Source organism: Nocardia sp. CC213A (assembly GCF_030766805.1).
Taxonomy (GTDB): domain Bacteria; phylum Actinomycetota; class Actinomycetes; order Mycobacteriales; family Mycobacteriaceae; genus Nocardia; species Nocardia otitidiscaviarum.
The window spans coordinates 115,344-159,189 of sequence record NZ_JASFXA010000021.1 but is presented as its reverse complement, the minus strand read 5'-3'; the positions used below and the strand labels follow the sequence as shown (position 1 = coordinate 159,189).

The 43,846-nt window shown below is 66.8% G+C and carries 35 protein-coding genes and 1 pseudogene (1 of these 36 running past the window's edge); 19 read left to right on the top strand and 17 right to left on the bottom strand.

Features of this window, described 5'->3' with window-relative positions; all coding sequences use genetic code 11:
- From QJS31_RS30740 to QJS31_RS30730, 3 genes are all read left to right on the top strand, one after another.
- A partial coding sequence (locus QJS31_RS30740) for a hypothetical protein (RefSeq protein WP_306358337.1) occupies positions 1–1,165 on the top strand: 1,165 nt, incomplete at its 5' end.
- On the top strand, positions 1,140–1,982 hold the full coding sequence (locus tag QJS31_RS30735) for a hypothetical protein (RefSeq protein ID WP_306358336.1): 843 nt from the start codon (positions 1,140–1,142) through the stop codon (positions 1,980–1,982). The genes QJS31_RS30740 and QJS31_RS30735, both read left to right, overlap by 26 nt.
- Positions 1,983–2,198: 216 nt before the next feature.
- On the top strand, positions 2,199–3,890 hold the full coding sequence (locus QJS31_RS30730) for a hypothetical protein (RefSeq protein WP_306358335.1): 1,692 nt from the start codon (positions 2,199–2,201) through the stop codon (positions 3,888–3,890).
- 228 nt (positions 3,891–4,118) lie between these two features.
- Here QJS31_RS30730 and QJS31_RS30725 read toward each other — a convergent pair whose 3' ends face one another.
- Positions 4,119–5,507 carry an ISAzo13 family transposase gene (locus QJS31_RS30725; protein ID WP_372341834.1) on the bottom strand — a complete coding sequence of 463 codons (1,389 nt, stop codon included), beginning with the start codon at positions 5,505–5,507 and terminating at the stop codon, positions 4,119–4,121.
- A gap of 316 nt (positions 5,508–5,823) precedes the next feature.
- Here QJS31_RS30725 and QJS31_RS30720 point away from each other — a divergent pair, with 316 nt between their 5' ends.
- On the top strand, positions 5,824–6,507 hold the full coding sequence (locus tag QJS31_RS30720) for a hypothetical protein (RefSeq protein WP_306358334.1): 684 nt from the start codon (positions 5,824–5,826) through the stop codon (positions 6,505–6,507).
- A 562-nt stretch (positions 6,508–7,069) separates the two neighbouring features.
- Positions 7,070–7,315 carry a hypothetical protein gene (locus QJS31_RS30715; RefSeq protein ID WP_306358333.1) on the top strand — a complete coding sequence of 82 codons (246 nt, stop codon included), beginning with the start codon at positions 7,070–7,072 and terminating at the stop codon, positions 7,313–7,315.
- 418 nt (positions 7,316–7,733) lie between these two features.
- Here the strand turns inward: QJS31_RS30715 and QJS31_RS30710 are convergent, their stop codons facing one another.
- Positions 7,734–8,384 (bottom strand): DDE-type integrase/transposase/recombinase, encoded by a 651-nt coding sequence (locus tag QJS31_RS30710; RefSeq protein ID WP_306358340.1) that lies wholly within the window; start codon positions 8,382–8,384, stop codon positions 7,734–7,736.
- A 46-nt stretch (positions 8,385–8,430) separates the two neighbouring features.
- Between QJS31_RS30710 and QJS31_RS37450 the strand changes: the two are divergent.
- A pseudogene (locus tag QJS31_RS37450) lies at positions 8,431–8,532 on the top strand (IS3 family transposase); the annotation flags it as partial.
- A gap of 213 nt (positions 8,533–8,745) precedes the next feature.
- On the opposite strand, the gene QJS31_RS30705 reads toward QJS31_RS37450, so the two are convergent.
- The 3 genes from QJS31_RS30705 to QJS31_RS30695 all read right to left on the bottom strand — a co-directional run bounded on the left by QJS31_RS30705 (position 8,746) and on the right by QJS31_RS30695 (position 11,027).
- Positions 8,746–9,177, bottom strand: a complete 432-nt coding sequence (locus tag QJS31_RS30705; RefSeq protein ID WP_372341787.1) for a transposase — start codon at positions 9,175–9,177, stop codon at positions 8,746–8,748.
- A 270-nt stretch (positions 9,178–9,447) separates the two neighbouring features.
- Positions 9,448–10,332, bottom strand: a complete 885-nt coding sequence (locus tag QJS31_RS30700) for a TRM11 family methyltransferase (protein WP_306358331.1) — start codon at positions 10,330–10,332, stop codon at positions 9,448–9,450.
- A gap of 47 nt (positions 10,333–10,379) precedes the next feature.
- Entirely contained in the window at positions 10,380–11,027 is a 648-nt protein-coding gene (locus QJS31_RS30695; RefSeq protein WP_306358330.1) for a hypothetical protein, read from the bottom strand.
- A 339-nt stretch (positions 11,028–11,366) separates the two neighbouring features.
- Here QJS31_RS30695 and QJS31_RS30690 point away from each other — a divergent pair, with 339 nt between their 5' ends.
- The 12 genes from QJS31_RS30690 (at position 11,367) to QJS31_RS30635 (ending at position 25,510) form a co-directional block, all read left to right on the top strand.
- Positions 11,367–12,038 carry a hypothetical protein gene (locus QJS31_RS30690; protein ID WP_306358329.1) on the top strand — a complete coding sequence of 224 codons (672 nt, stop codon included), beginning with the start codon at positions 11,367–11,369 and terminating at the stop codon, positions 12,036–12,038.
- Entirely contained in the window at positions 12,035–12,382 is a 348-nt protein-coding gene (locus QJS31_RS30685; RefSeq protein ID WP_306358328.1) for a hypothetical protein, read from the top strand. Before QJS31_RS30690 ends, QJS31_RS30685 begins: the two co-directional genes overlap by 4 nt.
- 74 nt (positions 12,383–12,456) lie before the next feature.
- Positions 12,457–12,765, top strand: coding sequence for a pilin (locus tag QJS31_RS30680; protein ID WP_306358327.1), 309 nt, complete (start codon positions 12,457–12,459; stop codon positions 12,763–12,765).
- A 61-nt stretch (positions 12,766–12,826) separates the two neighbouring features.
- Positions 12,827–14,545, top strand: coding sequence for a hypothetical protein (locus tag QJS31_RS30675; protein WP_306358326.1), 1,719 nt, complete (start codon positions 12,827–12,829; stop codon positions 14,543–14,545).
- Positions 14,542–17,580, top strand: coding sequence for a PrgI family protein (locus QJS31_RS30670; protein WP_306358325.1), 3,039 nt, complete (start codon positions 14,542–14,544; stop codon positions 17,578–17,580). The genes QJS31_RS30675 and QJS31_RS30670 overlap by 4 nt, the downstream gene beginning before the upstream one ends.
- On the top strand, positions 17,580–17,894 hold the full coding sequence (locus QJS31_RS30665; protein WP_306358324.1) for a hypothetical protein: 315 nt from the start codon (positions 17,580–17,582) through the stop codon (positions 17,892–17,894). Before QJS31_RS30670 ends, QJS31_RS30665 begins: the two co-directional genes overlap by 1 nt.
- Complete coding sequence (locus QJS31_RS30660) at positions 17,891–20,407, top strand: helicase HerA domain-containing protein (protein WP_306358323.1); 2,517 nt, start codon at positions 17,891–17,893, stop codon at positions 20,405–20,407. The genes QJS31_RS30665 and QJS31_RS30660 overlap by 4 nt, the downstream gene beginning before the upstream one ends.
- Positions 20,408–20,476: 69 nt before the next feature.
- Positions 20,477–21,475: a replication-relaxation family protein gene (locus QJS31_RS30655; RefSeq protein ID WP_306358322.1), complete on the top strand. Its 999-nt coding sequence runs from the start codon at positions 20,477–20,479 to the stop codon at positions 21,473–21,475.
- Positions 21,475–22,473: an NlpC/P60 family protein gene (locus QJS31_RS30650; protein WP_306358321.1), complete on the top strand. Its 999-nt coding sequence runs from the start codon at positions 21,475–21,477 to the stop codon at positions 22,471–22,473. Before QJS31_RS30655 ends, QJS31_RS30650 begins: the two co-directional genes overlap by 1 nt.
- A gap of 54 nt (positions 22,474–22,527) precedes the next feature.
- Positions 22,528–22,755, top strand: a complete 228-nt coding sequence (locus QJS31_RS30645; RefSeq protein ID WP_306358320.1) for a hypothetical protein — start codon at positions 22,528–22,530, stop codon at positions 22,753–22,755.
- Between the two features lie 370 nt (positions 22,756–23,125).
- The gene (locus QJS31_RS30640; RefSeq protein ID WP_306358319.1) at positions 23,126–23,899 is read left to right on the top strand and encodes a hypothetical protein; all 774 of its coding nucleotides are present in this window, start codon (positions 23,126–23,128) and stop codon (positions 23,897–23,899) included.
- A gap of 189 nt (positions 23,900–24,088) precedes the next feature.
- Positions 24,089–25,510, top strand: coding sequence for a cutinase family protein (locus tag QJS31_RS30635; RefSeq protein WP_306358318.1), 1,422 nt, complete (start codon positions 24,089–24,091; stop codon positions 25,508–25,510).
- 145 nt (positions 25,511–25,655) lie between these two features.
- Here the strand turns inward: QJS31_RS30635 and QJS31_RS30630 are convergent, their stop codons facing one another.
- The 8 genes from QJS31_RS30630 to QJS31_RS30595 all read right to left on the bottom strand — a co-directional run bounded on the left by QJS31_RS30630 (position 25,656) and on the right by QJS31_RS30595 (position 39,552).
- Positions 25,656–26,096: a hypothetical protein gene (locus QJS31_RS30630; protein ID WP_306358317.1), complete on the bottom strand. Its 441-nt coding sequence runs from the start codon at positions 26,094–26,096 to the stop codon at positions 25,656–25,658.
- A gap of 26 nt (positions 26,097–26,122) precedes the next feature.
- Complete coding sequence (locus tag QJS31_RS30625; protein ID WP_306358316.1) at positions 26,123–29,131, bottom strand: hypothetical protein; 3,009 nt, start codon at positions 29,129–29,131, stop codon at positions 26,123–26,125.
- Positions 29,132–30,467: 1,336 nt separating this feature from the next.
- Complete coding sequence (locus QJS31_RS30620) at positions 30,468–32,165, bottom strand: VWA domain-containing protein (RefSeq protein WP_306358315.1); 1,698 nt, start codon at positions 32,163–32,165, stop codon at positions 30,468–30,470.
- Positions 32,166–32,229: 64 nt separating this feature from the next.
- Positions 32,230–33,420 (bottom strand): AAA family ATPase, encoded by a 1,191-nt coding sequence (locus tag QJS31_RS30615; protein WP_306358314.1) that lies wholly within the window; start codon positions 33,418–33,420, stop codon positions 32,230–32,232.
- Between the two features lie 882 nt (positions 33,421–34,302).
- Entirely contained in the window at positions 34,303–36,045 is a 1,743-nt protein-coding gene (locus tag QJS31_RS30610; RefSeq protein WP_306358313.1) for a hypothetical protein, read from the bottom strand.
- Between the two features lie 85 nt (positions 36,046–36,130).
- Positions 36,131–36,907: a hypothetical protein gene (locus QJS31_RS30605; protein WP_306358312.1), complete on the bottom strand. Its 777-nt coding sequence runs from the start codon at positions 36,905–36,907 to the stop codon at positions 36,131–36,133.
- A 17-nt stretch (positions 36,908–36,924) separates the two neighbouring features.
- Complete coding sequence (locus tag QJS31_RS30600; RefSeq protein WP_306358311.1) at positions 36,925–37,650, bottom strand: hypothetical protein; 726 nt, start codon at positions 37,648–37,650, stop codon at positions 36,925–36,927.
- Positions 37,651–38,442: 792 nt separating this feature from the next.
- The gene (locus QJS31_RS30595; protein WP_306358310.1) at positions 38,443–39,552 is read right to left on the bottom strand and encodes a GAF domain-containing protein; all 1,110 of its coding nucleotides are present in this window, start codon (positions 39,550–39,552) and stop codon (positions 38,443–38,445) included.
- Positions 39,553–40,221: 669 nt separating this feature from the next.
- Here QJS31_RS30595 and QJS31_RS30590 point away from each other — a divergent pair.
- Entirely contained in the window at positions 40,222–40,809 is a 588-nt protein-coding gene (locus QJS31_RS30590; protein WP_306358309.1) for a hypothetical protein, read from the top strand.
- 58 nt (positions 40,810–40,867) lie between these two features.
- On the opposite strand, the gene QJS31_RS30585 is transcribed toward QJS31_RS30590, so the two are convergent.
- The 4 genes from QJS31_RS30585 to QJS31_RS30570 all read right to left on the bottom strand — a co-directional run.
- Positions 40,868–41,998 (bottom strand): FAD-binding protein, encoded by a 1,131-nt coding sequence (locus tag QJS31_RS30585; protein WP_306358308.1) that lies wholly within the window; start codon positions 41,996–41,998, stop codon positions 40,868–40,870.
- A 37-nt stretch (positions 41,999–42,035) separates the two neighbouring features.
- Positions 42,036–42,731 (bottom strand): bifunctional 2-polyprenyl-6-hydroxyphenol methylase/3-demethylubiquinol 3-O-methyltransferase UbiG, encoded by a 696-nt coding sequence (locus QJS31_RS30580; RefSeq protein ID WP_306358307.1) that lies wholly within the window; start codon positions 42,729–42,731, stop codon positions 42,036–42,038.
- A gap of 297 nt (positions 42,732–43,028) precedes the next feature.
- Positions 43,029–43,520 (bottom strand): DUF3558 family protein, encoded by a 492-nt coding sequence (locus tag QJS31_RS30575; protein ID WP_306358306.1) that lies wholly within the window; start codon positions 43,518–43,520, stop codon positions 43,029–43,031.
- On the bottom strand, positions 43,517–43,846 hold the 3' end of the coding sequence (locus QJS31_RS30570) for a hypothetical protein (RefSeq protein WP_306358305.1). It continues 2,199 nt past the right edge of the window; only the last 330 of its 2,529 coding nucleotides appear in the window; the start codon falls outside the window, past its right edge; its stop codon occupies positions 43,517–43,519. Before QJS31_RS30570 ends, QJS31_RS30575 begins: the two co-directional genes overlap by 4 nt.

Here is a 43,846-nt window from a genome sequence, read left to right as displayed (position 1 = left end):
AGCCGAGACCGGTGATCAAAGGGCAGCTCTCATGGCTTGGGAATCGACATGGCAGGGTCTCTCGGCGCCCGCCACCGCCTACTTGTACACCGAACGCTATCGCTGGCGACGCAAATCGAGCAACGGTCCTGAAATCGCTGCGGATTTGGTGGCCGCCGCGCAGGTGGCAGATCAAGACAGCAGCGATCCTCGGCTCACAGGTGAAGTTCGCCGACGAATCCGCCGACTGGTCGCCGGTGCGTTCGAAGCCCGTGACAGTGTTTTTCCGGCCTGGGTGAGGCTGCCCATCGATGATCGCACCCGTGATCTGATGAATACCTGGGTCAGCACCGATAGCGCAACCTCGATGCGAGAGTTCCTGTCGGCTCATTGGTCCGAACTCAGCAACGAAAGTTGTCTCTTCGCCCTCGACGCACTTTCTCAGCTCTTCCCCGAATACGACAAGCCGCGCCAATTGATTTTCGTGATAGCCGACGGCCTCGAACATGGTCTCCAACGCACACTCGACACCCTCACCGCCGAGGGGCGAGCCCTGGAACTAGTGCGAGAATGGATCGCGACACCAACCTGGACCGGATCACAGCGATACCTCAGCGACCACTCCGACCTCCGCAGCGACCCCATCGTCCGACGTATTCTGGCGGCAAACGATGCCCCCTCGGCGCGCCAGCATTTGGCCATCCTGAGCCTCACCGACCATTACCCGATACCCGAGGTCATCGACGCCGTCCTGGACCGCACCGACGCCAAGGACCTTGCTTTTCGTGTCATCGCCACCGGCGAACCCGATCTGATCCGCGCCCTTTGGTGGGCGTCGCCCCACCCCTCCGCCGACCCGTTCACCGCCCCGCTGCTCTCAGCGGTCCTTACTGCTCTGGTCACCGAAGCCGAAACAATCGCCCTCGACGAGCAACCTGATCCGCTCAGCGACGGCGATCGCCGCCAATCCGGGGACATACCCGACGCTGCCGAATCAGCGGCGACAGTTGCCGAGACGGATCGGTTCGCATCGAACATCCGCGAAGCCGCGTACGCGGCCGCAGCCGCCGGAACCGACCGCGACCGCCACCGGGCGCTTGCGGCGCTCGAGAGCATCAACACTCAATTCGAGTCGCTCACAATTGTTATCGATGCGCTGCGTGAGCCACGACCCCGTGCCATCTGAACCGGGCCTCGACCTCACCGCACTGCACCGCCTCGCCACCCTGGGTGAGTTGGTTCGTACCGCTCCCCCTCGGGAGCGGACCATCATGATCCGCGCCACGGTGGACATTGCCAGAACCTACCGCGGCCGCGCCGAATGGGACGCCATCGCGACCGCCATCGGCGTGACCCCGGAGGAATTCAGCGAATGGCGCTCAGACCACCTCGATAATCTTAAGCCCGACACCGACATTCGGCTCAACCACCCTCAAGGTGCCGCACCCCCTGACTACCCAAGCGTCCTTATCGTCACCGGCCACCCGAATGTGCGACCCGATTGCACCAACGACTTCACCACCGAAACAGCCTTGATCCGCCAGCAATGCGAAATTCGCTACACAGTTAAGGAGATCGCCGGGATCGCGTTAGCCGACCTCCGTGCAGCCCTCGACGATCACCAACCCACCATCCTGCATCTCGCCGCGCACAGCGACTACGGCGAAATCTTCCTCACCCACCACGGCAAACCCTTCGGCGTGACCCACCCTTTACTCCTGCAAACCTTGCGCCGCGCCCAGCACAAATCCACTGCAATCGTGCTGAACTTCTGTGGGTCCCTGGCTCTCGCCCACCAACTGGCCGCCGCCGACAATATCGTCATTGCCTGGCCCAGCCGCGTCGACGACCACCAATGCCGAGAGTTCAACGACACCTTTTACCGCAGGCTGGTCGCCGGCAACTCCATCGGCACCAGCTTCGACGACGCCGAGATCACCGTCTCCCACTGGACCGGCCTCCTCAAACCCCGCCTCCTCGGAACCCGAACAACCCACATCTGACGGCACGTCGCTTCCCATCACCCCGCCTGTCACGTTGTGCAAACAGCCACACGAGGCGGTCGACGCTCCCGAACACTCGCACATGCCGCGATCCGTGCGCCTCGCGGCGGCTGGGGCGCCGCCCGGCTCTGCCGGCGGTCGGTCACGCGAAATATAATGCAGCACCATAGGTTCTGAGATCGCGAAGCCGTCTGTGGTGATCGGAGAGGACGCAAGTTGACCAGCGTGCAAGGCTCACCCATCGAGCACCGCTACCCCACCGATTCGACGATCAAACAGCTCTACGGCACCGCCTACCGCTGCGGAGAACCCACCTGTACCAAACCGCTCTACCGGACCAACCCCGACACCGGCGCCTACATCCTCAACAGCCGCGTCGCCCACATCCACGCCCGCAGCGAAGGCGGCCCCCGCTGGGACCCCCTAATGAGCGAAGCCGACAACCGGGCACCGGAGAATCTGATCCTGCTCTGCGAAGCCCACGCCTGGGAAATCGATGCCACCCCGGCGTTCTTCCCCGCCGAGACACTGCGCACGTGGAAAACAGCCCAGCTGGCCGAATACCAACAGCTGCACCGCGGCTGGCAACCCACCGACGACGAGATCAGCCAAATCCGGCACGCGTCCTTCGCCAAACAGGGCTTTGGCACCGATCTGGCCGCCGCCACCAAGCTCGCCGACCTCGCTCGCGCGATCGGCACGCTCATCGCCACCGCCCGCCACTACCGCCAAGGCGCCAGCGCAGCCGCGGAAGCCTGGCAGCGCCGCCGCCAGCAACTGAGCGCGTCGATGCCCATGTGGGACAGCAACGGTGAACTGCTCACCGTCGAGCCATCCGGACTCGAAACCCAGCAACTGCGCGCTGCGCTGCAGGCACAGCTCGACCTCGCCGATCAGCATCTAGAACCGCTGGCCGCCGCGGTGCATGGTGAACTGCACGCCGTCCATGCCACCAGCCCAGAGCTCGAGACATGGGTCGAATGGGTTGAGCGCGCCCTCGCCGAAGTCCTTGCCGCCGCCCAGTCTTGGCCATCTCCCGGTCACAGCCCCGACGACGAGCGCCTCGAAGCCGCTCTGGAAGAACTGCATTGCGCCAGCATGGCCACGGCCGCGACATGGCGTGGCCAGCCCGCACAGCCACCACCACCGGCACCGGCGGTGGTCAAGCCGGCCGAATCCGAGCAACAGGCGCACTTTCGTGCCCACAACGCACTTCTGGACTCCGCACGCCCCTGGGCGCGGGTCGCCCGCCCCTACGACGCTACCCTGTATGCCACATTGCTCGCCGCCGCCGACTACGCCAGAGAGCTGCCGCCGATAGCCGCGACGATGACCTGCGATCTGGTGGCCACCACCTCCCTGGCCGCGCACGTGGCAGAACACGCCGACGAGCAAACCTACGCCTCCCTGATCGAACAAGCCGCGGCGCTAACCCCGTTGATCGTAGCTGCGGAACTACTGCGCTCATTGGCCGCCACCGCAGCAGAATCCGGACGTCAAGCCCTCTCCGACAAGGCTGTCGAGCACCTGAAGCACTCACTCGAACACGCTGATTGGCGAGATTCGGCGCTGTGGTCTGCTAACGGGTTCCGTGTAGGCAAATTGCTGGCCTGGACGATGACCTACACCAGCAGCCCGCAGGCTGTTGCCGAGGCAGTGTGCGCGGGGCTCGACCGAGACTCCGGGCTGCTGATCCCGATCCTGGACAACATCGCCACGTGGAAGGAAGTTCACCGCAGCGGGCACCCCATGCAGATCGTGCGCGAAATCGACCAGATCCCGGCCTGGGTGCCCACGCAGCGCATTCTCGCTGAAATCGCCGCGCAATCACCCGCGACCAGCACCACCGACCCCGAACCTTGGCACAACCTGGCCGTGCAGTTTCAGGCCATCGCCACACCAGCATGAGCTGGCGCGGTGGCGAAACGCACGTCCCACCGGTGCGGTGCTCGTCGTTGGCTTGTTGACGGTGCTCATGGGGTCGGCGGGCCGGAAGCTCGCAGACTGCGCTCTCCGGTGTGCCTGTTTCTCACAGCGGACGAAGCCCGGCTGGGTCAGTCGGGAAAGCGGGGCGAAAGCGCGCACGATTCCCCATTCCGGTAAGGCGGCCTGGACCCTGAAAGCACGGAAATTTTGTCACTGTTGAGGCGAAGACCTCGCAGCGAGGCATCCGACCACGGACTGCGCAATCTCGATTAGTGAACATGTTGCAATCGGCGATGCGATACGGGCGTTGGGCGCCCCCGCCGAACGCCCCCGTAATGCCGAACATCGCGCACGCTCAGGACTTGTTTTCTTATGCCAACCGGACAGCGCCACCCCACTCTGGATCGCGAGGGAGCGTCGTGCACCATTCCGTGATTCGTGACATTGCGAACTCGTCGCGCCTAGATTCTCTGAGTGTGTCCAGTAGGGCAGATCGGCTGTTTCTACAGTAATCTGCCGCATATCCGTCGTTCGTTGACGCAGCGTTGGCTGCTCGGCGTCATGAGAATCTGTTCTACCCGTGTTGACCACGACCTGGTGGCTGGTCAACGGCCGTCCGCGCCAGTTGCCGGTGATCGCCGCGAACAACCGGTGCTCGATCTTGTTCCATTTCGAGGTCCCCGGTGGAAAATGGCAGACGGTGATCGTCAGCCCACTCGCGGCGGCCAATGCGGCCAGTTCGGTCTTCCATGCGCGGGTGCGATACCCGTTGGAACCCCCGGCGTCGGCTGTGATCAGCAGCCGCCGCGCGGCCGGATAAGTGGCGTGGCCGAGGTCGTTCCACCAGCGGCGGATCGACTCCACCGCGAACGCGGCGGTGTCGTGGTCACAGCCGACGTTCACCCACCCGACGTCAGCGGCGACATCGTAGATCCCGTACGGGATCGCTTTGCCCACACCGGATTCGGGGAAGTCGTAGACGTTGACCGGTACCGGGTGCCGCTTCGGCCGCCAGGTCCGCCCCGCATTGCGGAACTCGCCGACCAGCTCCTTCTTCTTGGTGTCCACACTGATCACCGGATACCCGGCATCACGATGCGCCCGCGCCTGCTCGTTGAGATACCGGAATTGAGCATCGCGGTCGGGATGCTGAGCGCCCTCGAGCGTTTTCACGTTGGCCTGCAGGCTGAATCCCTCCGACCGCAACATCGCGGCCACAGTATCGGCCGACACCGGATGCCCCTCGCGGGTCAACTCCGCGGCGAGCGTGCGAGTCGACAAAGTCGTCCACCGCAACGGCGAGGTCGGATCACCGCGCTCGTGCGGTTCCACCAACGCCAGCAACGCACCCCGCAACCCCGGATCGGTCACGGTCAACCGTTTGCGACCGCCACCCGCGCGGCGCACCCGACCCGACAGTTGCGTCCCCGACACTGCCTCGGCCATCCCGTGCGAGACGGTCGCCTCGCTCACCCCCGCAGCCTCGGCCACCGTTCGGATCCCGCCATGCCCCAGCATCCGAGCCTCGACCCCGAGCAGCAGCCGCCGCTCATCCAGATGCGGCAAGATCAGCGCGAACTTCGCCGCCAACTCCTTCACAGCCTCCACCGATACGCCCACACCCCATCATCGGCCACACCGCAAGACACAGCTTATTTTCCGGCGAGCGCTTAGCCAAATGGCGTGCGCCCAGCTCCCAGACGTCGCGGCCAATCGAAGGCCCGCCGAGCGCTTTAGGCGGACCTGGGTCCGTTAGGTCCTGAGCTGACATGCCCGCGACGGTGCATGTAACCGGTGTTTTCGAGGTTTTTCGAGACCGAGTTACGATCCAGCGCATTTCGTCGCACACTACAAGTTGTGTTGGTACGTTCGGTATATATCGACTGAACGCAGGTGTCAGCAGGAAGGCTCATCCATGGGTGAAGAGCCGAACAGTACAGACGAAGAGCAGTTCGACGACGTCTCGGAAGTGCCAGCGCGCAATCCCAGCCACACGGGGAGGCGCTCCGAAGAGTCACGCCTACAGATGGGAATCGCAGCCATCGCGGCAGTCTCTGCCCTTCTCGGCGCATCAGTTGGTGCCGCAGCAAGCATCGTGACAACACAAGCCCAGCTAGCCGCATCCTCGCAAACGTCACGCGATGACTTCAAACGCGAGCGATTAACGGAGGCGTATCAAGAGTTACTGAGGCACGCCCGTTCAATGGACGCGCGTCTCGTCCAGATCGCGATACGCATGATCCCGGACTATGGCTCGAATCTCTTCGACGAGATTCCGGAAGACTATCGGCCCCCTGAGCAGCCAGAGCAGGATGACCAACTCGGCTTCCGAGCCCTCGGCGAGGAGATGACCGCACTTACAGCAGCAATCGGTGAGATGGAATTGATCGCGCCTGCCGATCTGATCGCCATCGCCCGCGAGATGCGACAACAATTCGGGCAAGCAGGCAAGATCTATTTCTTGGCATTCATGGACGTTGGACACGACGTTGCGGCTAGGCAGCAATTTCTGCAGGGAGCCGAGAACGCCCGGAAAGATGCCGTCGAGTCCATCAACAAGTTCGCGGCGCAGGCTCGGGCCGACCTAGGGGTGAACTGACTCGCCTCGACCTGTCGCTAGACCTCAGAACGGGGCACGTTCGGGTATGGATCGCTGCTGTTGCGTGCCTCGATTCAGGCTCGGCAATCCGACCACATCTGGCCACCGAGGCCGGTCGGATTCTCGCCGCAGATTCCACAGGTCAACTCGTCAGCCGCAGCAAGACCATCAGCACTCGCTCAGCTATTATTCACACATGGGTTCGACTCGGCGTGTCTGGTTGTGCGTCCCGACGGGATTCAAGCCTCCGCCCGCTAGATGCCCGGAAGGGCATCTACTGCTGGGTGGGCGCGCGTGACTGTTGGGTGGATCGCCTGCCAATCGTCGGAAGGTCATTACGACGGGCATTGTCCTGCACCGGCGCGGAGACGCATTCGTCTCGTGAGAAGCGGCTGCGAGTCCAGATTCGCATACCAACGAAGTACGGCCGCGGTGACTGCCGGGCCGAACGTACCCTCAAGCCGATGCCCGACCCTTGCTTGCCATCGGCCTACAATACACCTGGCTTTCAACGATATCCGTTGGTACGGTACCCCGCAGTTTCGGAGTATCGTCCGCCCGTATGAACGACTTCGAGGAGTCCGTCGAACGCGAACTCGCGCGACGTCGCGCTGAGGCTGCGAAACGCATCGACGAGGACGTCGAGAAGCAACGGCACCAGGCCGTGGCGGCTGACGAAATCGAGCGGGCACTTGTTGATCTCGCTGCATACCTGGGAAGGAATATCCAACCCAGGAAGGTGGAGATCAATCCAAACGAAAACGTAAGTGGTACCAGCCTGCCCGGTGGTCCCCGGCGGGCTTTGTGATCCGCTATACCCCTGCAGATTACGCAGGAATCGAGCTGCTGCTGCCAGACGGCTCGCTGTGGCACTACGACCCCGACTTTAGTGGTGGGTCAACAGAGGGCATCGTCGATATCACGTCGAAGATACAGTACGGGATAGATCTGGGGATCGGTGAGCTCGCAGGCGGGCCGGGTAGCTATTCAACCCCTGGGGGTAGAGCGGGACCAAGCGGTATCCCATGTGCCCTCTCGGGCTACATGGAGCGTCTCGCTGTCCACATCATCGAACAAGCGCCGTAATCGGCATGAGTCAGTGGCTGCCACAGCCTTGTCGTGCAACGGAACTCGCTGGCCAAGGCCTTGCAGAGGTGCACGCTCATGCCGCGACGCGCGCGCTTCGAAACACCCACGGCGGAATCTGTCAAACCCGGTGAGACCGGTCAGGCCACGAATTCTGTGTTGATGTTCTCCTTCGGAGGCTCGTTGATCCAGGCCGCCGTCGGCAGCTGGGGTGGGGTCGGTGGCCGCCGGAACCGAGTCGGGTTGGCCACGTAGGCGGCGGCGAGGACCTCGCCGCGTTCGGCACGGATTCGCTGGGCGGTGCCGTCGTGAACCGTTGCGGGAGTGTGTAATCCGATCCCGGAGTGGCGGTGATGGTCGTTGTAGTAGGTGAAGAACGCCCGCGCGAACCGGTCGGCCTCACCGATCGAGGCGAACCGTTCCGGGAACGCCGGACAGTACTTCAGAGTCTTGAAATTCGCTTCGCTATAGGGGTTGTCATTGGACACGTGCGGGCGCGAATGCGAGCGGGTGATGTGCAGATCCACCAGCAACTCGGCCACCGGTTTGCTGGTCATCGGGCCGCCGTTGTCGGCGTGGACATAGTCGGGCATGATGCCGTCGTTGGCTTTGATCGCGTCGAGCTGGAATTGCTTGGCGATCCACTGCGATTCGGCCGGGATCACCCGCCAATGGACCGCTTTGCGGGAGAAGATGTCCAGCATCACCAGCAGCGTGTAGTAGACGCCCTTGAACGGTCCCTTCAATTTCGTGGCGTCCCAACTCCATACCTGGTTCGGGCCGGTGGCCACCAACTCGGGCTTTGTCCGCGGCGGATGCGTGGCCTGGCGGCGACGCTCGCGAACCTTCGTGGACAAGTCGCCGGCGCAGGTGTGGGCGATCCTGCTCGACGAGGGCACCTACCTGTGCTCGGTCTCCACGATGTATCGGTTGCTGCGCGCCCACGGGGAAACCGGTCGCTGCGCAACTGCGCTAACACCTCCGCCTGCTCGGCCGCCGACAGGGCGGCCGGGTGCACCACCGGCCGTCGCGGACCCAGTTTGGGCGGTTTCGGGTTGCGGTGCCGGTGCAGCGTGGCCCGGGACTTGCCGGTCAACCGGCACGCGGCCCGGGTGCCGGTGACCGGTTCCAGCTCCCTAGCCGCCGCGTCGATCACGTCGTCGGTTTGTCGTCGAAACCCGCGCTCTCGGAGAGCATTTCCAAGAGCTCGTGCGCTTTTCCCATGATGGCCAGGGCCTTCCGGTTCTTCTCCAACTCCGCTTCGGCCCGGGCCAGCTTCGCAGCCAGGCGCTCGTTCTCCCGCTCGGCCGCTGATTTCTCCGGCTTCGGCCCGGTTGTCTTGGCCGCCAACGCGTTCAACGCGCCCGCGTCGCGGGCACGACGCCACTCGATCACATGCGAGTGATACAAGCCCTCCCGCCGCAGCAGCGCCCCCCGCGCTCCCGACTCGGTCAACCGGTCGTACTCGGCCACGATCGCCAACTTGTACTCCGGGGTGAACGAGCGCCGCTTCGGCCGTCCCGATTCACCCTTCTTCGACCTCTTGCCCGCGCCGTCGGCGGCGGGCAGATCGGCCGCACCCATAGTCACCTTGCTCGATATCCCTGAACTCGCCCTACAACACCTACGGACAACTTACAGACCGGATGGTCTCATCAGAGTCTGGCAGGTAGGGCGGTGCCCATCGGCGAAGGCACGCCTTCTGTGCCCGGTGGTCCGTTCCTGACCTGCACCAGATCGCTACGTGTGGGTCCGACACTGACGGCCACTCGAGGTCGAGCTAGGGACGCTCAGTTTCGGTGAACCCCGGCCAGCTCAGCGCATCCCACCGAAAATACTTGGGTCCGGAGAACTTCAGGATCTTAGTACGGGTTTGCGGAAGATCAGGACGTCTTCGTGGGCGATGAGGTGGGTCGGTAGGCCCGCGCGGCGCTTCTTCACGACGAAGTCGCGTTGGAAGAAGCTGGAGCGCGCGATGAACTCGCCGTCGGCCAACCGCCCGAGCAGGGCGACGCAGCGTTCGGTTGGTTCGAGTCCGGCCAGGGTGCCACAGGTGATGACGTGGGAGGGCAGGTCGACGAGTTCGGTGTGTTGCCGCCACGGGCGGGCGGTGATGACGACGTGCCCGCCGGGGCGCACGAACGCGGCGCTGGCGGACAGGATGCGGGTGAATCCGGACAGCAGCCTTCCGAGGCCGACGTTGGCGAGCTGGCCGCGGTCGAGTGTGGACCCGTAGCGGTGGTTGATCTTGTGCACGCCTGCACCGGGTGTGACTTTGACGTGGCCGTGGGTGGAGTCGCCGTAGGGCGGGGAGGTGATGACCAGGTCCACGGTGCCGAGGTAGTCGGCGGGCAGCAGGGTGTCGAGGCGGCGGGCGTCGCCGGAGTACACGGCGGCGTCTCGGTCGCATCCGGCGGCGTGGGCGAGGTCGATGTTGGTGCGGGCGATGGTAGCCCAGCGGGTTTCGTATTCGACGCCGAGCGCGCGGCGGTCGAGGTGGAGGGCTTCGACGAGGGTGGTTCCGGTGCCGCACATGGGGTCGAGGACGAGGTCGCCGGGTTGGGTGTAGTGGGTGATGGCGTGGGCGGCGACGGCGGGCAGCATTTTGGCGGGGTGGGCGGTGCCGTCGGGGTGGTAGCGGCCCCGTCGTTGCGTAGCCGGGGCGTGTTGGGCGGTGGCCCACACCGATACCGGGACGGCCGGGCCGGGGCCGGACGGGGGCGTGCGGAGTTCGCTCATCAGGAAGTCCTGTCTGCGTGGTGGGCGGCGGCGGATGTGGATCGGCGTTAGGCGGCGTGGTCGAGGGCGGCGGCCTGGTGTTGGTCGGCGGGCTGGAGGAAGACCGTGACGTCGATGTGCACGACGTGGTGGCGGGGTTCATCGAGGCAGTCGTTGGCGGTGGGGGCGGTGACCGTGTCGTCGTGTAGCGGGAGGGCGACGATGTGGGAGAGGTAGAGCAGGTCGGCGGATTGGGCGGCGGCCACGACGGGGCCGGTGGCGTCGTCGAGGAGCCCGGTGGGGGTGTGGCTGCAGCGGGTGAGCACGGCCAGGATCGCGCCGCCGCGCATCAAGTCCGCAGCCGCGAGCGCGAGCCGAGTGTGGATGTCGCCCGGTGGCGGGGTATGGGGGTCGGGTAGCAGGCTGGCGATGACGAGGTCGGCGACCTCGCCGCGGGCCGGTCTGGGCGGCGAGTCCTTGACGGTCAGTGCGCTCACCGACCGGTCAGTGTCGGTCAGTGCAACGCGGGCATGGCGGGCGGCGAGCTGCCTGGCGGGTGAGGCGGCGAGCAGAACCACGTGAGCGTTGGGCTGGCTGAATTCGGTGACGGTGCGGCGCAGGATCGATGCTGGCCACAGGTCGCTTCGGCAAGGAAGGTCACGACCGCAGGCCCAGATCGTGGACGGCACGGCGACGGTGGGGCGGGGAGCAGGCATGGGTGGTGATCCCTTCAGGGAGACGGAATTCCGTACACCCCGTGACTGCAAGAGAACCACCTGAAAATCGCCCGACAATTCTCGCCGAATCGAATATCCGCAAGAATTCGTCACCACCGGCAGAACGCCGAAACCGGCTTTCGTGACCAGCTTCATCAACGAACTTTCTTACATGACCGCACTTGCGGGTGGCGCGCCGAAACCAGCGCCACGGAAAGTCCACGAGGTATACACAACACCAGGTAGAGCAGACCTTCCCCGCCGCTCCTGGTCGACTGTCCGCACGTGAGGTGGGTGCCACCTCGGCGGGTTGGTGGACTTCTTGTGGACCTTTCGTGTGTGCCCGGCGTATTTCTTGTGGATTCCTCGTGGCGGCGGCTTGCTGTCCTGGGCTGGACGAATTCCCTTTTCGATCCCAGCGAGGAGCTGATCGTCATGAATTCATTCGACCGTAGTTACGGGCGTAGGGATCCTCGGCTGCCACTGACGGCGGTGAAGGAACGGTTCGACCAGATCGCTACGCAGCAGGTTCCGCTGAGCCCGCAGGCGGCGGCAGCGTTGCCGGAGTCGCCGGTGACGTGGGGCCGGTTGCGGGCGCTGCTGACCGACTCCTCGGTGCCGTTCACGGTGATGGACGTCGACGCGGTGTGGACGTGGCTGATCTCCCGCGCACGCCGCGAAGGCCCCGACGCGGTGTTGGCGTGCGCGGGGCTGGCAGTGCCGATGATGGCGTCGGCGGCAGCACGGCTGGCGCGGCGGGTCGGTGGCGACCGGGCCGATGCCGAGGCGGCGGTGCTGACCGCGTTCCTGGAAGCGTCCAGAACATCAACCTGGGGCAGGCCCGGCTGTGGTGTGCGCTGCGCTGGGCAGCCTATCGAGGTGGGCGCAGGTGGGAGAAGCGCGAAGCGCTATCTCCGCTGCCAGTACCGCCCAACAACTTCGACCAGCGCCAGGACCGTGGTCACACGAATCCGGAGCATCTGCTGCACCAGGCGGTGGCCGAGGGCGTGATCGACACCGATAGTGCCTTCTTGATCGCCGACACCCGGCTCGCGGGCCGCACGCTGATCTCTCTGGCAACCGAACGCAACCGGCCCTACAAGCAGCTGCACCGGGCGCGTAAACGTGCCGAGAGGCGGGTGGCGTCGTGGCTGCGTGAGCGGTTGGCCGAGGCCGGTGCCAAGCGCACCAGCGTCGTGGAGACTGCCGCCGTCGATGCTGCCGCCGGTAGCACCGGAAATCAGCAGAGCGCACGCCCGGTGGGGATTTCTCGCGATAGCGCCGCCAGTGACAGGTGCCAGGGGAACACAGCTGTCTCCCCGTATCCGGTACCGGAGGTCAAGCGATGCGCATAATCCACGCCCTCACCCACGCACCCGAACAGCCCCCACACGCTGGCCGTGTCCAGCGTCGCCTCGCCCGCAGCGCCGTGGCGGTCGTGTTGGCCGGTGTGGTGCTCGCTGCGGCGGCCGGGCCTGCCTCGGCGCAGCCGGTGCTGGCGGTCGCGGGTTCGTTCGACGAAGTGCTCAACAATCTGCGCAATTGGATCGTCGGGATCCTCGCGCTGATCGCGACCGTGTGCTTGACCATCGGTGGCACCCGCTATCTGATCTGCTCCGGTGACCCTGGCGAGGTCGAACGCGCCAAGGTCGCGCTTCGGGCCGCCTGTATCGGCTACGCGCTGGCGATGCTCGCGCCGGTCGTGGTCGCGGTCCTCAAGTCGATCGTTGGCGGCTGACATGATCGCCCGCCACCACGCCAGCACCGTGCCTCCGCCGCTGCGGCGGGTCCTGGTCCTCGTGCTGACTGTCGCGGCGATCCTGTTGTGCGGCAACGGACTCAGCCTCGCCGAACCGACCACGCCACCGGCCCCGGCCGCCCCGACTGTCCCCGCGCCGACCTCGCCTACCAGTGGAGTGCCCGCGCCTGCCGTTCCTCAGCAGAGCCCGGTCGAGCCGGTGCAGGGCGTCGATGAGTCGGAGTGCGGGGTCACCAATATTCCCGCGTGTGTCGCGGGCGCGATCGACGGGTTCTTCCGCCGCCTGGTCGAGTCCGGCCTCAACCCGGTCATGGAATGGGTCGCCGAGCACCTGCTGACCACGCCCGAGCCCAGCACGTTTCCGCGCATCCAGGAGTTGTGGGACTCGTCGTGGCAACTCGTGCTCGCCATGTACGGGCTCGTCGTGATCGCAGCCGGGGTCCTGCTCATGCTGCACGAGACCCTGCAAACCCGCTGGGGCTGGCGCGAACTGCTTCCCCGCCTGGTCGTCGGGTTCATCGCGGGCGCGATGAGCATGATCATCGCCACTCGAGCGATCCGCTTCGCCAACGGGCTCGCCGTGGCGATGGCCGGAGACGGCGTCGAATCCGACTCCGCCACAGAGTCTTTCAAGTCGATGATGAACGTCGGTGGAGGCACCGGCACCAATCTGTTCGCGACGTTGCTGCTGGTCGTGTTCCTCGTGGTGATGACGATCCTGCTGATCACCTGGGTCATCCGCCTGGTCATCACCGTGGTGCTCATCGTGGCGGCCCCGTTGGCGATGATGTGCTTCGCCCTGCCCGGCCTGGACGCGATCGCCCGCTGGTGGTGGCGCGCGTTCGCCGCGTGCCTGGCTATTCAGGTCGTGCAGTCGATGGTGCTCATCGTCGGGCTGCGAGTGTTCCTGTCCCCGGACGGTTGGTGGTTCTTCGGCCCCACCAGAGATGGCGTGGTCAACATCATCGTCGCCAACGCGATGGGCCTGCTGCTGATCAAGATCCCGTTCTGGCTGCTGGCAGCGCTCAGGATCGGTAACGGGCGCGGGTTGGTGTCCTCGATCGTGCGCGGGTTCATCGTGTACAAGACCTTCGGGCTGCTGAGGTCCGGTGAGAAAGCGGCGTTCTCCCGCTCCGGCAGTGGCAAGGTTCCCTCCGCTGCTGGCGCTACGAGCGATCCCGATCCGTACGCGAAGGTGCGGGCCACCCGCACCGGTCAGTTGATGCTGCCGCTGCCCGGCCTGCGGCGCACCGAACGCCCGCCCGCCCCGGCGACGCGAATTCCGAGCGCCTCGTCGATGCCGGTCGCCACGCCTCAGGGAGAGCAGTTGATGTTGCCGCTGCCGCAATTCCACGGCGGGGTCGACCTTGGACCGAAACCGCGCCTGCGCCGCGACGGCCAGTACCAGCTCCCGATCCCCGTCGAGCGTGTACCCAAACCCACTGCACCACCACCGGTTCCGGTAACGAAGCCGCAGCCCGCAACCCGGGGGCCGCGCCCCAAAGAGTTGGCCTTCGACTTCACGGTGCCTGCAGAGCGCGACCCGTACGCGGGGCTGCGCCCGACCCGAAGCGGGCAGTACCCGCTCCCGCTTGAGGTCCGCCGCACCCCGGCACCGCCGCGCGCCAGCACTCCACCACCTGCGGCACCGGCCGCACCATCCGCGCCTCGCCCGCCTGCTGGGCGGCAGTTGCATCTGCCGCTTCCGGATCTGCCCGTTCGCCGCCGTACCCGCCGCACCCCGAGGAGTTCGAAATGACTGTCTCCGCCCGTATTCCCGCCGATGTCGATCGCCGCGACAAACTCGTCGGCCCCTTCACTGCCCGTCAGCTCGCTATCCTCGCCGTCACCGCCCTCGGCGTGTACCTGGCCTGGATGCTGACCCGCGAGCTGGTGTCGCCGCCGGTGTTCGTCGCCTGCACGGTCCCGCTCGGCGCGCTGGTGACCGGTCTGGTGCTCATCACGCGCGACGGGTTGTCCGGTGACCAGCTGCTCGTCGCCGCGATCGGACACCGAATGCGTCCGCATCGGCTCGCCGCCGCCCCGGACGGGCTGATCGCGGCACCGCGCTGGCTCACCGCCCGCACGAGCCGGAAGCCGAAATCGGCGGCCCAGCAGGTTATCACGAACGCCACCGCGCACCTGCCACAGAAGGTGGACAGGTCCGGGGAAGTCGGGGTCGTCGACCTCGGCCCGGACGGGCTGGCTGCGGTCGCGGTCGCGGGCACCGTGAACCTCGCCTTGCGCACCCCGGCCGAACAGGCCGCGCTCGTCGCGCAACTCGGCGGCTGGCTGCACACTCTGCGCCAGCCGGTCCAGATCCTCATCCGCTCCACCCGCCTGGATCTGACCGGCCGTATCGCCGCGCTGCGCACCGCCGCGCAGGACATGTCACCGGAGCTGGCCGACGCCGCCCGCGATCACGCCGCGTTCCTGACCGACCTCGCTACCAGCGAAGATCTGCTGCACCGGCAGGTGCTGCTGGTGTGGCGCGAACCGCTGCACGGGGCCAGCGCCGCCGCGCCGGGGCTGGCCGGGCCGTCCGCGCGCACCCTGGCCGCCTCACTGCTGCCGAGCCGTCGCCGCGCAGCCCGCGAAGTCTCGGCCGCGGCCCGTCGTGCTGCCGAGACGCGGCTGCTGCGGCGACTGTCGGAGGCCACCGACATGCTGGCCCCGCTCGGCGTCACGGTCACCGCCCTCGACGACGTCCAAGCCACCGCGATCGTGGCCTCGGCCACCAACCCGGCCAGCCTCGTCCCGCACAGCGCTGACATCGCCGCCCCCGACGCCGTCATCACTACGGCTGCCAGCGAACTCCGCGAGCACACCAGCACCGGCATCGGCTCCGACGACGACGGCCCTGCCACGCCTCGCCGCCAGAACCGCCGGATTCGGTCGCGCCGCGAACGATTCGGGATGCGCTCGGTGTTCGCGCCGCAGTCGCTGACCGTCGGTGCCCGTGCGGTGGAGATCGGGTCGGATTGGGTGTCGACCCTCGCGGTCACCGGCTATCCCCGCGAGGTCGCCGGTGGTTGGCTCGCTCCGCTGCTCGCCCACCCCGGCCGCGTCGACCTTTCCCTGCACATCGATCCGATCGATCCGGTGACCGCCGCGAACCGGCTACGCCGCCAGCAAGCCCGCCTGGAATCCTCACGCGGCCACAACGCCACCTACGGTCTGCTGCCCGATCCGCAGCTCGATGTCGCCGCCGAGGACGCCGCCGACCTGTCCGCGCGGGTGGCCCGCGGCGAGGGCCGACTGTTCCGGGTCGGTCTCTACCTCAGCGTGCACGCCAGCACCGAAACCGAACTGGCCGAGGAGGTCTCGGCGGTCCGGGCGCTGGCGGCGAGCCTGCTGATCGACACCTGCCACCTCGCCTACCGCGCCGTGCCCGCGTGGACAGCGACGCTGCCGTTGGGGATGGACCCGGTGCAGGTGGCCCGCACCTTCGACACCGACGCGCTCGCCGCCGCGTTCCCCTTCACCTCCCCGCAGCTGCCGGTGGGTGATCCGGTGTCGGCGCATCGCCCCGAAGGCGTGCTGTACGGCCGCGACGCCGCCAGCGGGCTGGTGTTCTGGGATCGGTTCGCCGAGACCATCCACAACCACAACATGGTGGTGCTCGGGCGAAGCGGGTCGGGCAAGAGCTATCTGGTCAAATCCGAGGTGCTGCGGTCGCTGCAGCGCGGTATCGAGGTCATCGTCATCGACCCCGAGGACGAGTACCGGCCCCTGGCGGAGGCCGTCTGCGGCACCTACCTGCAGCTCGGTGCACCCGATGTGCGGCTCAACCCGTTCGATCTGGAAGTTCACCTCCGTCCCGACGGCCGCCGCAGCGCCCCCTCTGATGCCTTGACGCGGCGGAAGTTGTTCCTGCACACCGTGATCCGGGTGCTGCTCGGTGAGCAGACTCCCGCGCAGCGGGCGGTACTCGATACCGCGCTCACCGCGACCTATCTCGCAGCCGAGATCACCGACGACCCGGCCACCTGGACCCGTCCGGCCCCGACGCTGGGCATGTTGGCCGAGCAGCTGCACGCCAGCGGCAGCAGCATCGGCGTCGAGCTGGCCCAGGCACTGGCACCGTTCGTCACCGGGGGCGCGTTCGCCGGGCTCATCGACGGCGAGACGACCACCCGCCCTGAGGGCGCGTTCGTGGTCTTCTCCCTGCGAGAGCTGCCCGACGAACTCAAAACCCTCGGCACACTCCTCGCCCTGGACGTGACCTGGCGGCGAGTGTCCAACCCCGCGATCCGCCAGCCCCGACTCGTGGTCGTGGACGAAGCGTGGTGGATGCTGCGTCAGGAAGCGGGCGGAGAGTTCTTGTTCCGGGCCGCCAAGAGTTTCCGCAAGCACTGGGCCGGACTCACCGTCGCCACCCAGGATTGCGCCGATGTACTGGCCACCGAGCTGGGCAAGGCGATCGTCGCCAACGCCGCCACCCAAGTCCTGTTGCGGCAGGCGCCGCAGGCCATCGACGAGGTCGCTGCCGCGTTCGGGCTGTCCGACGGTGAGCGGGGGTTCCTGCTCGCCGCCGATCGCGGCCAGGGCCTGTTGGCGGTGGGCACCGACCGGGCCGTGTTCGCCTCGGTGGCCTCCGATTTCGAGGACGCCCTGATCACAACCTCGCCGCAGTTCGCTACCGCCGGCGAGAACACCGACATCGGGGTCGATCTGCCCGGCGAGGACGTCCCCGCCCTGCCGGTCGGCCTGACACCCACCGTCGATGCTGCCGCGTCGACCGACGAGGACGGTGGCGACGAGGTCTTCCTCGACCTGCCCGAGGCCGTGTAATGGCCCCGGACCGCGGTGAGCGCCACCGCTACCAGCCCTCGCCCGGATACCTCGGGTTCTGCCGGGACTGCGGCAAAGCCGCCTTCGACACCCGCAGGACCGCACGCCGATACGCGCGCCGCCGCTATCCCGGCGAAGCGGGATTGCGCGCCTACCCGTGCCCACGCCGCATCGGGGCCTGGCACGTCGGGCACCTCGCCCCCGAGATCGTCTCCGGCGCGGTCAGTTCGGAGCGGTTCTACGGCCCCGGCGGCATCGGCGCACACCGCCGCCGCTGCGGCAACTGCCTCAATCGGAGAGGCAGGCTGCGATGAGCGCCCCCGCACCCGCGCCGGGTTGGCTCGGGCAGGTACTGCTCGCCCCCAGCCAGATCCTCGACCGGCTCACCGCGCGACTCACCGCGGTGAGCGCCGCAACCGCGACCGCCCTCGCGGCAGTGGCCGCCGCAGCGGTGCTCGCCACGGTGATCGGGCGCTACGCCCGGCGGGTGCGGCTGGCCAGTGACGCTCGCGAAGTCACCATCTTGTGTCCACCGACACTGGAAGCACATGCGGCGCATGCCTTGTGGTCACATCTGGTCGGGCTGTTGCGCCCGGCGTGGAAGAGGTTGCTGTTCGGGCAGCCGCACGTGGCCTTCGAATACCGGGTCACCGGGCACGCCGGTGTCAGCCTCGCGATCTGGACCCCGGCATCGATCCCGCCAGGGTTGGTGGAGCGTGCGGTGGCCTCGGCGTGGCCGGGCGCGCGCACCCAGACCAGCGAGCAGGCTGCCGCGCCGCTGGCCGTACCGGAGCCGGGTGTGCGGCGAATACTGGTGGCGGGGCGGCTGCGGCTGGGACGGCCGGAGAGTTTCCCGATCCGCACCGACTACGACAGTACCGATATCGCCCGCGACCTGCTCACAGCCGCAGCCGATCTCGGCACCGGGGAAAGCGTGTGCGTGCAGATCCTGGCGCGTCCGGTCACCGGCCGCCGTGTCCGCCGCCTGCACACCGGACAGTCCGGCGGGCTCACCGCCGCACTGACGCGCGCGGCGGCGTGTGTGGCCAGCGAGGTCCTCGATCTACTCACGCCCGGTTCCTCGACCCGCGCACCTCAGGTGCGCTCGATGCCGGTGGATCGGTTCACCCGCATGGAGGACACTGTCCAGACCCGCGCGGCGGTCACGAAAACTCGTGGCGGGCACTGGGAAACACTGATTCGCTACGCCGCCGCCGTCGACCTGCCCGGCGATGCCGACCCTGCCGGGCGCGGTGAGGCGCGGGCGATCGCGCGGGGTCGCGCGCACGCCGCCGCAGCGGTGTTCGCCTCTTGCACCGACCTGAACTTCTATCGCCGCCGCCGTCAATTCCGTAAAGCCTGGGCCTTGCAGTGGCGTTGGCTCGGACACGGCGATCTGCTGTCGGTCCCCGAGATCGCGGGCATCGCCCATCTGCCGGGCGAAGCGTCGGTGCCCGGGTTGGCGCGTGCGGGCGCACGGGCGCTGCCCCCGGCCACGACCATCTCCCTCGGCGGCCCGCACTCGAAACCACTCGGAATCGCCGATTCCGGGAACGGACGCCCGGTCGCGCTCACCGTCGCCGACGCCCGGCACCACACCCACGTCCTCGGCGCGACCGGTGTCGGCAAGTCCACACTGCTGGCGCAATGGATCCTCGCCGACGCCGACGCCGGACGCGGAGTGGTCGTCATCGATCCCAAAGGCGATCTGGTCACCGACGTGCTGGCGCGCCTGCCACGTCGACTGGCCGACAACGTCGTGATCTTCGACGCCGACTCCACACTCCGGCCCCCGTGCGTGAACCCCCTCGATACCAGCACCGAGGGCCTGGATCTCGCGGTCGACAACCTGGCCACGATCTTCTCCCGCATCTACGCCCGCTGGTGGGGACCGAGAACCGACGACATCCTTCGTGTCAGCCTGCGCACCCTGTGCGCGCGACCCGGAATCCACACCCTCGTCGACCTCGCCGGATTGCTCGGCGGCGGAGCCAATCTCGAACGCATCACACGGGAAGTCAGCGACCCCGTGCTGCGCGACTTCTGGAACTCCTGGAGCGAACAATCCGAAGCCGCCCGCGCGCAAGCGGTCGGGCCGCTGCTCAACAAGCTGCGCGCGTTCCTGTTACGGCCTTTCGTGCGCGCGGCGATCGCGGCCGGCGAGTCCACCGTCGACCTCACCGAGGTCCTCAACGACAGCGGGATCTGCCTGGCCCGGCTCCCGAAGGGCTCCCTCGGAGAAGACACCGCCCGACTGATGGGGTCGCTCCTGGTGGCCCGGACCTGGCAGGCCGCAATCACCCGCTCCCGCCTCGCCACCGCCGACCGCCCCGACGCCAGCCTCGTCCTCGACGAAGCCCAGAACTTCCTCAACCTGTCCACCCCGGTCGAGGACATGCTCGCCGAGGCCCGCGGCCTGCGCCTATCGCTGGTACTGGCGCACCAGAACCTCGGGCAGCTCTCCCGCGAACTGCGCGAAGGCATCTCCGCCAACGCCCGCAACAAACTCATCTTCTCCGGCTCCCCCGAAGACGCCCGCGAACTCGCCCGCCACACCAGCCCGCTACTGACCGAGCACGACCTCACCCACCTCGACGTCTACCACGCCGCTGCCCGACTGCTCGTCGGCGGCCAGCAGGCCCCACCGTTCACCCTCATCACCCGGCCACTGCCCGACCCGATCCCCGGCCGCGCCGCCGCGATCCGCGCATCCGTCCGCACCCGCAACACACCGACCGAACCCGCGACCGCCACCGACACCGCCGGAGGCGTCGACCTTGCCAAGAGCACGGAGCCCCCGACAAGCGCGGACCCACGCCTGTCCTAACACGTTCGGATCGGCCGAGACGTGCAGCACAGCCACCACATCCACCCGCGAGAGCGAAACGAGTCCGCCATGATCAACCGCCCGACCCGCCAACGCGAACTGCGCGCCCCGCGACGTGTGAAGGCCCTCGGCCGCGCACACGCACGGCTGGCGCTGTGCCTGACCGAGCGGGACCGCTGGATCCTGCGGATGTGCCACGAGCACCGAGTACTCACCACACCCCAGCTCACCGCCCTGACCTTCGGCAGCCCTAGCCGCGCCCGCCGCCGCCTCGCCGCGCTGCACGACTACGCCCTCCTCGAGCGCTTCCGGCCGCTGCGCAGCATCGGCACCGCCCCCACACACTGGGTCCTCGCCCCGGCCGGAGCCGCCGTACTCGCCGCGCAAGCCGGAATCGAACTGCGCGAGTTGGGATTCCGGCCCGACCGTGCCCTCGCTGTCGCGCACAGTCTGCACCTGGCTCACACCATCGGCGTCAACGAGTGGTTCATCACCTTGGCAACCACCGCCCGCGCGACCGGGAGCGCCGCGCTGCTGGCCTGGTGGTCGGAGAACCGCTGCCGGGCGCTCTGGGGTGATCTCGTCATTCCCGACGGTTACGGCCGCTACACCCATGCGGGGGCAACGCTGGACTTCTTCCTCGAATTCGACCTCGCCACCATGGCACTGCCGACCGTGGCGGGCAAACTGCACGGCTACGCCGAACTCGCCCGCACCAGCGGCGTCATCACCCCCGTACTCGTATGGGTACCAGTCGGCTCCCGCGAAGCCGCCGCACGAAAAGCATTGCGCAACATCTGGGCCGGGCTGCGCGACCCCGCAGCAGTGCCTGTCGCCACCGCCGCCGCCGACCTGCTCCCCACCACCGACCCGGCCGCCAGCCCGGCCGCGCCGGTCTGGTTGGGCTTGGACTCCACTGACGGCACGCGCGTCGCGCTGCCCGATCTGGCTGTCCGGTGGCCGCGCGTGACGCCCGCTCCCGCGAGCGTCCCGGTCGCCCCGCACAGCCGCTACGCGGTCCTGACGCCACCCCCACCGTGCCCGCCGCCCGAGGCGGGTGAACGGTGATGCTCGGCAAAGCCCTCGCCGCGGGCGCGGTAAGCACCGGCTTCTGCGCGTTGGTCATCGCCTCGGTCGTCACCACCGTGATCGTCTTCGACCAGCCCAAGCCTGTCCCGCCCGTCCCGCGGGCGGGCGCGGCACCGAGTCCGGAAGCGGTCTCCGACATTCCGGAATCCATGCTCGTGCTGTACCAGAAGGCTGCGCCGGTATGTCCCGGCCTGGACTGGTCGGTACTCGCCGCCATCGGCAAGATCGAAACCGACCACGGCCGCTCCCCCCTGCCCGGCGTCCACTCCGGAGAAAACTTCGCCGGAGCAGGCGGCCCGATGCAATTCCTCGCACCCACCTTCGACGAAGTCACCACCCGCCACCGGCTCCCAGCAGGAGGAGCCACCCCGCCCTCGCGCTACAACCCCTCCGACGCGGTGCACGCCGCCGCCTACTACCTGTGCGACTCCGGCGCACCGGCGGACATGTACTCCGCGATCTGGGCGTACAACCACGCCGACTGGTACGTGCGCGACGTGCTCGACCAAGCCGCCCGCTACCGCAGCCACACCCCCTCCGGCACCGGCGATTGCGGCACCGTACACGGCGACGACACCGCCGCGGTCGTGCTCGCGTTTGCGTGCGCGCAACTGGGACAGCCGTACGTCTGGGGCGGCAACGGCCCCGAGGCCTCCGGTGGGTGGGACTGCTCGGGCCTGACCAAGGCCGCCTACGCCGCCGCCGGGGTGAGCTTGCCCCGCGTCGCCGTCGACCAGTACCACGCCGGTCCGGTCATCCCGGAAAGCTCCTTGCGTCCAGGCGATCTCGTCTTCTACGGCACGACCGCCGACATTCATCACGTCGGCCTGTACCTGGGCGGCGGAAAGATGGTCAACGCCCCCACCTTCGGTGTCCCGGTACGAGTCCAGGACTACCGCTACCCCGGCGATGACTACTTCGGCGCGACCTCTCCACTATCCGCGGCGAGCGCCACAGCCGCGAATCCAGCCCAGTGACCTCGCACCGATAACGCAACTGTAGGGACCCGCTGACACGAAAGGTTGGGACCGATGGCCAGAAAGAACCCGAAAACCATACGGGCACTCGCGGACTACGGTTACCTGCCGGGAGCCAAGATCGTCGAACCCCGCATCGACGAAGTCGATATCCCCCTCGCCACCATCGACACCTGCTCACACGAGGACACAGTCTGTCCCGACTGTGCCTGGCAATGGCAACTCGATCACCTGTTCTGCGAACGCCTTCCCTGGCAACACGGCCCCCGGCCACACCATTAATGACCGTTCACGCCACCACAGACCATCGGGGGGTGCCCGGACCCCGAGAAGCTTTTCCCGGCGCGCTCCGGATGTGTCTCGACAGGTCCGACAACGAAGAGCGTCCATCGGTGCCGCACCACACAATTCCCGCCCTGCGCTACCGAATTCCCGTCGTTCACAGCCGAATTCATCCCGGAATTCGCACGTCGCCAGGTGGACACCCGTCTTGTTTCACCAATCCGCTTGACATCGATGCGGGTACGGAGCGTCCATGTAGTTGGAACCCGCACGCATCCGGTAGCGCAACCGGCGGGTGACCGTCCCGGCCGGGACATGACAAACCTTCCAATCCTCTTTTCCTCGAACGATTCCCGAAGGGGGAAACGTCATGTCCACCACCACCTCCGCCGAGGCCCGCGCCGCCCACGAGAACGCCCTGTGGCAGGCGCTGACCGACCACCCCGCCTCCACCACCAACGAACTGGCCACCACCGCGTCGGTGCCGAAATCGACCGCCCGCAAGATCCTGGCCGGATGGCTCGCAGACGACCTTGTCACCCGCACCGCCGACGACAACCGCACCGGCTTCCGCTGGCGCATCGCCGACACGACCGAAACGGTCTCCACCGCACCCGAGCCCGACCCGCAGGCCACCTCGGTCGAACCGGTCACCGAAGCGGCGGCGGAGGCGAGCGAGGCGGTCGACCCTGCCACCACCGCCGACGAGACCGGGATCGAGCCTGCCGACGAACCCGACGGCGACAAGACCTCCGCCGGGGCCGAGACGGAACCGCCCGCCGACAACCCCGACGATGAGCACGCGGGCACCGACGCGGGCGACGACACCCCGACAGCGCAGTCCACCGACACAGTAGCGGGGGTGTGCCCGCTGTGCGGGCAGCCGCCCAAGCCACACCCCCGGGGCTTGCAGCCGGGCGCGCTGCGTGGGCAGGTGGAGGACTTCCTGCGTGAGCATCCCGGCGAGGAGTTCACCCCGGGCAAGATCGCGAAAGCGTTGGGCGGCAAGTCCTCCGGCGCGGTATACAACGCCTGCTTCGCACTGGTCGGCAAGTACGTCGCCGAACACACCTGCGAACGCCCCAACAAGTTCAAGCTCCACCCCTCCCAGCAGGAGCAGCAGGCCGAACACGAGGCCCGCTAGCTTCCCCGCCCCGGCGGCCGGTACGCAAAACGCGAGTACCGGCCGCCGTGCGTTCACAGGCAGGCTTGCCCGCCGCTGTGAACCGGTGCACCGGAGGGCTCTATTCGGTCTCGGGGTGGGCAAATCACGGCGGTACCCGCCAGTCCCCAGGTGTACGCACCCCCACGCCCGCGCACCGGAGGACCGCTCATGAACCCCAACCGCTCCCACCGCCCTGCCACCGGCTCACCACATCGCGCCCCTGTCCCGGCCCGTCTGACGGCCGCCGTCACCGCCACGGCAATCGTGGCCGCCGCTACGGCCGCCACCGTCATCAGCGCAGGCCCCGCCACGGCCGCCCCGGTTTGCGCACCGGTCACGGCCGTCATGGTGCCCGGCACTGGGGAAACCAATGCCGCCGCCAACCCCGCCCAGCCGGTCGGACTGCTCGCCTCCCTCGGCAACGATCTCACCGGCCGCCACGGCGGCGATATCGATGTCCGCTACCTGCCCTACCCCGCTGCCGCGGCCCCCTACGCCAGCTCGGAATCTGCTGGCGTACACGCGCTATCGGGGCTATTGAGCGGATTATGCGCCGAGACAAGGGTTGTGCTTGTCGGCTACTCCCAAGGTGCCGATGTCGCAGGCGATGTCGCCTCCGCGATCGGCACCGGGACCGGGGCGATCACCGCCTCGAGGGTGGCCGCCGTGGCGTTGCTTGCCGACCCGCGACGCGACGCGTCCACCCCGCAACTGGGCACCAGCACCAGCGGGCACGGCGTGTCCGGTCCACGACGCGCAGGATTCGGAGCGCTCACCGATCGAGTGCGCACCGTGTGTGCCGCCGGAGACCTGTACTGCGCGACCTCGCAGGAGTCCTCGCCGGCCTGGACCGCGCTCGGCCGTGCTTTCACCGGCGACGGCACCGACACCTCGGCCGCGGTGAGCACCACCTCTGCGGGCGGCGAGATCGACACCTCCAACGTCGCTCGACAGGTAGTGCTCGTGGCCGGTGCTCTGGCGTCGTTCGCCTCGGGCGTTCCAGCGCTGCTCAATGACCTCGCGGCGCTGCCCGGCGCTGTCCTCACCGGCAATATTCCCGAGGCACACCGACTCTCCGGGGCGATCAACGTCGGCTTCAGTCCCCTCATCGAGCTCGCGGACAGAGCCGACCTCGCTCTGGTCGCTCGCGCGCTGGAGCTGGCCGCACCCATGGACACCTCCGGCACCACCGCCATCGCGGCACAAATCGTCCGCATCCTGGCACGCACCGACATTAAGCGAGTCGCCAACAACATCGGTGCCGCCCAGGAGATCGCATGGCACGTCACCGAGAAACTCGCCATAGGCGATATCGTCGGTGCCGGTATGGACCTCGTCGGCCTGGTGCCCGTAGCCGCCGACCTCGCCGCCACCGCCGCTGCCGCGCTGACAGGCACCAGCGTCTCGGGGGCGTCGCTGGCGTCGTCGTTGACCAGCAACCCTGACACCAGCGGCATGCTGTCGAATCTGGCGCGCCAGGGCCGCGACGCGGCGCAGTTCTACCTCTCCGGTGTCCACCAGACTGGCTACAGCGCCTACTTGCCCGCCGTGGCCGGCTGGATCACCATCCAGATCGCGCACACCCGCTAACCAACCGTCCCGGGCGCGTCTGCCTCTTTATCAACGAGCCAGGCACGCCCGACGGACCGATCTTCCGGTCCTCGCCCCGCGCGGAGGTAGCACCCGACACCGACTACGTCCCGCGTCGCGCGATCAGTCGCAACGTGGCAGCCGATCAGCCAAGGCACAATTCGTCGAGGGGAACCTTTCCAGCTTCGCGAAGCGTAGCGAGCATTTCCAGGGCACTCGGATAAGGCGGCGATACGGCTACGTCCGCTGCTCTTCCCAACTCGTAGATCTCGTTGAAGTCGAGTGGTCGCACGACATCATGCAACTCAATCATGTCGTCGATACCGAGCGCGTCATATTCTGCACGGAGCGCATGGGCGGCCAGCCAACGCATCTCGCCGTACCGATAGGGTATCGATAGAACGCAAAGCGTGGTGTCCGTCAACAGACCCTTTAGGTAGGGAACAACTCGCACATCAGCAAGCGGATCCGTCAACAGCGTTCGAAGTGTGATAGCTACTTCCTCGGGTTCCTCCTGCAATGCTCTGGCGATGTATAGGAAATCCTCATCCCGTGCCGACGTAGCTTCTTCTTCACCGTGGTTCATGATTATCCAATCCTCTGCTGATTCCGCTACTGCCATCGACTAACGGGCATTCGTCTCACAAGTTCTATCAGCTCACTGACACGAACTTGTCTACTGTACGTGCCAAGCTTTTCAGCCATTGCGTCGGTTAGTCGAATCGTTCTACGCCCTATCTCTTCCCAGTTCGCCAGTTGACTGTGCTCCCTGAGTGGCACTCCTCCGATGAACATGTAGTCCAGAGGCTGGCGGTTTACTGGGTCTATGGCGGCAGCAACTTCGGGTCGCATTTTTACGCTACCGTTCGTTACGCGGTTGACAGCATTTGCGATGAAATCATACTCGACCATGTACGCGGCCGAGTGAGCGTTTCTGTAGTGCCAGTCGAAGTTCGCATTCCATTTTCTCAGCTCTTCCCTCGACATTCGCTTTGTTGGCTCACCCATGAACTTGAATCCTGTTCGCTCCAACGCTTCAAGCTCAGCTCGCTCATGCACGATATAGCGCACATCGCTAACAGTTGCCCTCCCAGTGGCGAGCCGTCTCCACGCGAGGTAGTTTTCGGTCGCGAAGTTCAATCCCCTACTGTTGAAGTTGTACTCCTTGATCTTCCGCACCGTCCCCTGGTCAATCCTAACGCCCATGGCTCGAGCGGATTGCGCAACTCGATGAATATCGTTTGTTCTCAGAAGCTCCTGCCGGAGCCTCTCAACACGCGTCGACAACTCCTTGGCACCTAGCCCCGGAAACTGCGCTTGCCACTGATGTTCGGTGACGCCAGCCCGTCCGCCGCTGTGTATTCCTCCCTCGATTGCTCGCGGGTCTGCCGGGGTGTCGGCTGCCCGCGAGGGAACCGATTCCAGTGCTGGATTCCTGCCTTGCGGTCCGCCCGAAGGGGGTCTCGTCGAGGCACCCGGCCAACCGACGTCGTCGATGGACCGACCGACACCAGGTCCACGACCAACCAGTGCCGTTGACGCATCGTTTCGCGCGGCGCGGACCGTACCGTGATTCAATGCACGGCTGTTGACAGCCACAACTCCTTCGGTCTCGATCGTGCCTTTGGTAGGTGCTCCGGCGGCGGGTTTGGGCAGCGCGGGATGCTGACTGGTCGGGAGTTTTACCGGCGGTGTGGGGGTAGACCCGACCGGGGCGATGTGCGGTGGGACGGCGTCTTGGACCGCTCGGGCTGGCGGAGTTCGGCTGATGTTGTTGTGAATCTGGGCAGGTCGGGGTGCGGCTTTGACGGTGTCGTCGGCGTTGCGGGCGAGTGGGCCGATGATTCTGGGTAGGAGTTTGGTGCCAACGCGAATCAGGGCGTAGCCAACGGCTTCACCCGCAGCGAGCCAGACAACTTCGGTCGCGACGGCCTTGGTGATTTTTTGGACAATCTCTGCGGCGTCCGGTGGGGTGCCGGGGTCGGTAGCCCAGTGGATTCCGGATTCTGTCTCAACCAACAGCCCGCCGCCTTGGACCTTGTATAAATGTTTGGCGGTAATTCCTGCCGGGACTGGGATTTCCTCGATGGCGGCAAGGTCACCATTGCGCATGGCCGCGATTGCGCTGTAGTCCCCGCTGGGCAGTTCGACGTAGAACGCGCCGTCGCCAGTTGTTGTCACCGGATAACGCAGCGGACCCCGGTAGCCCGGAATGGAGGTCGTGGCTGACGGCGGGCCACCGCCGGTACCCGGCGGCTGCAGCCGAGCGTTCCCGGGCAGCACAGCGCCGTACGGACGGTCGGTGCGCACGCCGTTGCTGCTGAGTACCTGCGCGTTGTGGGCGAACAGGTTGTCCGGTAGGACCGGGACGCCGTCCTCATCGACCCTGATGTAGTAGCCTGCCACCTCGACGATCCGGTGTCCCTCGGGCGTGAACAGGGCACCGTCGACAGCGCGGTAGAACTCGAAGTAGTTCTTGCCCTCCTGATCCCAGCTGACGGTGCTGCTGTTGAGGAGCACCATGTGTGCGCGGCCGTTGAGGCCGACCACGCTGAGGCTGATTATCCTTCCGTTCTCGTCCTTTGTGATGGTGACCGGGGCGGTTCCGACGTTGAGTCGTTCGAGCACTTCGACGAGTTGCCGGGCATCGCCGAGGTGCTCGATGCTGGAGGCGAACACCGAGGTGGGATCGGTTGAGGTCGCGGGGTCGCGGCCGGGCATGTTCTGCCCCAGCACACGAGCCAGCTCGATACCGGCCTGATGGCGAGCAGCCTGCCACGACAGCGTGGTGGCGGTGTGGCCGTTGTCGAGGGGAGTGATATCGATCGTGCCGGGCTTGCTCGAGGTGGCCATCGTTCCGTCGATCAGGGTGACCTCGTAGTCGACCTGCCAGCCCTCGGCGGTAGCGGTGATGGTCTTCTCAACGGTGCCGACGCCGGGGACCATGACAGCCCCGGGCTGGTCACCGGTTGCGGTGTCGCGGCCGGCTTGATCGGCCGCGAGTTGCTCGTCGGTCTTCAGCGTTCCGTCGGTGTTATAGATCGCGTACAGACCGGGGACGGCCACCAGTGCCCGCGGATCGATGAAGTCCGGACGCTCAGGCTCCGGATCTGACGTTCGTTCGGGAGGCGACGGCACGCTGTCAGCAGGCCCGCTCCGGGCTGGTTGGTCAGTAGCCGCCTGAGGCGGCGCGTCCACGGCTGGCGCCTCGGGACTCTGTTGTGCTTCAGGAGTTGGCCGCAGATGGGCGCCAGGATTCGGGACGGTATCCCGTTGGGGCACGACGAACCCGTCCTCGTCGAGTTCGGAATTCGACTCGGGATCAGTGATCGGCTTCGCCTGCAACAGAGGTGTGGTGGTCGGCGAGTCCTGTCGTGCCGCAACGTTTCCTGGACCTGTCGACCCGGACCGTGGCCGCGCAGAATCGGCGAGGGCCGCCGCGATCATGTCCTCGCCAGCAAGGATTCGCTGGTAGAGGCGGACCGCTTCAGCCTCGTTCTTCACAGTGTAGTTGTGCACCCGGTATGTCACAGGGCTCGATTCGTCAGCCGGTGTCTGATCGGCAGGAGCACTTGGGGTCCAGCGAGGCACCCAGCCGTGTTCTTGGTAGATCCCCATCATGACCAGCCCTCGATAGCACTCGTGATCTGTTGTGTCATAAGGGGTCGTGGGGACTCGCGAAACAGGCGCATGCCAAAGCTGCTGGGCTCGCTGAATTCGGTACTGAACATGAGAGTCGACAGTCCTTCCTACGCTGGGCATAAAAAATCCCAAGTCCGTCATTGGACTTGGGACTGAACGCAATCAGGCCACTCAGTGGCCGACGAGCGGACAACGAACCCTGACGTGTCTTCCCGAAACGATCGAGCAAAGCACCGCAGCAAGGACGGTGATGGCGTAGCACCACCGAGAGGTAACGCCAAAGGCCACCAAGCCCTTGGGCAATCGGCTTTCGGCGCGTGGCATACGGCTCCTACTGGCGACCGCTGCTGATACTCGACCGTCTCTGCCACGCTGCTCGGCATCTGCGAGGGACGTCCCCGTGCAGGACGCAGGGACACGACGTGGCGGTGCCGAGATCGATGTTCTGAGAGAGGGCTCGGTGCATCTCACCAGAGAAGACGCGGTTGTACCGCTGGCAAAAGCATGACTTAAGGGATGAACAGTGTCAACGCCCAACAGTTAACTTCTCCGAAGACACCCAGGTAGAACAGTCTTTTTCGCCAGGCGGACCCAGCCCGCCAGCCCAGCCCGTGTTCGACGGTGACACGTTGCGTCAGCTGCCGTCATGGTGCCGTCGTTCAGCCCGACCTTCCGTTGCCGTACGCGCACCGGGCCAAGGTGCCGGTAGCACGAACCGTCACTTCGGGACTGAGGCTGCAGAATGTCGGGCGAAGCCGGTCGCGTCCGGCGATGTTGGCTTGTGTGCCCCGATTCGATTGGCGCCCTACAGAGCCGGGCCGATTCACCGAGACCTACTCACGAACACTGATCGGCGAGGCAAGCGCGGCCCAGGGTTCCGAAGGTCGGATTGCAGAAGATGAGTAGTAGTTCGACGTGCCTGTTGCAGGCGCGGAGGTGATGCCGGTGGGCGCGGCGATGCTCGGTAGCGGCTCACAGCAATCGCGGACTGGAGTAGCGTCACCGACCACGTCCGGCGATTATGACAACGCGGGCACAGCAACGGCTTTCGAATATCAGGCTTCGACAACCACGACGATCACCGCTACGGTGTGCCCACCCACCCTCCACTCCCGCCAACCCGCAGGTCACGCCCTCAATTCATGACTTGCTGGAACCCTGAGGCGCGGCCGGACCCGCGTGCATTGCGGCGGCTGGTTCGAAGGCACTGCGTCGGGTCGGAGTCACGATCACCTACACCTTCCTCGACCCCGACCTGGCGTACAACGATCGGTTATGCCGTCGGGCCTAGCCCAAGGGGGACCCGGATATCACGTCATGCACTGCGTACGGCGGTTACGGCCGCGCGGGCGATTGCGGCGATGGTGTCGGCTGGGTTGGTGAGTTCGTGCACGGTCACCCCGGACAGTGGTTCGGACCAGGGCTCGTCGGGGGCCAGCCACAACACCGCACACCCAGTCCCACGCAACCGATTCAGGCGCTGCTGCGCGGCCTCACGAGGCTCGTCCCGGAAGCACCCGTCGGAGATGATGACCAGCAGCCGGGTGTTCTCCGGGCGCGACAGGCCGAGTGCACCGTCCAACGCGTCGATGGCGATGTCGGCGGCCTCGTACACGGCGGTAGCGGCGAATTCGGTGACCTTGGCCGGGGCGGTGCCCGGGTAGGTGACCGGCAGCACCTCGCGGCCGAAGGTCAGCGTGGCCGTTTCGGCGGGCATCGTGGCCAGCTTGGCGGCGGTGGCGATGATCCAGGCCGCCGAGGCCACATGGTCGGTGTAGTCGCTCATCGAACCGGACACGTCGCAGGCGATGCCGATCCGCAAGGGCGGGACGGGAACGGGTTTGCGGGTGGTGTGGGTGAACGGTTCGGCGGTGGGGATGGCTCCGGCGGCGCGCTGGGCGTCGCGGGCGAGCGCGCCGCGCATCCGCAACCGGCCCGGCGGCAGCGCGGAGGTGGTTTTGGTGAGCGCACGCTCGCGCTGGCTGGCGGTATTGAGTGCCCGCGCCAGCACCCGCGCGGCGGTCCGTTCGTCGTCGTGTGGGGCGCGCAGGGGGCGGCGGCTGCCGGGGCCGGGGCGGGGGCGCTTGCTGAATACCTGCTTGGCGACCGTGTCGGCGCGGTCGGTGTGGAGGGTTTCGTCGGAGGCGGCCTGGTCGGCGAGGTCGGCCGGGTCGGGTGGCAGGGTATGGGCGGCGACTCGTTCGGCGATTTCGCCGAGGCTGCCGGTGACTGCCTCGCCCAGCGGGGAGTTCGGTTGCGGGGTGGTGTGGGGTTCGGGGCCGAGAAGTTCGGCCCAGCGTCGTCCGAGTTCGAGCATGCCGGTGGTGTTGGTATCGGAGAGTCGGTGCGCGATACGCCACAGAGTCCGCAACTGCCGCAACAGATCCCGGCCGAGAATCTTCTCGATGACTGCGGCGGCGGGTGCGCACTCGTCGGCGTCGAGGACCCCGGCGTCGATGCGGGCGAGTATGAGCGCGGCGGCGCGGGCGGCGGCGTGGCGGGTGGGTGCGACCGTAGCGGCGGCCAACTCGCCGCCGGAGTCGGCGAAGACCAGCGCGCGGGTGCTCGCACGCAGCCAGTGCCGATCGGCGGGGCGGCGGCGCAACTGGGCGGCCTCGACACGCGCCTCTTCGAGGAGCGTGGCTGCCGCCGCAACGTCTGAGGCGGTGGCCGGGGGCGGGGTCCAGCGAGTGTGGCGGGCGTGAGCGCATTCGTGGGTGAGCGCACCCCAAGTGGGTGCGTAGCGGTTGCGATCGGCGTAGCGCCACGGGCGGGCGGTGCCGGGGTCGACACCGAGGTTGAGGCCCTCGATCGCGATCACCTTGTGGTCAGGGACGAACATGGCGAGTTCGCCTGCTGCCGCGCCGGGCGCGATGACCACGGTGAGGTCGGCGCGGTCGGCGATGGCGGGGGTCTCGGCGGTCATGGCTTGGGACAGGTCGAACCAGTCCGACAGGGCGGGCGGTACCGATGCGGGTGCGGTGGGGGCGGTGGTCACGTGTGAGGCGGTCATGGCGAGCTGCTCCTTCGGGGTGGGGGCCGGTGCCCCGGGGTGTGCCCGGGGCACCGGGGCGGGGTCAGGACTTGAGGCGGGCGCCCAGGGCGAGGGGTTTGTAGGCGGTGCCGAATTCGGTGCGCACGACTTCGGCGACGATGTCGCGGTCCTCTTCGGGGGCGGTGCCGATGAGGTTGGCGGCGGCGGTGGCGGTGTCCACGGCGTCGGCGATCTTGGCGAAGGCCAGCAGCTCGCGCAGTTGCGGAGCCCACCCGATCTCGCCCCGGCCCATCCGCTGCGACAGTGCCCGCGCGGTGCGCACCGCGCGGGCGTCGACGCCGAGCCCGTCGGCGATCTCGTAGTCCGAGGACACCTCAACCTGGAACGCGAACCGGGACGCGAGGGCATCGGACAGGATCGCCCCGTGTATGCCGGGGTTGTGGCCTGCCACCACGAAGAACCCGGGCTCGGCTTTCACGATCTCCCCGCCGTGGGCTTTGATGGCGATCTCGCGGCGGCCGTCCATGGCCGGGTACACCACCGCGAGCACGCTCGGCGGTATGAGGGTGGCATCGTCGATGAACAGCACCGCGCCCTCGCGCATCGCGCGCACCAGCGGCCCGTGCACGAACTCGTACCGGCCGTCCGGGGTTTGTGTGTACTCGCCCACGAAATCAGCCACGGTCGTATCCGAATCGCCTTGCACGGTCAGCAGATCCGGGTAGGCGGCCTCGATCAGGCTGGTCTTACCGGTGCCGGGCGGGCCGTACAACAACACCGGAACCCCGTTCGCGCGCATACGGGCCAGCACCTCCACATCGGGCAGCCCCGCCAGCGCGCGCGGGTGGTACGCCTGCCCGTTGGGTCGCATCACCGGAGCCACCGACCCGGCCGGGGCCGCAGGCGCGGGCGCGGGCGTGGCTTTGCGGCGGCGGCGTGTGGCCGTGGCGGGCGCGGGGGTGGCAGCCGGGGCCGGTGTGGGGGTGGCCGGGGCCGGGGCGGCAGCGGCGGCGCTGGCGGTGCCAGCGTTCGCGCGGTAGCGGCGGGGCTTGTCCTGGGTGCGGTCGGCGTGGCCGTCGCGCACCAGCACATCGAGCGCGTTGCCGATCGCGCCCGACGACCGGCCGGTGCGCTTGGAAATCTCACGCGGACTGAATTCGGTACCGGGCTCGTCGGCCAACACACGCGCCACCATGCGGCGCAATTCACCATTGCCCAGCCGCCCGGCGGCAGGGACCGGAACGGATACGGGGACGGTAACAGGTGCGGACATCGCAAACTCCTTTGTCAAAAAGGTTGGTCGGGCGCGGCAATCAGGAAACATGGAATGCGCGAGGCCGGTAATTTCCCGGCGGTGATTCGTTTCGATTTCCCCAACGAAACGAGATTAACTCCGCCCGCAACACGAAAACAACTCCATTTGTTCGATTCCCCATGCCTTTTTCGGAGACAAATCCGCAGGTCAGCGCAATAATTTACGAAAATGCGCGCCACCATTCACCGCGTCACGACCGAAAGGAGATGCCAGAAATTCGAGAAGATAGGTCGAGATGGGTCGAATACCGCGAGGAGATTGCAGGGAAGCAGAGAAATGGGAGCGGGCACGCCGTGAGGCCTGGGCAACCGGGAACCGCCCGGCCGCATGTGGGTTTGTTCCTACCGGGTGGTAGGACCCTGGGCGATGTCGAGCGGTAAACCACGTCCTTGACCGGGTGATATGTAGACTTTGGGGTAGCGCGTCTCAATCGCGCCCCCTAACGTGCTACCTATCGCGCTACCTATGGCGCTACCCAGTGAACGCGATCGAACACGCCGGGCAGCCCGCCCCGGTGCGGCAGGGTCGCACATGGACCCAGAGTCACGTCTCGCTGATTCAGCACCGATGATCGCGAAACAACTTTCGCATTCGACGCGCGGATCGCAGCGCGGACGGTCGCCAGCGGCCCGCGACGGTAGTTTTCCGTCCATTCTAATCCCGCAGGCAGCAAGGGGATATTTCCGATATTCCGGCATCGACAAACCTAGGCGAGGATATGCGCTTCGATCGAGGTGGCGCATTCTGCACTGCTCACCTGCGCCGCGCGTGGCGAGATCATGTCCGACTGCGGACTCTCAATGCTCGGGACGTCGAGCACATATCCGACGTCGTAGCGTTTCAGTTCGCGTTCTCGTGGAGGGAACGGACGAGTGCGATTGTTTGACTGCTTGGTTGTTCGTCGAGTTCGTTCAGTCGTCGGGTGAGTATTTCGAGAGTGCTGTCGATGGCGTGAATTTGGCCGTGGCGGGCTTGGAGTTTCATCAGATCGCGAAAAACATCTTCGTTGTGCGGGTCGATGTCGAGCGCCATTTCGAGCAGGTGCGCGGTCGCGTGCGGATCGTCGGTGACGAGTCGTCGGGCGAGCACGCCGACGGTGGTGATCGCCTCGTTGCGGACCCGGTTGCGCACCGCGTCGAGCCAGTCGGCGTCGAGATCGGCGGCGAGGCGACCGGTGGCGGCCAGCTCGATCAACCGTGTGCAGTGGGCGCGGTGTTCGTCAGGATCGGTGGCGCGGCGTCGGCGGGCGGCGAGTGCGGTGTACTCGGTGTAGTCCTCGACGCTCACCGCGGCCGGGTTGAGCCGGTAGCGGCCCGAGCCGGTGATCAGCAGTTGGTCCACGGCACCGTCGGTAGCCTGCGCGACAGCGGCGCGCAGCCGAGCCAGGGTGGTGTAGATCGCGTTGGCCGGTCGCACGGTGCCGCGTCGGCCCCACAGCGCCTCGAGCAGCTGGGTGCGGTTGACTCCCTCGGGGTGGGTGGCCAGCAGCGCGAGTACTTCCTGGCTGCGGCGCTGCAGCCGCGCGGTGATCTCGATCGGCGGGGTCTGCGCCTGCTCGCCCGCCTGTGGCCGCCAGATCACTCGCAGCGGCCCGAACAGCCGCATTGTCAGACCAGGGCGCACCGGAGCCGGTTCGGCCGCCAGCGGCGCACCGGGCGCGGACTGCGTAGGCAGGGCAGACCCGGCTGATTCGCGCACCCCCGCCGATCGCAGGACTGGCTCGACGACCAGGCTCGGCGATCGGTGCGCGAATGTCGCTGGCATCGTCCGGTGCTGAGTCGGCGGTCGGTGATCCCGTGACAGCGCATTGTGCAGGGGCTGGTGCTCGATCGCGTAGACACCGGGCACGGCCGACCGTGTGCGGGCTGCGCGCCGCCACGGCGTCCACGGACGCGGCGCGGCAGCGGTCGCTGGGGACGGCTCGATGCGCGCCCTGAGGGTCGAGACGAGTGTGTGGCAGCTGCTACTGAACTCGGCTGCCTCCCAAGGGATTCGTCCTCGTGCCACCTCGTCGGACAACGTGTCTCGGCGCGGCAGCCGGCCCACGACCTTTCTGGCGAGACGGCGACCGGGGGCGCCCTCACCGAGAGTCACCACCGCCAGTCGAGGACACCAGTCGGCCATATCGCGAAGCTGCTGCTCAGCGTCTGGCGATACCAGACTCGCCGCGGGAACCACCACGAGCACTGCGTCTGCCCCGGCCAGCAGCGGTGCGGCGGGCGAGGTCCGGCTGGCCACGCCGCAATCGGCGATGAGCACCAGGTCGCGATACCACCGCTCGCAGCGGCCGGGATTGGCTTCGCGCAGCCGGAGGGGATGCGCGAGCGCCGCGCTCACCCGCGCGGGGTCCTCGGGAGCAGCCAGGTAGTCGATGCCGACGGGATGGCGTTGCAGATGCAGCGCGAGGTCGGCGGGACCGATCCGCTGCCCCTGCTGGATGGCCGAGGCCAGACTCGCCAGACCGCGCTGCGGGTCAGCGCCGCAGCGGCGGGCGAGTTGCCCGCCACGCGGATCTGCTTCGACCACGATGACCGGGTGCCCTTCCGGCCAAGCGGCGGCCAGCACGAGCGCGGTCGTGCTCACACCTGCCTCCGCTGTCAGTCCTGCCAGCGCGATCAGCATCCTTACCGCCACCTTGCTCGCCGTGTCCGTCGGAATCGTGTGCCGCTCAACCAGTGCTGTCGGTCCACCCACTCGGCAGGGCGGTGATGTGGGTGATCACAGCGCCGTCGCCGTGGCTGGTCGAAATCTGTTGCCGCCACACGCTTTCGGGTTCGCCAGGCGGCGTCTCGCGGATCTCGACCGTGTACACCCCGGCGGCGAGTTCGGCGATGTGCGCGCAGTAGGTGGTCCCGGTTGGCAGGGAGTCGATACCCGCCTGAATGGCTGCCGCGTCGGGGACTGCCACCGATGCGTCCAGCAGCAACTGCCGTGCCTTCCCGCCGTCGCGTGCCCGGTAATAGGCGGCCTCGAACAGCGCGATCGCGTGCGCCCCGCCATGCGCGTGCAACGGACGGGGGCCGGTCGCCGCTGTCACGAGTTCGGCTTCCCCGACCGAGCTCACACACCCAGCGGCGTTGCCGCTCACCAGTCTCGAAGGCGGCTGCGGCGCAGCGGTTTCCGTCGCGACCTCCACCGTGCCGGCGGGGGCCACCGGTCCGGGCGACGCTTCACCCGGACCACGTAGGGTCAGAGGCAACAACACCGCAGCGAGCACCATCACGCACGCCCCACTCGCGGCAATGCGCCATCGGTGCGGACGAATCGCAGCAGGTTCGAATGTCAGGGAGTCGGTGGCGCGGGCCTGATCGGTCAACCATTGCGCCAATCCCACCGGCTCATCCGGTGCCCCAGCCGTGCTCGTCTCCCGGTGAGGAGTATCGAGCAGGATCTGCTCGGGCACCCGATCCTCGTCGGACTCGAGGTCCAGATCGATCTCGTTCATCGGTCGGCTCCCTCGGCTCAGGCCGGCGGGAACACGGCCAGCACGGCATCGATGGCCTCGGCCGCCTGCGGCGGGAGGGCTTCCCAGGGAGCGGCGACCTCGCTGATCAGCGGCTCGGCCATCTGCACGGCAACCGGCATCAGCAGCTGCGGATCGGTGGCCACCGTCTGCGCCCACACCAGCTCCTGCGGGACCGGGGCCGGGTCCTCACCAGCCGATCCGAGCACCGGCTCTACGACCGCCTCATTCAGCCCGGCCTGCTCAGCCGCGCCAGCGATGTGGTCGACCAGGAAGTCGTTCCACTCGCGCTCGCGAGCGGCCAGCGCGGCGGGTATTCCCTCAGGGCGCGCCACCTCGGCCGCGCCCAGCCGCAGCGTCCCCGGATCAACAGGTCCCGAATCCGCGACGAACGGTCCGAAGGATCGAGCCGGTGCCGACGGCCGTGTGACCGGTCCCTGTGAACCGACCCCCACCCCTTGACCGTGCTGCGGATTGCCGACGGTGGTGGTCTCGCCGACGAGCATCGCGCTCGTGCCGGGCTCTACGTCGGCCGAGGGCGCGGCGACGGGGGCGGCACCGCGCGGGGGTGCGGTGACACCGGCCTGGCCGGTCGACGGCTGATCAACGCCCGGTCCGGGTTGCCCGACCGGCGGCGCGGCCACCGTGGGCGTCGCGCACACTACTGTCGCGACCGCCGCGCACGAGGCCACCAGCACACGCGCTGTCAGGGCCGCAGCTCCCAAATGCGGAAGTCTCGGCCGATGCCACGAGGTCCGCGGCGCGGGCACCACTCCGCCTACCGCTCGTCCGCGCAACGAGGTCCACAATGCGCCTTCGCGCAGGGTGCGCACATGCACGACACGCACGCGAAATCCCCTGGCCTCCAGATATTCCGCGACCACGCAGGCCCGTCCGGTGACCGGGCGCGCGAGGCGCTGCGGCGCGATTGCGATCACTACCGCGTCGTCGGCCTCAGTCCGCAGTGCTGACGGCACGTCGGCATCCAAGCGCGGGCACCATTCACACTCCAGGACACGTCCCGACCGCATCCAGACCACCGAAATACCCACTGCTGCGCCCCGATCCGCGTTGTCCCGAACAACACCCGCCAACGCCGCCGGGATCGGAGACCGCGAACGTCGCTCGACGGTGGAAAGCTGGCTGACGACATGTCGTCCAGGTGCCGCGTCGTCGTTGCGCCCGCAATGGACCTGAAGTTCTTTGGCCAGGGCGGTCAGTGCGCGGGCGGGGCGTCGGATCGCCGGTAGCTCCCGCAGTCGGTTCACAGTCGATCGCCGATTTGTCTTCATCGTCGTGCCTTTCGAGTCGCACCAAGGGTTTTCGGTGACGGGGTCTCGAAGACACGTCGGTGATCGCAGGCCCCGATGGCATGTCGCCCCTCTCATCAGGGAGGCGACGGCCGTTACCGCAGTCGCGGTAGCGGCCGTGCACATCGGCGCCGGATAGTCTCGGATCGCCGGAATCTATGGGATATCAGCTGACCTGTCGGTAGTTCGTTGTCCAGGCAGCGGTGTTCAGTTGTGTGCTTCTATCCAGAAGTCGATGTTCGCTTGCGGGCGAGAGTAATTGGCTAGCGGCGTACAGGTGGCGTGAAGCGTGGTCCAAGGCTGTTCGTCGGTGAACCGGATGCGCAAGGCGAGTTGCGCAGGCCGATTACTCGTGAGGTCCGCGAGGACCTGCAACAAGCCCAGCATGTCGGCGGGATGGGTCTGTGGGTTGCGGTGACGCCAGAGGATCATGCGGGGGTCCTCGCAGCAGCAGAACGAGTGCATCAAGGTCGTTCGCAGGTCCATCAGCGCCGAGCCGTGACCGCGTGGTGTTCGGGCGGACAGGTGCTCGGTCAGCGGATCTCGGTCCGGCGCGGCAGTGATGTCGGTGACATCGGCGATGATGCCGCGAACGACGCGCTGGCCATAGTGGTCGGTGGTCGAACGGACCGCCATCCACAAGTGCCGCCGGGACTTCGTGTCCGGGGCGTCGATGACGAGGCTTCCGCACCATCGACAGGCCGGATCGGCGGGATCGAACAGGGCGATCAGCTCCAGTCGCTTCTCGATCCAGACGACACGCTCCAGCAATGCGGGCAGAGTCCAGGTCGTGTCGGTACGGAACAGGGTCGGCGCTGGTCCGTGCGAATCACCGAATCGCGCGATGAAACCGGCATCGAACTCCAGCGGGATGACGGGCGTCACCACAGCGGGTTCGGTCTCGCCGACCTGCATCCGCACGGCGTGGACAGCGCCGGATGGGCCGAGGATCGGGATGCATGTCGCGAGTATCGGAGACCGGTGACTCGGCAGCTCGCCTTGGCAGGGCATCTGTTCCGACACTGCCTCGGCGAGCAGCGCGAGTCCAGCATCCACCGATGTAGGGGCGACATACGCCAGACCGTTCCCGCGAAACGCTCGAAACAGCCGGTGAAATCGGTGCGGGCCCTCGTCGTCGACGATCACAGTCGGTTCGAGCTCCGGTCCGGTCAAACACTCCACGAGAAGATAGTGACCCCCGAACCCGTGATGGGAGTCGCCCGCGTGCGGGGTATCCGCAGGTTCCGGCCGGGCGCTGTGGGGAGAACCCCCGCGCTCGAGAGGTGTCGAATGCGCGTCTGGCTGCACTGTGGTCATCTCCGCACCTCCTCGTCGTGCTGGCCATCTGTAGCGAGAACTGGTTCGCTTCCACCTCCCATTCGACCAGCCACGCCGTTGTTTCAGAACGGCCGCGGACAAGGCTGAAAACTAGGCTTCAAGCTAGGCAGATGCTGCACCAGATTGCCGCGTCCGTCTCCGGTCCAATCGACCTTGAACGGGGGCGGAACGGCTCTGACCTGCATCGACGGACATCAATCGGGTGGTACGCGGAACGTTTGCTGGAGTACGGTGATGTAGGCCATAGCTTCAACAAACCAGGAGGCGAATCGCGGAGTCCGATGGGGGATGGCGATGACGACAGGGCAATCGGAATACGGTGCGAAGAGGCGAGCCGCGCAACAACCGGGCGGACAGGATCACCACGGTCCAGGACTGAGCCCGGGTCCCGCGCGTGGTCGCGGTGCAGGACGCGTGCGGCCGAATACCAAGCTGATCGAGCTCCGGATCGCCCGCGGCTGGACCCAGGAACAGGTAGCGCGCGCCATCGCCGACCTCGCCGCGGCGCATGGGAAGACGACAGGTATCACCGCGAACACGGTGTCACGGCTCGAGCGGGGCTCATGCTCATGGCCGCACACGTTGGTCGCCGAGTTCGAGTGCCTGTTCGAATGCTCTGCGACGGACCTGGGGTTCATCAACCGCCGTATGGGACGGTCCGCGGACCGGTATCGCAGCGCCGAGCAGGCTATCGCCGAGCCTCCGCCCGATCCGCCAGCGCCGCCTTTCCCCGCTGTGATTCCGCTGGGTTCCACCGTTGCCGAAGCACCCAGCCCCGATGTCTACTCGCCGCTACTGGCGGCCTACGGCACCCCGCAGCTCTACATTCTCGCCACCAACGAGGAGTACCGGCGAGCCTTCCCCGGCATCACCGTCGGCACTAACCTGCTGGAGTGGGCGGCGTTGAACCCGATCGCCCGTGAGGTGCTGGTGGAGTGGGAGCCGGAGACCGAGTTGCTCGGCAATTCGCTGCGCCAAGCCGCCACCAACCCGCACAACAGCGAGGCCCGAGCGATACTGGCCAAGTGCTTGGACCAGTCGCCTGAGTTCCGGGCGATCTACGACCGTGGACACACCGCCATCCAGCGTCCGCGCTCGTACCAACTGCTGCGCGACCCCGACACCGGTGTGGTCACGCGAGTGGAATGCAACATATGGGTCGCCTTCACCAACGGCGAACCGGCCCACTTCTACATCGGCAAACCGGCCGAACAGAACCCAGGAGCCGAATCCTGACGACATAGGACACGGCGGTCCACCGGAATGCGGGGGATCACACCAGAGCCACATCCCATCACTTGGAGCGAGCCGGTATAGGGACCGGCGGATACGGGACACCGCCTATGGCCTCAGCGCGGTCGTAGAGCCGATCATTGGCCACTGACATCCGCGCAGCTGTGCTGCAACCAGGCGAAGCCGTGCGCAGAAACGCGAACAGCACCGCGTCCGAAGGTGCACGTAGCATCGGCACCGGCCCGGGAGAAAAGCGTTTGATCAGAATGACACCGCTCAGGCCAATGTCGGCGGGTGAGGTCTCGGCCAGCGTCGCCTCGATGAGCTCGACGGCGTGGTCGGCGGGGACGATGACCTGGCCCCACGGATGCGGGCGATCCCACTCACCGACCTCGATCAACTTCTCCACGTCCGGCCGCATACGGTCGGCAAACTCTTCAAAAGTCAGTTCCTCGACGTCGATCGGTGTCAACCCCTGGGGCGGGCTGCTCACGTCGTACACCACGGCCTTGAGTTCGAATCCGGAGGACTTCACCTGACCTGAGATGTGATCTGCGGTGATCCGGCTCTGCGCGGCAAGGAGTTCCGCCGCCGAGGCGTATCGCACGCGGCACGACAGCACATTCTCGGGCGCGGTGATCAGGCGCAGAGTCGCCCTGGTGATGATGCCGTGGCGGCCCATCCCCGACCGCAGTGCGTCGAAAAGCTGGCTTCGGTGCCGCGGCGAGCAGGTGACGACCTCTCCGGTGTGGGTGACTGCTTCGAGTTCGAAGACGTTGGCGGCTTGGGTTCCGTGGATATGCGAAGCTCCGCCGATTCCGGCAGCGGAGAGCGTCCCGCCCACGGTCAGGTCGAGGTAGTCCGTGAGCACCGGCGGAACTAACCCGCGCGGCAGCGTGGCTTCCAATACCTCCCGCCAGGTCGCACCCGCCTCCACGACGACGCGGTCCCCGAGCACTTCGTGTACACGCGCCATGCCGCGCATATCGACGGCGATGCCGTCGGTCAACGACTCACCGCGGGAAGAGTGCCCGCAACCGCGGGCAATCACATCCACTCGAACCCTCGTCTCCTCGTTCCGGACGAGCGCGGCGATCTCCTCCGCAGAGCCAGGGCGCACGACCAGACGCGGAGTTCGGCTGACGAGGCCACCAAAATCACGCGTCGCACCGTGCAGGTCCGCCTCCGCCATAGCCCGAACTGTATCGAAAGGCCGCAAGTTCGCTCTGCTACGAGGGTTCCCCGCCGAGTCGAGGCCGCTGGGCATAGACGTACAGGTGAGTTTCGGGATCTGCCTCATCGAGAGCGGGCGTATACGACACGACCCGCATATCGAGGCAGATGAAGCCAGCCTGCTCCACCACTGTATGAAGATCGCCGCGCAGATAGCCGCTGACCCGGACGTCCGTATCCAGGAAGGTGACCGCCTCGTCGTCGAGATCGGCCTCGACCATGCTGACCAGTAAGTATCCGCCCGGCTTGACGGCATCGTGCAGACCCGAGAGCGCTAGCCGGATATCGGACCGGGGCAGCATCAGCAACGAGAAGAATGCGACCGCGCCGTCGAATCCGACTTCGGTGAACTCCAAGACATCACAGGTATGGAAGGTGGCCTCCGGAACCGCTGCCGCCGCAGCCGAAATCATCGCGGGTGAATTATCAATGCCCACAACCTGTATCCCGGCATCGACCAACTGGCGGGCGGTCGGAACACCACTACCGCAACCGACATCCAGGACTCGTGCGCCTACTCCCAAGCGTTCGGAGAGCCAAGCCACCGCGCGAACCTGTTCGGGTCGGTCCGAGTACGCCAGCTCGTAGTCCTCGACCAATCGATCGAAAGCCAGCGCCTGCGAGGTCCCCTCGCTCGTTGCCGACACCTGGTCAGAGCCCTTCGATAACCTCGGCTGCCCCTCATCCATCATCAACGCGCACCCCTCGCTCCGATCGGATATCAACGATACCGCTCAGCCCTCCACACGATCGGCCAGTTCGCCCGGTCGTCGATGGAATCGCCCGAGGCTATGCGCGGGTAGCGACCACGCCGGTTCACGTCATCAACCGGTGCCCTGGACTACCAGGAACCAGTCTCCGGGCTGTTCTGCATGTAGAACTCGCTCTTGGTCGGCCACATCGCTGCAACTTCAACTTCGTCGCATGAAATCTGTGGCATCTTGTGGTTTCGACCATGTCGAAGCAGGTCGTGTCCGGTAGGCCTTCGATTACGCGGCCGGAGGCAGATAGCTCTCGAGCCCGGTGGCGATCCGGGTGGCGACGGCACAAGGGTCTTGCTCGCGGTACATGGTGTTCTCCACCTCGAACAGGACGTTCGCGCCGCGTGTTTCGAGTTGCAGGCCACACTTGTACGGGTGGCTCTCGCCTTCGAGGTGATAGATATTGCCGCGGTAGGAGCCGACCGTGGTCGGCGTGATGTCCTGGTATCCCAAGGACCAGTCCACATCTCGCTCAAGGTATCGGATGCTGACAACGTAGTCGTTGCCGGACCACACGCACACCGCGCCGGGCACACCACCATTGGCTTTGCGCTCCATGCCGACACTCTGCATCGCGGATTCCGGGAAGGCGGTACATGGATCCCATTCCGGAGCGGCCTCGCCAGGATCGGTGTTCTGCCCACAGCCACTCGCCAGCACCGCGACCGCCACTGCAGCGGCGGCAACAGCGGATGCTCGTGCAGTGAACCTGGCGATCATGAGACGTCCCATCTGTTGGCGACCGCAGGCGCCGCACCTGCTCGTAGCACCGGCACGAAGATCTGGTTGCCCGGTTCGACGCGCTCGCCGCCGAAGACGACCTCGCGGACGATCTGGCTGCCGAGGGTGTTGTCGTCGACGTACTGGCCGAGTCCTTCCACGCCGCAGTCTTCGAGGATCTTCGGGATCTGGGTGGCTTCGGTGCTCTTCATGTGGTCGAACGGTTTGAGTCCTCCGGCCCCGTCGCTCAAGTCCTCGGGGAGGGTGCTGGGGTCGAATCGGCCGTTGTCGATGAGGGCTTGGAGCATCACGTAGCGTTGGGCGGC

What these genes read in the sequence shown, in the direction of transcription:
- QJS31_RS30720 (WP_306358334.1), top strand. Translation starts at nt 5,824, where the DNA reads ATGGGTGAAGAGCCGAACAGTACAGACGAAGAGCAGTTCGACGACGTC.
- QJS31_RS30715 (WP_306358333.1), top strand. Translation starts at nt 7,070, where the DNA reads ATGAACGACTTCGAGGAGTCCGTCGAACGCGAACTCGCGCGACGTCGC.
- QJS31_RS30705 (WP_372341787.1), bottom strand. Translation starts at nt 9,177, where the DNA reads ATGGGTGCGGCCGATCTGCCCGCCGCCGACGGCGCGGGCAAGAGGTCG.
- QJS31_RS30700 (WP_306358331.1), bottom strand. Translation starts at nt 10,332, where the DNA reads ATGAGCGAACTCCGCACGCCCCCGTCCGGCCCCGGCCCGGCCGTCCCG.
- QJS31_RS30695 (WP_306358330.1), bottom strand. Translation starts at nt 11,027, where the DNA reads ATGCCTGCTCCCCGCCCCACCGTCGCCGTGCCGTCCACGATCTGGGCC.
- QJS31_RS30670 (WP_306358325.1), top strand. Translation starts at nt 14,542, where the DNA reads ATGACTGTCTCCGCCCGTATTCCCGCCGATGTCGATCGCCGCGACAAA.
- QJS31_RS30665 (WP_306358324.1), top strand. Translation starts at nt 17,580, where the DNA reads ATGGCCCCGGACCGCGGTGAGCGCCACCGCTACCAGCCCTCGCCCGGA.
- QJS31_RS30660 (WP_306358323.1), top strand. Translation starts at nt 17,891, where the DNA reads ATGAGCGCCCCCGCACCCGCGCCGGGTTGGCTCGGGCAGGTACTGCTC.
- QJS31_RS30655 (WP_306358322.1), top strand. Translation starts at nt 20,477, where the DNA reads ATGATCAACCGCCCGACCCGCCAACGCGAACTGCGCGCCCCGCGACGT.
- QJS31_RS30650 (WP_306358321.1), top strand. Translation starts at nt 21,475, where the DNA reads ATGCTCGGCAAAGCCCTCGCCGCGGGCGCGGTAAGCACCGGCTTCTGC.
- QJS31_RS30645 (WP_306358320.1), top strand. Translation starts at nt 22,528, where the DNA reads ATGGCCAGAAAGAACCCGAAAACCATACGGGCACTCGCGGACTACGGT.
- QJS31_RS30640 (WP_306358319.1), top strand. Translation starts at nt 23,126, where the DNA reads ATGTCCACCACCACCTCCGCCGAGGCCCGCGCCGCCCACGAGAACGCC.
- QJS31_RS30635 (WP_306358318.1), top strand. Translation starts at nt 24,089, where the DNA reads ATGAACCCCAACCGCTCCCACCGCCCTGCCACCGGCTCACCACATCGC.
- QJS31_RS30630 (WP_306358317.1), bottom strand. Translation starts at nt 26,096, where the DNA reads ATGAACCACGGTGAAGAAGAAGCTACGTCGGCACGGGATGAGGATTTC.
- QJS31_RS30625 (WP_306358316.1), bottom strand. Translation starts at nt 29,131, where the DNA reads ATGATGGGGATCTACCAAGAACACGGCTGGGTGCCTCGCTGGACCCCA.
- QJS31_RS30620 (WP_306358315.1), bottom strand. Translation starts at nt 32,165, where the DNA reads ATGACCGCCTCACACGTGACCACCGCCCCCACCGCACCCGCATCGGTA.
- QJS31_RS30615 (WP_306358314.1), bottom strand. Translation starts at nt 33,420, where the DNA reads ATGTCCGCACCTGTTACCGTCCCCGTATCCGTTCCGGTCCCTGCCGCC.
- QJS31_RS30605 (WP_306358312.1), bottom strand. Translation starts at nt 36,907, where the DNA reads ATGAACGAGATCGATCTGGACCTCGAGTCCGACGAGGATCGGGTGCCC.
- QJS31_RS30595 (WP_306358310.1), bottom strand. Translation starts at nt 39,552, where the DNA reads ATGACCACAGTGCAGCCAGACGCGCATTCGACACCTCTCGAGCGCGGG.
- QJS31_RS30590 (WP_306358309.1), top strand. Translation starts at nt 40,222, where the DNA reads ATGGGACGGTCCGCGGACCGGTATCGCAGCGCCGAGCAGGCTATCGCC.
- QJS31_RS30585 (WP_306358308.1), bottom strand. Translation starts at nt 41,998, where the DNA reads ATGGCGGAGGCGGACCTGCACGGTGCGACGCGTGATTTTGGTGGCCTC.
- QJS31_RS30580 (WP_306358307.1), bottom strand. Translation starts at nt 42,731, where the DNA reads ATGATGGATGAGGGGCAGCCGAGGTTATCGAAGGGCTCTGACCAGGTG.
- QJS31_RS30575 (WP_306358306.1), bottom strand. Translation starts at nt 43,520, where the DNA reads ATGATCGCCAGGTTCACTGCACGAGCATCCGCTGTTGCCGCCGCTGCA.